Here is a 56,252-nt window from a genome sequence, read left to right as displayed (position 1 = left end):
CACTTCTGCTGGAGGTGGTTCATGCCGGTCAGCCAGCGGTCCGGGTCGGCGGACCTGGCACGGTAGTACTCGGCGACGTCGGGGTGCGGCAGAACCAGGAAACGGTCCTCCTCGATGCCCTTGAAGAGGGCGTCGGCGACGTCCTCCGGCTCGACCGCGGTCGGCGCGAGGACCAGGTCGCCCGCGCTGCCGGCGGCGGTCAGCATGTCGGTGCGCACGCCCTGCGGACAGATGGCGTGGACCTTGATCCCGCGGTGCCGGTAGGTGAGCGACAGCCACTCGGCGAAGGCGTACGCGCCGTGCTTCGTCACGCTGTAGGGGGCGGCGCCGATCATGGTGAGCAGCCCGGCGGCGGAGACGGTGGACACGAAGCGGCCCCGGCCGCGCTCCAGCCAGTCGGGCAGCAGCAGGTGGGCGGCGCGGACGTGGGCCATCACGTTCACGTCCCAGGCCCGCTCCCAGACCTCCTCCGGGGCGGCCTCGGAGCCGCCGGAGCCGACACCGGCGTTGGCGCAGTAGACGTCGACGGTGCCGCCCAGCGCGTCGCGGGCAGCCTCGACGACCGTCGACGCGTCGCCCGGGACTGCGGTGCCGCCGATCGCGTCGGCCACGGCGCGGGCGCGGTCCGCGTCGAGGTCGTTGACGACGACTCTGGCACCCTCGGCGGCGAAGCGGCGGGCCAGCGCGGCCCCGATGCCACCGCCCCCGCCGGTGACGACGACTCCCGCATCCTGCACGGCTCCCACCATCGGTCTCCTTCGACGCGACGCGAATCGGCTCTGCTGCGGCGTCAGACTAACCGGTCGGTATGTTCCGGGGGAAGGGTGGAGGCGGATGCGTGCGGCCGGGGCGCGCGGGTGTGCCGCGGGGCGGGGCGCTGCACGTCGCGGACACCGGTGCGGCGGTCGTTCCGCCCGGCCGACGCGGGCGCTAGCGTGCGTGAGCATGACATTCACTGCGATGACGGAGGCTCCCGCATGACGCCGGACGGACGCAGGTCACTCACCCGGCGCGGCCTGCTCGCCGCCTCGGCCACGGTCGCCGCGACGGCCGTGCCCGCCGCCGCGGCCCCCGCGACGGCGCACCGGACGGGCGGGGTGCGGACGGGGTTCGAGCGACTGGCCGCCGGCGGATACGCGGTCCTCGACGGCGAGCGCGTCGGCGTCGTCACCAACCCGACGGGCGTCACCCGCGACGTGCGGCACATCGTCGACGTCATGCACGCCGACCCGCGGGTGGACCTGACGGCCGTGTTCGGGCCGGAGCACGGTTTCCGGGGCACCGCCCAGGCGGGCGGTTCCGAGGGCCGGCAGGACGACCCCGCCACCGGACTGCCCGTGTACGACACCTACGGCAAGAGCGGCCGGGCCCTGGCCGACGTGTTCACCGCGTCGGACGTGGACACGGTCGTCTTCGACATCCAGGACGTGGGCGCCCGCTTCTACACGTACATCTGGACCCTGTACGACTGCATGGAGGCCGCCGCGCTCGCCGGGCTGCGGTTCGTGGTGCTCGACCGGCCGAACCCGGTGACCGGGCGGTCCGCCGAAGGGCCGGTGATGCACCCGGAGTTCGCGACGTTCGTGGGGCGCCGGGAGATCGCGCAGGCGCACGGCATGACGGTCGCCGAACTGGCCCGGCTGTTCAACGGGGAGTACCTGGCGAAGCCCGTGCGGCTGGACACCGTGCTCATGTCCGGCTGGCGGCGCTCGGACTTCTTCACCGGCCTCGGGCTGCCGTGGGTGCCGCCGAGCCCCAACATGCCCACCCCGGACACCGCGTCGGTGTACTCCGGGACCTGTCTGTTCGAGGGCACCAACCTCTCCGAGGGGCGCGGCACCACCCGCCCCTTCGAACTGCTGGGCGCCGAGGGCCTGGACGGCCGCTGGGCCGCCGCCGCGGAACAACTCGGCCTGCCCGGCGTGCACTTCAGGGAGGCGTACTTCGCGCCGACCTTCTCGAAGTTCGCCGGCACGACGGTCGGCGGGGTGCAGCTCCACGTGCACGATCCGGCGGCGTTCGACCCGGTGCGTACGGGCATCGGCCTGCTGGTGACCGCCAAGAAGGTCTGGAGCGGCTTCACTTGGCGGGCCGACCACTGGATCGACAACCTCACCGGCTCCGACCGTGTCCGCACGATGATCGACGCGGGAGCGGACACGGACGCGGTGGTCGCGGCCTGGCGCACCGAACTCGCCGCGTTCCGGCGGGTGCGCGCGGAGTACCTGCTGTACCGGTAGGCCGGCGGCCCGGTGGGGACGACGGCGGCCGGCGGGACATGTCCCGCCGGCCGCCGCCCTGTTGCGGCTTCTCCCGGTCAGCGGTGCGAGGTGTACTCCACCACCTGCTGGAAGGTGGGCCGGTTCTGCCAGCTGATCGAGCCGTGCTTGATGCCGCCGAGCGGCCGCTGCACGATCGAGTCGGCGCACCACTGGTCGCCCGCCGAGCACAGGTCGTCGCCCGGGTAGACCTGCGCCGCGGTCTTCCCCGCCGCCGTCCTCAGCGTGTCGATCAGCGCGGTGCGGCACGCGGTGAGGTCGCCGCCGCCGCAGTAGGAGCGGGCCAGCGGCCCCTTGACCGTCTCACCGAGCACGGACCGGATGTCCTTGTCGACATAGCTCCACCAGCCGTACTGGAAGGAGCTGCCCGCGTGCGCGCCGGTCGGCCCGTGCGCGGCCGACGGCGACTCGTCGACGGTGAGGTTGGCGGTGAGCGCCGTGTAGAGGCCGCTGCCGAGCCCCGGCTGGAACTCCGCCTGGACCAGCAGCGGCCACCACGCGTCGAGGATGCGCACCGCGTCGGCGTCCGCGTACGTCTTCGAACCGGCGGAGGTCTCGGTGCGCTTGCCGCCGGCCGCCACCCACGCGCTCAGTTTCGTCGCCGCGGCCGCCGCCGTGGTGTCGGTCAGGGGTGCGCTGTTGAGGACCTTCAGCAGGTCGGGGACGACGTCCTCGGCCCGCAGGTCGGTGAGCGACGCGTCCGACATCGCCTTGACCAGCGCGGAGCGGGTGACGTTCTTCGCCGCGACGAGCTTCCTCACCCGGTCGTCGAGCAGGTTGCCCCGGTGCACCGAACCGTCGCCCCAGCTCGCCGTGGTGTAGTCGGCGGCCGGTTTGTTGTTCCAGGAGATGTAGTAGTCCTGGTCGACGGAGTTGGGGTGCGCGGAGGGCGGTGTGTACGCGGCGGTGTTGTCCGCCGGGTTCCAGCTCTTCCAGTCGTACGCGGCCTGCGCCCAGACCGGGAAGTCGGCGTCGACGCCGCTCGCGCGCACCGGGTTGTCGCCGCTGTTGTAGTACGCGGTGTGCTGGGAGTCGGCGTAGAACCAGTTGAAGGTGTAGTTGATGTGCTGGGTGGCGCTCTGGAAGGTCTGCGGACTGTTCACGTAGGACGGGTCGTTGAGCATCTGGAAGCCGATGATCGAGTCGACCTCGTGCAGGTACGAGGAGCGCAGGGTCGTGTAGGCGACCTTCTTCCCGCCGACGGTCGCGCGGTACTCGACCGGTCCGTACGCCGTTCTCCAGACCCGCATCGTGTACGAACCGGCGGCGGTGGAGTCGGCGAGCGTGGGCTTCCACGCGTTGGCCTGGGTGACCTCCTGCATCGCGGTGCAGGTGCCGTGCAGCAGGTAGTGGTGGTCGTCCTGGCACAGCTCGACGGCGTACGTGTCGATGATGTCCTGGCCGGACGTGGTCGCGCTCCACGAGAAGTCCTGGCCGCGGCCGAGCTCGACGTACATGCTCAGCCCCGCGAAGGAGGCGCCGCGGGCGCTGAGTCCGGGGCCCTGGATCTCCTGGAGCATGAGCAGCTGGGGCGCGAAGTATCCGGTCTGCGGCCCGAACACGGCGATCGGATGCCCGCTCGCGGTCGACTTGCCGCTCACCACGAGGGCGTTGGACATGCCGCGCCGCGCGGAGGACAGCGCGGTGTCGGCGGCGGTGGTCGAGGCGGCCGTCGCACTGGTCACCGCCGCGGTGCCCGTGCGGTCGTAGACCAGCGGCTCCTGGGTGACCGACCCGGCGTCGGGCAGCGCCCGGCCGGCGGCGGTCGCGGGCTTGGTGACGTACGGGAAGCTCTGGCCGTCGTGGACGGTGAGCACGGCCTCGGGGTCGTTGCGCTCCCGGAAGGACTCCCAGACCTTGGTGCCCTCGGTCACGCCGTACTGGGACTGGGCGGCCAGCAGGGACAGCGCGTTGTTCACCTCGCCGCCGCCGCCCGACCCGAAGAGGGCGCCGATCACCGAGGCGAGCGCGACGAGGTCGGTGCGCTTGAAGTGGTCGATGGTGCCCGCGTTGGTGATGGGGTCCTTGTGGCCGGTGAGGTCGTACTCGCCGGGGAAGGTGCGGGCGCTGTCCGAGGCGTCGATGTACGCGTTGATGCCCGCGAGGTAGGCGTCCACGTCGTCGAGGGCCTGCTTGCCGCGGTCGCCGTTCTTCGCGACGGCGCTGTCGATCTGCGCCTGGAGGTCGGCCTCGGTGTACGGCGCGTTGCGCCAGAACTCCTGTTCAAGTCCCTGGTTCCCGGCGGCGCCGCCCGCGAAGGAGGTCAACTGGCCGCGCCCGACGTGCCGGAAGACGTCCATCAGCCACAGCCGGTCCTCGGCGGCGGCGTACCCCGCGCCGAACTCGGTCCCGTAGCGCGTGGTGCCGGTGATGTGCGGCACGCCGGTCTTCTTGTCGCGCACGATCGTCACGTCGCCGCGTCCGGCCGGCTTCTCCGAGGAGGCGACCTGGTTCGCGGCCACGCCGAAGGAGGCCTCGTTGAAGAACGTGTTGATCTTGTCGTCCGTGAGTGCGGACGACCCCTTGGCCAGGGCGGAGTAGGGACCGAGCTGGTCCTCCGCGTGGGCGGGCTGGGTGCCGAAGGCCTGGTTGAGCAGGATCTGCGCGAAGGTGGCGTTGCCGTTCTCGCCCGGCGGCAGGATGTCGGAGCACTGGCCGCCGCAGTAGTCGTTGGCGGCGAGAGTGCCGGCGGCCGAACCGGTGTCGGCGGCGGCCGCGGGGGAAAGCGGTGACAGGAGTCCGGCTGTGAGGACGCATAGAGAAGCGGTCTTCAGGAACCCGGAGAGCCTGCGGGGAGTTCTCAGTCTGTCGAGAGCTTTTTTGCGTGGTGTGCGCCGTGGCATGGGACAGCTCCTCCCGACGGGGTGGGCCGATCATTACCGCCGGTATCCCCGACTTCGGAGGTGAACATGCGTCACTTTCCGGCAGTTGCGGAACCGCCACATCGGGCACTGCATGCACAGCGCCCTCCTGGGCCACTCGTGATCTCACGATGGGCTTATGGAGGTCATCGGAAAATGAATGGAGCCGAATCGCGGGTGGACACGTCTATTCGGCGACGTCCGTTGGACGACGCCGAAGTGACCGAAGTACAGCTGCAGGTGTGACGGAGGTGCAGGGCGATGGCCGGTTTTCGGAGTCTGGCGAGACAGGTGCGCGACCCGCGGTGCGATCTGGCACTGCGACGTTATTCGCTGCGCAAGTGCCTTGAGCGGTTCGCCCCTTACGGGCACAGGGCGACCTGGGACCATCTGTGCTCGCGGGCCGGTTTCGGTCCCGAGGACAGGTCCCCCGACCCGGCGCGGCTCGTGGCCGCACTGGAGGAGCTGGAGGCGGCGCGTTCGGTCTGGCTCGCCTACGAGGTCGAGTTCGCCGAGAGGCGCAAGAAGGAGAAGCACGACGGGCTGCGCAGGCCGGGCAGCGTGGACGACTGGCACCGGCTGACCTGGGGCGGCTTCGGTGTCGCCTGGTGCGACGACCCGCAGGTCCATCCGCGCGGCGACCTGGCCGGGGTACTGCGCCGGCTGACCGCGGCGCTGGAGCGCGAGCCGGGGGCGGCGTGCCCGGTGTGCGACGGCACGCGGCTCGTCTGGCGGTACGGCCTCGACCACGAGCCCTCGTCCGGCCCGGTCTGCGCGGACTGCGGAATCCTGGTGCCGCGCCCCGTCCTCACCCCGGAGGCCCTGGCGTTCGCGCAGCACGGACACCGGCGGCCGTTGCTGATGTCGGCCTGACCGGCCGGCCGGACCCCCCGACCGATCCCGATCCCGATCCCGATCCCTCCCACCCGATTTCGACCCGAGCAGTCCCGATCCGAGCAGTCCCGTCCGGGCCCCGTCCGCCGCAGGGCGGCCGAGGGGCATGTGCCGGACCGAATACGTCCGGTCCGGCATCCCGGCATCCCGGCGAACAGCGCCACGCGCACGGCCGGCCGGCCGTGCGCCATGCGTGCGAATAGGCGGAGAAGACAGCGAACGCACAGCCGACTCCGACTCCGACGCCGGCCGGAGAAGGCTGCGAAAGGACCGCCGGGGCGATATCCGCGGGCGCTCGACGGCGGGCGCGGGAATGCCCGACAACGGGCCCGTCGGTTTCGGGGAGATTCCGGGGAGATTCCGAAACGCGCACACGGGTCCGAAAGGCGCGCGGAGTGGCCGGTTGTCATCGGTGCGCGGGACGCGCAGGTGTCGGCGGGGCCTCGCGTGGCACTGTCGGAACATGATGCAGGTGTGTCTCAACGGTGCCCGCGGCGCCGCCGACGGCGTCCGGGTCCCTCTGACGCCGGACACGATGGCGGCCTCCGCGGCCGGGGCCGTCACGGCCGGGGCGACGGACGTCCACGTCCATCCCAGGACCCCGTGCGGCCGGGAGTCACTGTCACCGGGGCCGGTCGCGGCGGCGGTCGGCGCGATCCGCTCCCGGGTCGCCGTACCGGTCGGCGTGACCACCGGCGCCTGGGCGGAACCCGACCCCCGGGCCCGCCTGGAGCTGGTGCGCGGATGGACGGTGCTGCCCGACCACGCCTCGGTCAACTGGCACGAGCCGGGCGCCGAGGAGATCGTCGCCGCCTTGCTGGAGCGCGGTGTGGGCGTGGAGGCGGGCATCTGGTCCGGGACGGACGGGGCGGCCCGGTTCGCGGCGTCACCGCTCGGCCCGAAGGTGCTGCGCGTACTCGCCGAGGTGACGGACACGCGTCCCGGCGGCGCCGAGCAGACCGCGCGCACCCTGCTCGCCGCGCTGGGCGACGCACACGGACGGCCCGTCCTGCTGCACGGCGAGGACGGCGGCGCCTGGCCGGTGCTGCGTCTCGCCGGGCGGCTGGGCCTGGCCACCCGCGTCGGCCTGGAGGACACCACGCGGTTGCCCGACGGCCGGCCGGCGGCGTCCAACGCGGAGCTGGTGGCGCGGGCGTTGGACGAGTACGGGCGCGGGGCGGGGCGCGCGTAGGCACCGGGGGCCCCTGGCGCCGCGGGGGCTCGTCAGGGGTGGCGGGGGTCCACCGGAGTCCGCGGGAGCGGTGGGACGGGGCCGGGCGGGGGCACGTCGGGCGGTGCCTTCGCGAGCAGGTCCCGCATGCGCAGCAGCCCGCCCCGGGCACGGCTGCTCGCGACGGCGAACACTCCGAGACACGCGCCCGCGAACAGCGCGTACCCGAGCGCCCACCACGGTCCTGCCACCAGGGCGGCCGGCACCGTCGCGCCGGCGGTGCAGAGGACCAACACGACCAGAGCGGGTTTCCAGTGCGCGGTCCGCGTCAGCCGCCCGTCGACCAACTCCCGCATCGCCCTGCGGTGTTGCGGGTCGGTCGGTGCCTCCCCGGTGCGCAACCGGCGCTCCAGCGCGGCCAGTTCCCCGGCAGTCACTCCGAGCGCCCGCCTCTCCTGACGGTGCGCCAACAGCACGGCCACGAGCATGCCGACAACCGGACCGACCCCGCTCACCCCCGACTCCCCCGGGAGGACCGTCGTCAGTGCGCCGACGGTCGCGGCCCACCACAGGACGCCCAGCACCCGCCGGTACCGCGTCAAGGCGTCCCGCATTCTCTCCATGCCGCCCCCTCCCCTTCCCCGGTGCCCCGGGCGGGTCGCCGCACGCGGGCCGGCTCCCCCTCCGCGGAGCCCCGTGGGCGACGGTCACCCGGCCGCGTCGGTCGGCCCCGCCCCCCGCGGCGCGTCCGGCAACAGGCGGGAACCGGTGAGGCGTTCACCGAAGACGTCGTCCGGGTTGGACAGCACGCAGGTGTCCAGGGACAGGCAGCCGCAGCCGATGCAGTCCGTCAGGTGGTCCCGCAGCCGGTTCAACTGGCTGATGCGTTCCTCCAGTTCGGACCGCCAGGACGCGGAGAGCCGGGTCCAGTCCTCCCGCGTCGGGGTGCGCTCCTCGGGCAGTTCGGCGAGCGCCTCGCGAACCGTGGCCAGCGGGATGCCGACCCGCTGGGCCGCGCGCACGAAGGCCACCCGGCGGAGCGTGTCACGGCTGTAGCGGCGCTGGTTTCCCGAGGTGCGCCTGCTGCTGATCAGGCCCTTGGACTCGTAGAAGTGCAGGGCGGAAACGGCGGCGCCGCTACGGGCGGATAGCTGTCCGACGGTCAGCTCGTGGACCTTCTCGGGGATCTGGGGCACCTGCGGAGCCTACCGACGGATGTGGCGCCGGTCTCCGTTGACATCGGCCCCTCGCGCCACCATGCTAAGCAGTTGCTTAGACATGATGCGCCAGTCACGCGGGAGGCCGGGAAAGATGGCAGAGCCGAGGATCTTCACGTCCGTCGACGAACTGCGGGCGGCGGTGGGCGAGCAGTTGGGGTACACCGACTGGCTGGAGGTCGACCAGAAGCGGATCGACCTGTTCGCGGACGCCACCGGCGACCACCAGTGGATCCACGTGGACCCGGAGAGGGCCGCGGCCGGACCGTTCGGCACGACCATCGCGCACGGCTATCTGACCCTGTCGCTGCTGCCGCTGTTCGGGCCCCAGCTCCTCGGCGTCGAGGGCGTGAAGATGGGCGTCAACTACGGGACGAACAAGGTGCGTTTCCCCTCCCCCGTGCCCGTCGGCTCGCGCCTGCGGGCCACCGCGCGCGTCAGCGGGGTCGACGACGTGGCGGGCGGCGTGCAGGTGACCGTCGCGTTCACCGTGGAGCGCGAGGGCGGCGAGAAGCCGGTGTGCGTCGCGGAGTCGGTGTCGCGCTACTACCTCTGAGCCCCGCGGCGCGCGCGGGGCGGCCCGCCTCCGCCGCGCGCCGGGGACCGCGCCGGACAGGCCCTAGGGGGCCTTCGCCCCGACCATCCGCAGGACCAGACCGGCGTAGAGGGTGCCGACCTCGTCCGGGGTCCGGGTGCCGCGCGCGTTGAACCAGCGGGCGACGTCGATGCACAGGGAGAGCACGGCGAGCGTGGTCCCGGGCACGTCCGGCACGTCGAACTCCCCGGCGGCGACGCCGTCCTCGATGATGCCGCGCATCTCCGCGTCCACCCGGCGGCGCAGCTCGACGATCTCGGCCCGCGTGCCGGGGCCGAGGGCGTCGAGTTCGTACTGCACGACGCGGGCGGTGGTGTGCTGCTGGGCGTGCCAGCGGACGAAGGAGCTGACGGCCTCCGCGAGCCGTTCGGCGGCGGTGCCCTCGCGCTGCGCCGCCGTGCGCAGGATCGTGAGCGCCTTGTCGTGGCCGATCCGGCTGATGCGGTGGAGCAGCTCCTCCTTGGTCTTGTAGTGGATGTAGAGCGCCGCCGGGCTCATGCCGGCCCGGCCCGCGATGTCCCGGGTCGTGGTGGCGTGGTAGCCGCGTTCGGCGAAGGCGTCCACCGCCGCAACGAGCAGCCGACGGGCCGCGTCAGGGGTGACCTCGGCCCACGGCTGGACCTCGCCGCCCGCCGTTTCCCTCGCCGTACTCATCGCCCGATCGCCCCTCTCGCCGCCAGGAGCTACACCATACAGCCGAAGGTGAGCAACCGCTTAGCGAGCGCGGGTCCGCAGCGCGGGCCGCGGACCCCGGCCGGTCAGAGCTTCTCGAAGGGGTCGTGCTCGGCGAGCAGCTTCTCCAGGCGGGCCTGGTCGACGCGGCTGACGATCTGCCCGGCCTCCTGGCGGTCCCGGATGACCTTCGCCAGCGTGAAGGCGGAGGTGACGAGGTAGAGGACGGCGATGCCGAGGAAGCCGCGGACCCAGGCATCGGTGTGGAGGTTGAAGATGCCGAGGGCGGTGGCCGCGAGGGCGATGCCGAAGGACGCGACGGCCTGACCGTAGAAGGCGGCCGTGTTCTGGGACTTGACCGGTGTCTCACTCATGCGGACAGGATCCGCCCGCCGGCCCGGCCCCGGCATCCGCCGCCGTACTCAGACGGGGCACCGCGCGTACTCAGCCCGTACCCGGGCCGCGCAAGGGCCGGGTACGGGCCGGGTACGGGCCGGGTACGGGCCGGGTAACGCCCTCGGAAGGCTCAGAAGGCGGAGACCCCGGTGAGCGCCCGCCCGATGACCAGCTTCTGGATCTGGCTGGTGCCCTCGTAGAGGGTCATCACACGGGCGTCGCGCAGCAGTTTGCCCGCCGGGTACTCGTCGATGTAGCCGTAACCGCCGAACACTTGGAGGGCGTTGTTCGCGGCCCGCACGGCGGCCTCGGACGCGAACAGCTTGGCCTTGGACGACTCGACGGTGAACGGCTGCCCGCGGTCGATCAGGTCGGCGACCCGCCAGGTCAGCAGCCGGGCGGCGTCCACGTCCACCGCGATGTCGGTGATCAGCTCCTGGACGAGCTGGTGGTGGGCGATGGTCCGGCCGAACTGCTCGCGCTCCCCGGCGTACCGCACGGCGGCGTCCAGCGCGGCCTGGGCGATGCCGACGCAGCCGGCCGCCACCGACATGCGGCCCTTGGCCAGCGCGGACATGGCGACCGAGAAGCCCTTGCCCTCGGGGGCGAGCATCGCGGAGGACGGCACCCGCACGCCGTCGAGGACGAGTTCGGCGGTGGCCTGGCCGCGCAGCCCGAGCTTGCCGTGGATGGTGCGCCGGGTGAGCCCGGGGCTGTCCGCCGGCACCAGGAACGCGGAGACGCCCTTGTGGCCGGGGGCGTCGGTGGAGCGCGCGAAGAGCAGCACGACGTCGGCCCAGGTGCCGTTCGTGATGAACGTCTTCGTACCGCTGATCACGTAGTCGTCACCGTCCCGGACGGCCCGGGTGGTGAGATTGCCCGCGTCGGAGCCGGTGCCCGGCTCGGTCAGGCCGAAGCAGCCGACGTACTCGCCGGAGGTCAGGCCGGGCAGCCAGCGCCGCTTCTGCTCCTCGGTCCCCCACGCGCCGATCGTCTTGGCGACCAGACCGAGGGAGACGGACACGATGCCGCGCACCGAGGAGTCCCCGCGGCCCAGTTCCTCGGTGACCAGGCAGTACGCGAGGTGGTCGCCGCCGGAGCCGCCGTACTCCTCGTCGACGGTCAGGCCGAGGAAGCCGACCTCGCCGAGCTTCTTCACGACGGACCGGTCGACCTCCTCGGCCCGGTCCCAGGCGACGACGTGCGGGGCGATCTCGCGGTCCACGAAGTCCTTGGCGAGCTGCCGCACGGCAGTCTGCTCGGCACTGAGTTCCAGGTTCACGACGAGCCACCCCACAACGAGAACGGACGGACGGAGCACGGGCGCGGGACGGACCGCGGGGCGGAGCGAGGCGCCCGGCACACGGCAGACCTGCGGAGGGATTAAATTAGCACTGCTAGTTTCCCAGTGCAGCCCTACTATGTGCGCCATGGCCCGACCACGCAAGCCCCTCCTCAGCACCGACCGCATCGTCGACACCGCGCGGGGGCTCGTGGACGCGGAGGGTCTGGCGGCGGTCTCCACCCGGCGGCTGGCCGCCGAACTCGGGGTGAGCGGGCCCTCTCTCTACAACCACTTCCGCACCAAGGACGAGATCCTGGAGGCGGTCGCGGACTCGGTGAGCGCGCAGGTCGACCTCACGATGTTCACCGACGGCCGGGACTGGCGGACCGCCCTGCACGACTGGGCGGTCTCCTACCGGGGCGCGCTGCGGGACCACCCCAACATCGTCCCGGTGCTGGCCCGCGGCCCCGGCCGCCGCCCCGCCGCGCTGCACCTCGCGGACGCCGTGTACGGCGCGATGGTCGAGGCGGGCTGGCCCCCGGCGCAGGCGACCTCGATCGGCGCGCTGATGCGGTACTTCATCATGGGCTCCGCGCTCGGCTCCTTCGCGGGCGGGTTCGTCGACGACGAGAGCGCGTACGACCCCGCCGACTACCCGCACCTCGGCCAGGCGCACCTCCTCGCCGAGCGCCAGGACAAGATCGACGAACGGGCCTTCGAGACCGGCCTGGCCGCCCTGCTGGACGGGCTGGCGCACCAGTACGCCGAGGTCACGCGCGCGGAGCGCTGAGGTCGCCCCGATATTTCGGTGGGCACCGAAGCGTCCGTGTTCCAAGCTGGACACCCGGGGTCGCGGGCGCGGTCCGGTCACCGGGAGCGGCGGCCGCGCACCGGCACGGCCTGCTCGGCACCGGGGCGAAGATGCCCCGCTGAACGCGCCTCCGCACGACCCGCGGTCCCCCGCCCGCCCGTGGCACACTTACCCGTCCCTCTCACCTGGAGTGTCATGCCCCCGTCGTCTCCCGCCTCCCCCGCCGACAGCACCGGCGGCGCCCGCCGTGCCGGTCTCCTGGCGGCCGGGGCCGCCTCGGTCACGGTGGTGCTGTGGGCGTCCGCCTTCGTGTCGATCCGCAGCGCCGGGGAGTCCTACGGGCCCGGCGCGCTGGCGCTCGGCCGGCTGCTGGCCGGGGCCGTGGTGCTGGGCGTGATCGGTCTGGTCCGGCGCGTGGGGTGGCCGCCGCGCGCCGCCTGGCGGGGCATCGCGCTCTCCGGGGTGCTGTGGTTCGGCCTGTACATGGTCGTCCTCAACTGGGGCGAGCAGCAGGTGGACGCCGGTACCGCGGCGCTCGTCGTGAACGTCGGCCCGCTGCTCATCGCGCTGCTGGGGTCGAAGGTGCTGGGCGACCCCGTGCCGCCGCGGCTGGTGGCCGGGATGGTGGTGTCGTTCGCGGGCGCGGTGACGGTCGGACTCTCGATGTCGGGCCACGGCGGCTCCTCCGTCCTCGGGGTGGCGCTCTGCCTGCTCGCCGCGATCGCGTACGCCGCCGGTGTCGTCGCCCAGAAGCCGGCCCTCGGCCACGCGGGCGCGTTGCAGGTGACGACGTTCGGGTGCCTGATCGGCGCGGTCGTCTGCCTGCCGTTCGCGGGCCAGCTGGTGCGCCAGGCCGCCGACGCCCCGCTGTCCGCGACCCTCAACATGGTCTGCCTGGGCGTCTTCCCGACCGCGCTGGCCTTCACGACCTGGGCGTACGCGCTGGCCCGCACGACCGCGGGGCGGATGGGCGCGACGACGTACGCGGTGCCGGCCCTGGTGGTGCTGATGTCGTGGGCGGCCCTGGGCGAGGTCCCCGGGCTCGCGACGCTGGCGGGCGGTGTCCTGTGCCTGGCGGGCGTGGCGGTGTCACGGTCGCGGCGGCGGGCAGGGGCGGGGCCGGTGGCCGGCCCGGACGCCGGGGCGGACGGCGCCGCCGCTGCGCACGTGCGCCGCGCCCCGGTCGCGGGGGCGGTGCCGTCGCCCCCGGCGGCCGAGGCCCGGGAGACCGGCCCCGGCACGGCCCCCCGCGGACGCGAACACGGCTGACCCGCGGGGGTGTTCCCCCCTGCGGCCCGCCGGGGGGGAACAGCCGCTCAGAACACCACCACCGCCCGGCCGCCCTTGCCCGCCAGCATGTTCTCGAAGGCGGCGGGGATGCCGTCCAGCGCGATCCGTTCCGTGACCAGCATGCCGAGGTCGAGGCGGCCCGCGCGGACGTGGGAGGCCAGTACGGGCAGGTCCGCCGCCGGGTCGCAGTTCCCGTAGACGCAGCCCGACAGGGTGCGGCCCCAGTGGAAGATCTCCAGGGCGTTGAACGTGACCTGCTGGTCCTTGCCGCCGATGCCGACCACCGTGGTGCGCCCGCCGCGCCGGGTCGACTCCCAGGCCGCGCGGATGGTGACCGCACGGCCCACGCACTCCACGGACACGTCGACGCCCTGCTTGCCGGTCAGGGCGCGGATCTCGCGCGGGGTGGTCTCGGAGGCGACCACGTAGTCGGTGGCGCCGGCCGCGCGGGCCAGTTCCTCCTTCGCCGGGGACACGTCGACGGCGACGATCTTCGACGCCCCGGCGATCCGGGCCGCCTGGAGGGCGGCGAGCCCCACCCCGCCGACACCGAACACGGCCACGGTCTCCCCGGGCCGGACCCCCGCCGAGTGGTGCACGGCGCCGTAACCGGTGAGGACCGCGCAGCCGAGGAGCGCGGCGTCGGCGAGCGGGACGCCCTCGGGGGCGGGCAGCAGGCAGTTCTCGGGGACCACCGTCTCCTCGGCGAACGCGGCGACGTTGAGCCCCGGGTGGAGTTCGGTGCCGTCGTCGGCGCGGCGCGCGTGCACGGCGGCGGCACCGTTGAGGGCGTTGACGCACAGCCACACCTCGCCCAGCGAGCAGGGGTGGCAGTCTCCGCACGCGGGGGCCCAGTTGAGGACGACCTCGGCGCCCGGCGCGACCGAGGCGACGCCCTCGCCCACGGCGACGACGGTGCCCGCGCCCTCGTGGCCCAGGACGGCCGGGACGGGCAGGCGCATGGTGCCGTTGGTCAGCGACAGGTCGGAGTGGCAGACCCCGGCGGCGGCCAGGCGGACCCGCACCTGCCCGGGGCCGGGCTCCGGCAGGTCGATGCCGGTGATCTCCAACGGGGCCCCGACGGCGGGGAGTACGGCGGCTCGGACGGACATGGAAACGGCACCTCGCCTAGAACTGGAGGGACTTGGTCTGGAGGTACTCGGCCAGGCCGTGCGTGCCGAGTTCCCTGCCGACCCCGGACTGCTTGTAACCGCCGAACGGGGCAAGGGGGTTGAAGCGGCCGCCGTTGATGTCGACCTGCCCGGTGTCCAGGCGGCGGGCGAACGCGGCGGCCTCCTCCGCGTCGCCGGCCCACACGGCGCCCGCGAGGCCGTAGACCGTGCCGTTGGCGATGCGCACGGCGTCGTCCTCGTCCTCGTAGCGGAGGATCGTCAGCACCGGGCCGAAGATCTCCTCCTGGGCGACGGCCATGTCCGGCGTCACGTCGGCGAAGACGGTGGGGCTGACGAAGTAGCCACGGTCGCGCGGGACTTCGGAGCCGCCCGCGACGATCCTGGCGCCCTCGGCGACGCCCTTGTCGATGTAGCCGCGCACCCGCTCCCGCTGCGCGGCGTTCACCACCGGCCCGATGCGGTCGCCGTACTTGGCGGCAGCGGCGGCGGCCAGTTCCACGGCCTCGTCGTACTGGTCGGTGTGCACGAGCATGCGGGTCCACGCGCTGCACGTCTGGCCGGAGTTGCCCATCACGTTGGCCACGCCCACGTTGACGGCGCGGGCCAGATCGGCGCTGGGCAGGATCACGTTGGCGGACTTGCCGCCGAGCTCCAGGGCGACCCTCTTGACGGCCGCGCCGGCCGCCGCGCCGATCCGGCGGCCCACGGCCGTGGAACCGGTGAAGGAGACCAGGTCGACGCCGGAGTGCTCGGCGAGCGCCTGTCCGGCGACCGGGCCGCGGCCGGTGACGAGGTTGAACACACCCGCGGGAACGCCCGCCTCGTGCACCGCCTCGGCGAAGAGCTGGGCGGTCAGCGGAGTGTCCTCGGCGGGCTTGAGGACCACCGTGCAGCCGGCGGCGAGCGCCGGGGCGACCTTGGCGACGATCTGGTGCAGGGGGTAGTTCCAGGGGGTGATCGCCCCGACCACGCCCACCGGCTCCTGGTAGACCGTGGAGTTGCCGACCTTCTCCTCGAAGGCGTGGCTCGCGGCCAGTTCCGCGTAGGAGCCCGCGACCGCGATCGGCACGGACGCGTGGACCGCCTGCGAGAACGGCAGCGGGGAGCCCAGCTCCGCCGTGACGGTCTCCGCGATCTCGTCCTTGCGCGCGGCCAGGACGTCCCGGAGCGCGGCGAGGCGCGCGGACCGCTCGGCGGGCGGGGTCGCGGCCCAGCCCGCCAGGGCCGCGCGGGCGGCCGTCACGGCGGCGTCCACGTCGGCCGCGGTGCCCGCGGGGACCTCGGCGATCACCTGCTCGTCGGCCGGGTTGACGACCTCGATGACGTCCGGGCCGGAGGCCGGACGCCAGGCGCCGTCGATGTACATGCCGTCGTGTGCCTTCATGTGCTTCCTCCCGAACGGGATGCGTCGTCCGGGACACAAACTAGCGGTGTTAGTTTTCGGGCGCCAGACATGCCCCGGCGCGGCGGCGGGTCCGGCCCGCGCACCCCGGGCCCGGCCCGACCGGACCTGCCCGGAGATCCGCCCCGGGGCCGCGGCACGTGACCGGTCTCACTCCTCCAGGTCGGGCAGCCGGGCCGGTGCCGGGCAGATCCGCTCGCCGTGCTGGTCGAAGACGAACAGGTGGGCCAGGTCGACGAGCAGGGGCACCTGCATGCCGTGGCGCAGCCGGATGTCGGGGGTGGCGCGGACGACCAGGTCGCCGGGCAGCCGCCCCTCCACCGACGCCACGGCCTCGGCGGGCGGCTCGGGGCGCTCCTCCACGAGCACGGAGGGTCCCGGCAGCAGGGTGTTGGCGCGCTCGCGGATGCGGCCCATGACCGAGTTCCCCTCGCGGCGGCGGCGCCGGGCGGGACGCGCGGTGCGCGGCGCCTCCAGGTCGGGCACGACGGCGGGCCGCGAGCCGGTGTTGAAGTGGACCAGCACCTCGTGGCCCTGGAACTCCAGGTGCTCCACCAGGCCGGTCAGCGCCACCTCGCCGCGGCGCGCGGAGGAACGCTCCGCGATGCGCACGGCCTCCGCCCGCAGCCCCACGATGACCTCGCGGCCCTGCTGCACCCGCAGCAACTGGTGGTCCAGGGTGAGCGGTTCGGGCAGCCGCAGGGACTGCCGGCCCAGGCCGATGGACATGGCGCCGTCCAGCGGGGCGCGGACGATGCCGCGCAGCAGGTTGATGCGCGGGGTGCCGATGAACGCGGCCGTGAAGACGTTGCGCGGCAGCGCGTACACGGACCGCGGGGTGCCCACCTGCTGGAGGACGCCGCCGCGCAGGACGGCGACCCGGTCGCCCAGGGACATCGCCTCGGCCTGGTCGTGCGTGACGTACACCGTGGTGACGCCCAAGTCCCGTGTCAGCTTGGAGATTTCGGCGCGCAGGTGGTTGCGGAGCTTGGCGTCGAGGTTGGAGAGCGGCTCGTCCATCAGGAACGCGGTGGGATGGCGGGCGATCGCCCGGCCCATGGCCACGCGCTGGCGTTCGCCGCCGGAGAGCTGGGCCGGGAAGCGGTCGAGCAGGTCCTCGATGCCGAGCATGCGGGCGGTGGCGTCGATCCGGGGGCGGTGGTCACCGCCGGGGGCCTCGATGCGCAGCGGGAAGCCGATGTTGTCGCGGCTCGTCATGCTGGGGTAGAGCGCGAAGTTCTGGAACACCATCGCCATGTCCCGCCCCGAGGGCGGCAGTTCGTTGGCCGGCTCGCCGTCGAGCCGCAGCTCCCCCGAGGTGATCTCCTCCAGCCCCGCGATCATCCGGAGCACGGTGGACTTGCCGCAGCCCGAGGGGCCGAGCAGGACGAGGAACTCGCCGGGTTCGATCTCCAGCGACAGCCTGTCCACCACACGGGTGCCTCTGCTGTAGGCCTTGCTGACTTCGTGCAGGGAGATGGCGCGTGTCATGAGAGATCCCCGGGCTCACTGGGCGCTGGTGCTCCGCTTACGGAAGTCCCGCGCGGTTCGCACGGGACGTGTGTGGGTCACGGAAGCTAACGGACAGTGCACGGCGCGGGGAAGACGCCGGACAGGATCAGGCGCTTTGTTCCGGTGTGTGAGACGGCGCCGGGGGGCGGCGCGGGAGCGGGCGGGACGCCTCGGCCGGGGCACCGGCGTGGCTGCGGCTTCCCCGGGCGGGACGCCTCACCGGGGGCGGCGCGGGAGTGGTCCGGCTCACGTCGCGCGGGGCCGCGGGCAGGAACAACCGGGGCACCCCGGCCGTTGTAGAGGACGTGGCTGCGGAGGGGACAGTGTCCCCGGGCCTCACCTCCAGCCCATGGGGAAGATCGTTCGGCTGAAGCCCCATGGAGCCTTTCGCCGCGAGGCGACCGCCCTCCGCACGCCGCCTCAGCGGCCCCGGCTGGTCTCCCCCCGTCCAGCCGGGGCTCTTCACGTCCCGGCACCTCCCGGGCCCCGCTCCCCGCCGGTGTCCCGGCCTCAGTCCAGTACGCGGCCGAGATACGCGCGCAGCAGTTGCCGCGTCTCCTCGATGATCTTGGGATCGCCCTCGGGCGCCACCCGGAACGCCAGGTGGACCAGCGTGTCGGAGGCCTCGACCGCGACCAGGAAGGTGCGGCGCAGGTCCTCGTCCGGTTCCAGGCCCAGGTGGCCCGCGAGCAGGTCGGTGAAGCGGTCCGCGACGCGGGTGTTGGGTTCGGCGTGCCGGTCGCCGATCGGGATCTGGTTGCCGAAGTCCACGAGGGAGAAGCCGGGCGCGGTCCGTTTCATCGCCAGGTACTCGTCGAGCACGGCATCCATCACGGCCCGCCAGTCGGCACCCTCCGTGCCGCGCAGCCGTTCCGAGACGCGCTCGGCGTAGCGCTCCAGGTTGCGGTGGGCGAGCGCGTCCGCCATCGCCCGCTTGTTGCCGAAGAAACGGTAGACGGAACCGATGGGCACGCCGGCGCGCTGGGCCACGGCCCTGGTGCTCAGGCTGTCGTAGCCGACCTCGTCGAGCAGATCGGCGCAGGCGTCGAGGATCCGGGTCAGTCGTTCGGCGCTGCGCCGCTGCACGGGCGCGCGGCGGAGCGATGTCGCTTGGGGCACGGGCCTCATGATGCCTCCCCGCGGCGGTCAGGTGAACCTCACCCCCTGGGTACGGAGTTGGGTGCCCCAGGCACTCATCGCGGCCCGTTCTCCGTCGGTGCGGGCGGTCTGTCCACGGGGGCGGAGCCCGGTCCGGGACGTGGTGTCCGGGACCGTGGCGGCCCGGGACGTGGCCTTCCGGCTCCGCGGAGGTCCAGGACCATGGCGGTCCGGGCCGGGTCCGGCCCGTTCGGGCCCGCCCCCGGTCGCGGCTACGGGGTGGCCGTCGGGGTCGCCTCCGCCTGGGACGCCGTGATGTCGGCCGTGCTCTGCACCGGTTCGCCGCTCACGGCCCACACCGTGCCGTCGTCGGCGTACAGCCGTGCCGTGACGTGGTGCGTGCCGCGCGGGACGAGGCGGGCGGCGAGGTGGTAGTCGGCGGCGCGCAGCCCGGCGACCGCGTGGCCGTCCACCAGGAGGCGGGCCAGCCCCTGTCCCGCCACCGCCCTGGCCGGCGTGCCGGCCGGCGAGAAGCTGAAGTTGCGGAGGGTCAGCCGCAGGTCCCAGCCGTCGTGCGGGTCCGGCTGCACCTCGACGTCGATCTCCGGGGCGTCGCCGGTGTCCGCCACCTCGCGGTAGCGGTGGCCGTCCTCGTCGACGTCGTCGAGGAGCCGGCCCGCGGGCGGGGACGACGCCGTGTCCCGTTGCCCGTGCGAAGCGTCGGAAGCACAGCCCGCGAGTCCCGCCGGCAACAGGGCGCAGACCGCGAACGCAGCGAGAAGTCCGCGCGACCACGACATGTCCGCGAGCGTAGAACACCGGTCCGACGTGCCGGATCCACCTGGAGTCGGGTTCCGGATCGTCCGCACGGCGGAGTCGCGAACACCTGTCCCCGACACCTCTTGCCCGCCGCGGCGCGGAATCCTACGGTGAGGCACAGGAATCGGATGGCGAAGGGGCTGTCATGAGCGACGACGCGCACGGGCGTGCCGAGGACCCGCGGTACCCCGCCGAGCCGGCACACCCCGCGGAGCCGGCGTGCCCGGCCGAGCCGGCGTACCTGTCGGGCTTCGGCAACGAGCACAGTTCCGAGGCCGTCCCGGGCGCGCTCCCGGTGGGCCGCAACTCGCCGCAGCGCGCGCCGCTCGGCCTGTACGCGGAACAGCTCAGCGGATCGGCGTTCACCGAGCCGCGCGCCCACAACCGCCGCTCGTGGCTCTACCGGATCAGGCCCTCGGCGGCGCACCCCGCGTTCACCCGCACCGACAACGGCGCGCTGCGCTCGGCGCCGTTCACGGAGACGGTGCCCGACCCGAACCGGCTGCGCTGGGACCCGCTGCCCGAGCCGCAGGCGGGCACCGACTTCGTGGCCGGGCTGTGGACGGTCGGCGGCAACGGCGACGCGGCCCGGCGCTCGGGCATGGCGGTGCACCTCTACCACGCCAACTCCCCCATGCGGCGCGTGTTCTCCGACGCGGACGGGGAGCTGCTGATCGTCCCGGAGCACGGAGTCCTGCTGCTGCGCACGGAGTTCGGGGTGCTGCGCGTGCCGCCGGGCCACGTGGCGCTGGTGCCGCGCGGCGTCCGGTTCCGGGTGGAGCTGCCCGACGGCACCGCCCGCGGGTACGTGTGCGAGAACCACGGCGCCCCGTTCCGGCTGCCCGACCTGGGCCCGATCGGCGCCAACGGCCTCGCCCACCCACGGGACTTCCTCGCGCCGACGGCGGCGTACGAGGATGTGGAGGAGCCGGTCGAGGTGGTGCAGAAGTACTGCGGCAACCTCTGGGCGGCGACCTTCGACCATTCGCCGCTGGACGTCGTCGCCTGGCACGGCAACCACGTCCCGTACGTGTACGACCTGCGCCGCTTCAACGTGCTCGGCACGATCAGCCACGACCATCCGGATCCGTCGATCTTCACCGTGCTCACGTCGCCGTCCGACACCCCGGGTCTCGCGTCCGTGGACTTCGTCGTGTTCGCCCCGCGCTGGCTGGTGGGCGAGGACACCTTCCGGCCGCCGTACTTCCACCGGAACGTGATGAGCGAGTACATGGGCCTGGTCGAGGGCGCCTACGACGCGAAGACGGGCGGGAAGGGCGGCTTCGTGCCCGGCGGCGGCTCGCTGCACAGCATGATGTCGGCGCACGGCCCGGACCGCGAGACGTTCGACCGGGCCAGCGCGGCGGAGCTGGTGCCGCAGAAGGTGGACGACGGGCTGGCGTTCATGTTCGAGACGCGGTGGCCCGTCACGCTCACCGCGCACGCGGCGCGGGCGGACACCCTCCAGCACGGCTACGACGACGTGTGGCAGGGCCTGGAGCGGCACTTCACGCCCCCGCGGGGTCCGGACGCGACGTGACCGGGGCGACCGCTCCCGCGCCCGGCGCGGACGACCAGAGCGCCCCGCGCCCCACGACGGGCCGGTTCGCGCCGGACCCCGTGGTCCTCAACCGGCGGCTGCCGCTCTGGTACCAGGTGTCGCAGTCGCTGCGTGCCTCGATACTCGGCCGGCCGCGCGGCGCCTCGCTGCGGCTGCCCACCGAGGAACAGCTCGCCGGGCACTACGGGGTCGGCGTGCTGACCATGCGGCAGGCGCTGAAGGAGCTGGAGGAGGAGGGGCTGATCTCGCGGCACCGGCGGCGCGGCACCTTCATCGAGCCGGGGGCCGGCGGGGACGTCCCGGTGCGGCTGCTGGGGTCGGTGGACACCGTCGTCGCGCAGCAGTCCGGCATGACGAGCGAGCTGCTGGCGCACGGACCGGTGCCGGTCCCGCAGGAACTCGCCCCGCTCTTCCCGGACTTGGCGGACGTCACCGGCTACCACCGGCTGCGCCGCGACGAAGGCACCGGCGAGCCCACCAACCATGCCCGCAACTACGTCCGCCCCGAACTCGCCGCGTACATAGACCCGTTGGATCTGCTGCGGCGGCCGATGACGAAGCTGCTGCGGGACGCGGCCGGCGCGGACATCGGGCGGATCACCGACACCGTGCAGGCCCGGCTCGCCGATCCGGAAACGGCCCGGCTGCTGCGGGTCCCGCTGCTGAGCCCGGTGCTGCGCGTCACCGGCGTCGTACGGGACCGCGCGGGCCGCCCGCTGGACGTGGCCGTCATCGACTACCGGGGGGACCGGTTCTCGTTCACGGTGACCCTGGACGCGCTGGACGCCCCCTGAGGTTCGAGGAGCGCGTCGTACGATGCCGGGCGTGACGCACGACGACGCTCCGCCGCTGGCGGACCTCATGCCGTGGTCCGTCGCACCGCCCCGGCTCGGCCGGGGATGGCCGGCGGCACCCGACGCGGCCTGCCTGCGCGCCCGTTGGGACGCCCTGGTGGCGGCGCGGGGCGAGGACCGGGCGGCCCTGTTCGAGCCGAGCCGGTCGCGCACGCTGCGGTCGGCGGTGGGACGGCTGCCGGGGAGCTCCGCCGGGACGACGGCCCTGGAGCACGCGGACGGCCCCTGTCCACCGCCGGTGCGGGTGCTGTACGCCCCGTTCGACGAGCGGTGGCTGATCCCCGACCAGCGGCTGATCGACGCCGCCCGGCCGGAGTTGTGGCGGACCGCGGACGCACGTCAGGTCTTCGCCGTCGAGACGCCCGCGGTGGCCGGCTCCGGGGGCCCGCTGCTGCTGGCGTCCCCGGTGCTGCCGCTGGTGCGGCCGGGCCGGGTGCGGCCGCTGTACCGCCGCCCCGGCGGCCTGGAGCCGAACCTCGCCCCCGGGCTGCCCGAGCACCTCGCGGCCCGGCTGGGGCGGCCGGTCGGGCCGGAGGACGTCCTCGCGTGGTCGCTGGCCGCTGTGCGGCCCGGTCCCGGCGGACACGTCGTGCCGCTGACCGGGGACGCCGCGGAGTGGGAGCACGGCGTCGGTGTCGGACGGCGGATGCTGGACCTGACGCGCCGCGACGGCGAGCGGCCCAAGCTGCCCGGCGGCCGACGGCCCTACGTCCGGGCACCGCTGCCGTCGCGCCCGCAGGTGCTGCGCTACGACCGCGCCGAGGAGACCCTGTACGTCGACGAGGGCCGCGTCTCCCCCGTGCCGCCCGCCGCGTGGGACTTCGAGGTCGGCCAGGTGCCGGTGCTGGAGCAGTGGTTCGCGGCGCGCACGGGGCCGGCCGAGGCGGGCACGCTGGCGGCGATCCGTCCGGCGGTGTGGCCGCAGGCATGGACGTCCGAGCTGCTCGAACTGATCACGGTCCTCACCCTGTTCACGGAACTCCGGGAGCGGCAGCAGGAGTTGGAGTTCGCCTCGCAGGTCACCGCTACGGAACTGCGTTCGGCGGGCGTGCTGCCCGTCGCCGGGTGGACACGGCGCCCCGCCTCCGTGCTCGATCACCACGAGGAGGGGCCGGGCGGACAGTTCGCCCTGATCTGAGGGGAGTTCGCGGCGGCGCCCGCACCATGCGCGTCATCGGCCGTCGCGGGGGCGGAAGTTGAGGGGTTGCCGTCGTCGGCGCGCGACTCCGTGCGACGGGTGGGGTCCACGGAGGGGTTCACGGGGGAGCCGGTACCGCCGCCGACGGCAGGGCGGGCCCGTCCGCCCCTGCCCGCCGGGTGGGTCGGGCGGCGGGTCGGGGGCGTCGGCGGTCTGCGGTTCCGCACCCGGACGGGGTCACCGGGTGCGGTCGCGCGGCGGGTGGGGCGGTGGGCGGGTTCGCCAGGCTCGCCGGGAGGGCATGACTGTGCGGGCGCGGGCCCCTCGCGGGACCGGCGTTCACGCTGCCGGTGGGACGCCGACGACCGCTCAGCGGCCGCCGAAGAGCGTGCGGCTGAGGCGGCGCAGCGGTGCGAAGAGAGAGAGTCCGCGGACCCGCTCGCGTCGGCCGCCGGGCTTGCGCGGGGTGTCCCGTGCCGTCAGTTCGCGCATCAGCGACGTGGCTTCGACCGTCTCCCGCTGCGGTATGGCGGGACCCGCCAGTACCGAGAGATGGCGGTCGAGACGCGAACTCGTCGCGCCACTGCCGCAGGTGATCGCAGGGACCCTCGCCCTGCTGCGCATCGTTATCTGCTCCATGTCACTCCCCACCCGTACGACTCCACCCGGCCCACGGGCAGGTTAACCCTATCGCTCTCATGGAGCACTCGTGTATCGCGGTCGCAGGATTCACCTTCCCCGCAAGGAGGTTGACGATTACTCTCCGAATTCAGGCGATTCCAGGGCGAGTTGCGCAACCCGCGGAGTTACGGGCCGCGGCCCTCCGACGGCCCGGGATCCGGTGACGGTGCGTAACATCCCGGACCCGGGAGGATGAAGCACTCCGGGGCGTGTCGGCGCGGGGCCCGTCGTACGGTGGCGCACACGCGCTCTGCCCGCACGCCGGAGCCGCCCGGGGCGGTTGACGTCCGTCGCACCGGGTACCGGGACGTGCCGCGGGGTACGAGCACCCGGCGCGTGTGCCGGCCGGCGGCATACCGGTTCAACCGCGTCGCCACTGCGCAGGTATGGCAGAGGTCACGTGATTCACGCGGGGTGACGCGGGTCGCCCGGAGGCGAAGGGGGCTGCGGTGTCCGAGGGTTCCGGCGAAGGACGGCTGATCGCGGACCGGTACCGGCTGCTGTCGCCGATCGGGCGGGGCGGCATGGGGACGGTCTGGCGCGCCATGGACGAACTGCTGCGCCGCGAGGTCGCCGTGAAGGAGGTGCACGCGCCCGCCGGGCTGTCCTCCGACGACGTGGAGCGGACGTACGCGCGGCTCGAACGCGAGGCGTGGGCCGCCGCCCGGGTCGCGAACCGCAACGTGGTCACGGTGTACGACGTGGCCACCGACGACGGCCGGCCCTGGATCGTGATGGAACTGGTGCGCGGGATCTCCCTCGCCGACCTGCTCGACGCCGAGGGGCCGCTGCCGCCGCGCCGGGCGGCGCACATCGGCGCGGAGGTGCTCTCGGCGCTGCGCGCCGCGTACGCCGTCGGGGTGCTGCACCGCGACGTGAAACCCGCCAACGTCCTGCTGTCGAACGACGACCGGGTGGTGCTCACCGACTTCGGGATCGCGACGGTCGAGGGCAGTTCCGCGCTGACACTGACGGGCGAGGTGATCGGTTCGCCGGAGTTCCTCGCGCCGGAGCGCGCGCTGGGGCGGACTCCGGGCCTCGCTTCGGACCTCTGGTCGCTCGGCGTCCTGCTGTACGCGGAGGTCGAGGGCCACTCCCCCTTCCGGCACGACACCCCGCTCAGCACGCTGCGGGCGATCGTCGACGAGGAACTGCCGCCGCCGCTGCACGCCGGGCCGCTCGCCCCCGTCATCGAGGGGCTGCTGCGCAAGGACCCCGCCGAGCGCACCGACCCGGAGCAGGCGGAGCGGGACCTGCGCGCGGTGGCCGCGGGCGCCGAGCCGAGCGCGTACGCCGCGCCGACGGTGCCGTACGCGGCGGCCGGTCCCCGTACGGGGGCGACGCGGCGTCAGGAGTCGGCCGCGGGCTTCGGCCCGCCTCCCGGCACCGGTGCCGCGGACACGCCGTCGTCGACGGCGCGGGACGGCGGCGGGCGCCGCACGACGATCGCGCTGGTCGCCGGGTTCGCCGCCCTGGCGCTGGTGGTCGCCGGGCTCACGTACGCCCTGCTCCAGCACGACGGCGACGACGGAGAGGCGTCGGGCGGCGCGACCACGGCGTCGGACACCGGGGGCCCGACCGCCTCCGTGACGGCGAGCGAGTCCGCGGACGGCCCGTCCGCGTCGGCCTCCTCCGAGCCCGAGAAGAGTCCGTCGAGCAGCGCGCCGGAGCAGTCGGTGAAGGTGTCGCTCTCGGGGTCGCACACCGAGTACTCCGGCACGTGTCCGCCGCCCGGCGGGCAGGCGCCCACGTTCACGGCGACGTTCACGGTGGGGCGCCTGCCGGCGCAGGTGTCGTACCGGTGGGTGACGCGGGACGGTTCGGTGTCCGACGCGGGCTGGAAGACGCTGTCCTTCGCGGCGGGCGGTTCCGACACCAAGCGGGACCAGGTGACCGTGACGACCGGGGCGGACGGCGGAAAGGTCGAGGACGAGATCAGCGTCGAGGTCCGCGAGCCCGTGCGGACGACGTCGGACGCGCAGAAGTTCGAGGTGGACTGCGAGACGGAGACCCCGTCGGACGGGACCTCCGCCTCCGCGACCGCCAGTCCCTGACGGGTCAGGCCGCGTTGGTGAACACAGGCAGGTAACCGCCCGACTGGCCGTCGGCCGTCGGGTGGTACGACTCGCCGATGTCGAGCCAGTTGACGCTGTGCAGCCACGAACTGCCGGAACAGATCTCGTGGCCGGTGAACGTGGTGCGCACGTCACCGAAGGTGAAGCCGTGGGCCGCGGCGCGGGTGGCCAGGAGGCTGTCCAACTGGTCGGCGGCGGCGTTGATCGCGGAGCGCTTGGTGTCCGAGAGGCCGATGCAGGTCGAGCCGAGCTTGTAGAAGCGCGGGTAGCCGAGGACGACGACGTGGGCGGACGGCGCCTTCGCGCTGATCGCCGTGTAGAGGCTGTCGAGCCGGGCCGGCAGCGTCGAGGTGATGTACGACCTCGCGGTGGCGATCCGGGAGAGGCAGGTGCTGTCGGAGCCGAGCACGCACGTCGTCATGACGTCCGAGAAGCCGGCGTCGTTGCCGCCCGCGCTGACCGAGACCAGGCCGGTGGCGGAGCCGAGGGAGCCGAGCTGGCCGGACAAAACGTCCGAGGTGGTCGCGCCGGAACAGGCCGCGAAGGTGAAGGCGTTCGAGGGGTGGGCCGTGTGCCAGAGGTAGGGGTACGCCTTGGTGCTCTGGTCGCAGTCGCCGCTCGAACTGATGTAACTGTCGGCGCCGACTCCCGAGGAGTAGGAGTCGCCGAGGGCGGTGTAGCCGGTGGGGGTGGCTTCCTGGGCTGCCTGGGCGGTCGCGGTGCCCGCGAGGGCGAGACCGCCGGCGAGAAGGAGTGAACCGATGCATGCCGTGATGCGGGAACGTCTCATGGAACCTCCCTTTAGCAGGATCTCTGCGACAACTGTGGTACCAGCTACGCGCGTTGCGTGGAAGTGCGCATGCCAACCCTGTTGCGGCGCGCGCCCCCCGGAATGCCTCTCCCCCGGGCCGGGACTCCTTGACGGCCGCACCGGCCCTGCGCCACATTGAAGCCCGGCATCCGACGCTTCGGGGGGCAAAGTCGGCCATGCAGACGATACGTGCCAAGACCGCCGTGACGAACGGTTCCGAGCGCGCCGGGCCGGAACCGTCCCGCGACCTCTCCGCCCTGCTCACCGGGGGTGCGACCGCCGTCGCGGCGACCGGCGCGGTGCTCGCCGCGACCGGCACCGGCTCACCGCTGCGGGCGTCGTGCGCGCTGTTCTTCCTGCTCGCCGCACCGGCGGCGGGCATCGCGGCGGCGCTGCGGGGGCTGGATCCGTTCGCCCGGGTGATCGTCGCGCTCGCGAGCGCCGTCGTCGTCGACATGCTGGTGGCGCAGAGCATGCTGGCGCTGCACCACTGGTCCCTGCGCGGCGGGGTGCTGGCGGTGGCCCTGCTCGGCGCGCTGCTGCTCCTGCTGCCGGTCCTCGCACGCCGCGGGCGCGGCCGCACGGCGAGAAGAACTCGGAGCTCCTGACGTGGACATCAGCGTGTACCGCCCGGGTGAACTGAGCGGGGCGGACCGGGCCGCGTGGACGGCGATGCAGTCGAAGGCGCACCTGCACGGATCACCCGAACTGGCGAACCCGTTCCTGTCCCCCGAGTTCACGCTGGCCACCGACCGGGTCAGACGCGGTGTGCGCGTCGCGGTGGTGCGCGAGGGCGGGGAGGCGGCGGGGTTCTTCCCGTTCCAGAGATCGGCGACCGGCGTCGGACGAGCCGTCGGCCTCGGCGTCTCGGACTGCCAGGGACTCGTACACCGTCCCGGATTCGCATGGGACGCACGGGAGTTGATGCGGGCCTGTGGTCTTGCGGTGTGGGAGTTCGACCATCTGGCGGGCGGCCAGGAGCCGTTCGGGGAGGGCGCCTCGGGCGTCTTCCCGTCGCCGGTGATGGACGTCGACCAGGGCTACGAGAGCTATCTGAAGGAACTGCGCGTCCGGTCACCGAAGTTCACCCGGACGACGCTGGCCAAGGAGCGCAGGCTCGGCCGCGACGCCGGTCCGGTGCGCTACGTCCACGACGAGCGGGACCCCGCGGCGCTGCGCGTCCTGATGGGCTGGAAGTCCGCGCAGTACCGCAGGACCGGGCGCAGCGACCGCTTCGCGCACGAGTGGATCACCCGGCTGGTGACCCGGCTCTTCCACAGCCGTTCGGAGTCGTTCGCCGGCGTGCTGTCGGTGCTGTACGCGGACGGCCGGCCGGTGGCCGCGCACTTCGGGCTGCGCAGCGAGCGGATCCTGGCGTGCTGGTTCCCCGCGTACGACCCGGCGTTCGCCAAGTACTCGCCCGGCCTCGTGCTGCATCTGCGGATGGCCGAGGGGGCCGCCGCCGACGGCATCGCGTACCTGGACCTCGGGCGCGGCCAGAAGGACTACAAGGACTCCCTGAAGACACGCGAGATCCCGGTGTCCGAGGGGTGGGTGACGCGCCGTCACCCGGTGGCGGTCGGGCACAGGGCGCGCCGCGCCCCGGTCCGGGCGCTGCGCAACACGGTGCAGTCGCGGCCGGAGCTGTTCGAGCCGGCCGACCGTCTCCTCAAGCGGATGGGACGAATCCGTACGGAGCGCAGGTGAACTGCCCACAAAGTCGCGCAACGGTCAAACCAACAAAAACGTGAGGCCTCGTTCCAGGTCTTGCCATACGGGTTCAATCATCAATACCGTCGTACATCTCACTCGCCACGGTGTGTCACCGAGCGGCTCCAGGGGAGGGCTCAGGACCGCGGACAGACCGGGGCGGGGCGCGGTAGGGGGGTGCTGTACTCGGTGACGGAACACGTTGTCGAGTCATGCCGCGCGGTCGGCCGCCGTTCCTCGGCGGACGGCCAGTTCTGCCAGCTCATCCAGTGTGCCCGGAGACCGATACCGGCGCGCCCCGGGTGAGAACCCCCCTCTTCGAACCGGACTAAAAGCCGGGCCGCCCTGGGGAGGGCGACCCACCGGACGAGAGGGAAACCGGACTCATGACCTCTGTTCTGCGCCCGCCGACCACGGGCACCGCACCGTCCGCACCGTCCACCGCCGGTGTCTACCGGCCCATCTCCTCTCACCTGGCGATCACACCGCCGGTGAGTGTCGTCATTCCCGCCATGAACGAGGCGGAGAACCTGCCGTACGTCTTCAAGAGCCTGCCCGACTGGATCCACGAGGTCGTTCTCGTGGACGGCAACTCCAGCGACGACACCGTCGAGGTGGCGCGCGCGCTGTGGCCCGGAGTGAAGATCGTCGGGCAGCGGGGCCGGGGCAAGGGCGACGCCCTGATCACCGGCTTCGACGCCTGCTCCGGAGACATCGTCGTCATGGTCGACGCGGACGGCTCCGCGGACGGCCAGGAGATCGTCAGCTACGTCTCCGCCCTCGTCTCGGGAGCGGACTTCGCCAAGGGGTCGCGGTTCGCCAACGGCGGCGGCACCGACGACATGACCTTCGTCCGCAAGCTGGGCAACCGGCTGCTGTGCGCCGTCGTCAACCGGAAGTTCGGCGCCCGGTACACGGACCTCTGCTACGGCTACAACGCGTTCTGGCGCAAGTGCCTGGACGAGATCGACCTCGACTGCACCGGGTTCGAGGTGGAGACCCTGATGAACATCCGGGTCGTCAAGGCCGGCCTCAAGGTGCAGGAGATCCCGAGCCACGAGTACCTGCGCATCCACGGCACGAGCAACCTGCGCGCCGTGCGCGACGGCCTGCGCGTGCTCCGGGTCATCCTCGGGGAGCGCTCCAACCGCCGCGCCCTGCGCAGCCGTACGCAGGCGTCGGTGATCGGCACGGTCCGGGGAGAGGTGTCTTGAGCGGACCCGGCATCTCGGTCGTGGTCTGCGCCTACACCGAGGACCGCTGGGAGGACATCCTCTCGGCGGTCTCCTCGGTGCGGGAGCAGACCCGGCCGGCCCTGGAGACACTGCTGGTCGTCGACCACAACGAGGCGCTGCTGACGCGCCTCTCGGAGCGGTACCGGGACACGCCGGGGGTGCGGGTGCTCGCCAACGCGGGCCCCCGCGGGCTGTCCGCGGGCCGCAACACGGGCATCGCGGCGAGCCGCGGCGAGGTGGTCGCCTTCCTCGACGACGACGCCGTGGCCGAGCCGGAGTGGCTCCGGCACTTCGCCGCGGGGTACGCCGATCCGAACGTGATGGCGGTCGGCGGCCGGACGCTCCCCCTGTGGGCGTCGGGCCGCCGGCCGGCCTGGTTCCCGGAGGAGTTCGACTGGGTGGTCGGCTGCACCTACCGCGGTCTGCCGCCCGGCCGGGTCGCCGTGCGCAACGTCCTGGGCGGCAACGCCTCGTTCCGGCGCACGGCGTTCGACGCGGCCGGCGGCTTCGCGACCGGCATCGGCCGCGACGGCGACCGGCGGCCGCTCGGCTGCGAGGAGACGGAGCTGTGCATCCGGCTGTCGCGGGCGAGACCCGACGCCGTCCTGCTGATCGACGACCGGGCGGTGATCCACCACCGGGTGCCCCGGGCGCGCGAGCGGTTCGCGTACTTCCGCACGCGCGCCTACGCCGAGGGTCTCTCGAAGGCGCTGGTGACCCGAAGTGTCGGCTCCCGCAAGGGACTTGAGTCCGAGCGCCGCTACGCGACCCGGGTGCTGCCGGCCGGCGTGGCGCGCGGTGTGCGCGACGCCCTGCTCGCCCGCAGGGGCGGCGCCGGGCGGGCTGCGGCGATCGTCGCGGGGGTGCTGACCACGGCGGGCGGGTACGCGGCCGGCCGGCTGCGCTCCCGAGGGGGCGACGTCACGTTCGTCGTGGCGCCGGTCCCGGCCCCGGAGGGAGAGGAGGCCGCATGACCACGCCCGTTCCGTCGCTCATGTACCACTCGGTCGCCCAGGACCCCGGCCCCCGCACCCGCGGGCTGTCGGTGGCGCCCTCGGCGTTCGCCGACCAGATGGCCCTGCTCGCGGAGCGGGGCTTCACCCCGGTCACCACCGCCGACCTGGCCGGTCACTGGCGGGCGCCCGCGGGCCGCGCGCCGCTGCCCGCCCGGCCGGTGCTGATCACCTTCGACGACGGCTACGAGGGCGTGCACCGGCACGCGCTGCCGGTGCTCGCCGAACTCGGCTTCACGGCCACGCTGTTCGTGACCACGGGCTGGATCAGGGGCGCGTACGACACCGGCGGCGCCCTCGACACGATGCTGGACTGGGGGCAGGTGCGCGACCTGGCCGGGTGGGGCGTCGAGATCGGCGGCCACAGCCACACCCATCCGCAGCTCGACCAGCTCGACGACACCGCGCTGTGGGCCGAACTCACCCGCAGCACGGACATCGTGGCGGGCGAACTGGGCGGCCCGCCCGTCTCGTTCGCCTACCCGTACGGCTACTCCAGCCGCCGGGTGCGGCGCGCCGTGCGGCGCGCCGGGTACCGGCAGGCGGTGGCGGTGGGCAACGCGCTGTCCCGCCGCGCCCAGGGTCCTTACGCGCTGCGGCGGTTGACCGTGCGGCGCAGTACGGGCATGGCGGAGTTCGAGCGGCTCGTCGAGGGCCGCGCGATCGCCCGGAACTTCGCCGCCGACCGGGTCCTGACCAAGGGGTACGCCGTGGTCCGCGGGGCCCGGCGGCTGCGCCGGAAGGCCGTCGACTCCCGTGACTGACACGACCACCAGCACCGGGGCGGCGCCGGCCGGGAAGGCGCCGGAGCCGCGCGGACGCCGGCTCCGGCTGCCCGGCCGGGGCCGCGCGCCCGGCGGCGACCAGCTCTTCCGCAACGCCTACGCGCTGATGCTCAACACCGGGATCTCCGCGGTCCTCGGGCTGGGCTTCTGGCTGGCCGCCGCCCGCTACTACTCGGAGTCGGCGGTCGGCCAGGGGTCCGCCGCGATCGCCGCGATGAAACTCCTCGCGGGTCTGACCGCGGTGACCCTGACCGGCGCCCTGGCCCGCTTCATCCCGGTCGCCGGACGTCATACGGGACGGCTCATCTTCCGTACGTACGCGGGCAGTTCGGTGGTCGTGGCACTGGCCGCGGGCGTCTTCCTGCTGACGCTCGGGATGTGGGGTCCGTCGTACCGCTTCCTGCACGGGCCGGCCACCGCGGTGGGCTTCGTCGTGGCCGTCGTCGCCTGGAACCTGCTCACGCTCCAGGACGGCGTGCTGACCGGGCTGCGCAGCGCGCCGTGGGTGCCGGTGGGCAACACCGTGTTCTCCGCGGTGAAGTTCGCCCTGCTGGTGGCGTTCGCGGCGGCGATCCCGGTGACCGGCGTCTTCGTGTCGTGGGTCGCCGCGATCGCCACGTCGGTGGTGCCGCTGGGCTGGCTGGTGTTCCGGCGGCTGGTGCCCCGGCACGTGCGGGCGACGGCGGAGCACGCGAGGCCGCCGACGTTCCGGGAGATCGGCCGGTTCCTCGCGGGCGACTACACCGGCTCGCTGTTCTCGCTGGCCGTGGTCTACCTGGTGCCGGTGATCGTCGCCTCGCAGGTCAGCTCCGAGGACAACGCCTACTTCTACATCACGACGACGATAGGCGGCACGGTCAACCTCCTCGCCATCAACATGGGCGCCTCGCTCACCGTGGAGGGCTCGCACGACCCGGCGCGGATCGCGGCCAACACCCGTGCGGCGCTGCGGCGGATGGCCCGGCTGATGCTGCCGGTGTGCGGAGTGCTGTTCTTCGGGGCGCCGTACATCCTCGGTGTCTTCGGCTCCGGCTACGCGGACGCGGCGACGCCGCTGCTGCGCTGGTTCGCGGTGGGCGCGCTGCTGCGGGTGCTGATGGAGACCTACTTCGCGGTCCTGCGCGCGCAGAGCCGGACCGCCGGACTGGCCTGGCTCCAGGGCCTGTTGTGCGTGCTCGTGCTCGGCCTGACGCTGCTGCTGCTGCCGCGCATGGGGCTCACGGGCGCGGGGGTCGCCGAGATCTCCAGCCTCGCGGTGATCGTGGCGATCGCCTCGCCCCGGCTGTTCCGCACCATGCGGGCGGCACCGGCGGACGCGCCGCCGGCGCCGTCCGCGGGCGGGGCGCCGGACCGGGAACCCGCCGACGAGGACGCGGCCGGAGCCGCCGCCGGGCCCGCGGCGGTGACGGCCGTCCCGCCGGCCGTCCCCCGGCGGCGCGGGCCCACCTGGGCCCTGGAGGCGGACACCCTCGCGCTCGGCATCCACACCGACTTCGACCACCAGGAGCGGCGGCCGGACGTGCGCCCGGGGCCGGGGACGCCGCCCGCCGGGACACCGGTGGTGACGGCGGCCGGGGCGAAGACCCCGGTCGGGCTGCCCGTGGAGGAGCTGCGGCCGGACGCCGGGAGCGGTCCGGGGTCCGCCCCCGCCGCCGGGCCGGGGACGGCGCCGGGCGACGTGCCGCCCGAGCCGCCGCGGCCCGCCCGCGCCGCGGGCGCGTTCCCGCCGCCGACCCGCTCCGGTGTCGTCCTCGGCTGCCTGCTCGTCGCCGCGCTGCTGCTCTACTGGGTGCCCGCGCTGCGGCTCGGCGAGGCCGACCTCGACGGGATGGGCGGTCTCGGGCTCGTCTCCGTCCTGCCGGTGCCCACCCTCGTGGGCGCGGCGCTGCTCGTCGTGGTGTTCGCCGCCGCGCTGTGGCCGCGCCGCGAGCACCGGGCGCTCCTGCTGCTCACGCTGGTGGCGACCGTCGTCTCCCTGCACGCGCTGCCCGCCGTGATCGAGGCCCAGCCGCGCTTCCCGACCGCGTGGCAGCACCTCGGGTTCCTCGACTACATCGACCGCACCGGCTCGGCCGTGCCCGACCTGGACGCGCGGTGGAGCTGGCCGGGCTTCTTCGCGGTGGCCGCGTTCGTCGGCCGGGCCTGCGGGGTCAGCGACTTCACCGAGGTCATCCGGTGGTGGCCGCTGGGCCTCCAACTCCTCTGTCTGCCACCGATGTTCCTGCTGGCCCGTGCGATGCGGGCGACCTGGCGGGCGCGCTGGACGGGCGTCTGGATCTTCGTCCTGAGCGGCTGGGTCGGCCAGGACTACTTCTCGCCGCAGGGCTTCACGTATCTGCTCTACCTGGTGTTCGTCGCCGTGCTGCTGGTCTGGTTCCGGGCGCCGCGGGTGATCTGGACGCGGCTGCGGCCGGGCGAGGCCGAGGTGGAACCCGCGGGGCGGCGGCAGCGGGCGGTGCTGCTCGCCGTGGTGTTCGGCCTGTTCACCGCGAGCGTCCCGGCCCACCAGCTCACCCCGTTCGTGATGCTGGGCGTGCTGGCCGTGCTGGTGCTGACCGGGCGGTCCGAACTGCGGGGCCTGCCCGTGCTGTTCGCGGTGATGGTCGCCGCGTGGATCGGCTTCATGGCCGAGCCGTACTGGTCCGGTCACTTCGACGAGCTGTTCGGCGGGGTCGGCGGCGTCGGCGGCAACGTGTCGACGTCGGTCTCCGGCCGTATCGAGGGCGGCAGTTCGACGCACAAGCTGGTGCTCTACGCGCGGGTGCTGCTGGCCGGCGGGGTGCTGGCGTTCGCGTGCCTGGGCTGGCTGCGGCGGCGGATCGCGGGCTACCGCGAACTGTCCCTGCCGGTCCTGGCGTTCGTACCGTTCCTCGGCTTCGGCATGCAGTCGTACGGCGGCGAGATGGCGCTGCGCGTCTTCATGTTCGCGCTGCCCGGCGCCTGCCTGCTGGCGGCACTCGCCCTGTTCCCGCGCAGCGGGGCGACCGCGGAGGAACGGGCCCTGGACCGCCGCCCGTTGGCTCCGCTCGCCGCATTGCTGGCCGGGCTGCTGCTCATGGGCGGCTTCCTGGTGGCCCGTTGGGGCAACGAGCCGTTCGAGAGGGTGCGCACCGGCGAGGTCGCGGCCATGGACTACGTGTACGCGCACGACGATCCGTCGGTACGGCTGCTGTGGCTGAGCAACGACACCGTGAACGACGTGACGCCGTCGCTGCCCTGGGGCGCGAAGGACATGGAGAAGGTGACCTACGAGCCGGTGCTCGCCCCGGCGGACCCGGTGCTGGTGTCGGGCCTGGTCAAGTCGCTCAAGGACGCGGGCCCCCGGTCGTACCTCGTCGTCAACCGCGGGCAGACCACCTATCTGCACCTGGACTCCGGCTACCCGGCGGACTGGGGACCGCGGCTGCTGCGGAACCTGGACGGCCGGCCGGACCTGAAGAGGGTGTACGCGAACGCCGACGCGTCCGTGTACGCGCTGCGGCAGGCCCCGCCCGGTCCGGTGGCGCTGCCGGACCCCGGTCCGATCGGTCCGCAGGTGACGTGGACGCCGTGGTCCGTGGTGGGCGCGCTGGCCGCGCTGGCGCTGATCGTGCTGCTGGGGGCGCGGGAGGCCGTACGGGTCGCGGTGCGGCCCGGTCCGCGCAGGACCCGGTGGCTCCAAGGCGGCTTCTGGTTCTCGGTGCCGCTGCTCGCGGTGCTGCTGGCCTCGCTGGTGCTGCGGTTCCTCACCGTGAAGTAGCCGGTCACCCGGGTGAAGTGGCTTACTTCTTCAGCCACTTCACCTGGTAGGCCGTCAACGCGACCCGTCTGCCGTCGATCTCCGCGACGACGGGTGCGTCACGGGTGTTGACGACGAGCACCGCGTCGGCGCCAGCCAGTGCCACGACGTCCCGGCTCCCTTCCGGGCCGACGCGCACCATGCCCGGCGCGGTGCCCGGCGCGAACTCCTCGCCGAACCTCGACACCAGGCTGTACAGCGGCAGTTCGCGTCCTCCGTCGCCGTCCGCGGTGGGCGTCCACAGGCAGCCGGGGCAGTCGGTGCCGTGCTCCTCCTCGGGGTTCCAGTAGAAGCCGGAGGTGGCGCCGCCGCGGACCATGGCGATCATCCCGGCCGCCTGCACGGCGACGCGGTGGTCCTCGGTCCAGCCCTTGCGGTCGTCGTTGCCGTCGGCGGGTTCGACGTAGTACTCGGCCCACCACAGCGGCAGCCCGCCGGTCCGCCCGCGCACCCAGTCGCCCACCGCGGTGAACTTGGCGGTGGCGGCGAACTCGTCGGGCAGCAGGTCGTCGTCCTTGGTGTAGCTGGAACCGTCGACGACCACGAAGTCGGCGCCCGCCCTGTGCTCGTTCCAGTAGTCGAAGGCGTCGAGCACCCGCTGGTCCAGGGCGCCCCACGCGCCGCGCACGGCGGTGGAGGCGTTCTCCTTCTGCCGCGGGTCGACGCTGTCCATCACCAGGTAGGGGCCGCCGACCATGATGTCGGGGTTCACTGCCTTGAGCGCCTTGTAGACGAGGTTGTAGAGCTTCGTGTAGCCCTCGTAGTCCCAGCGGCCCTCGGCACTGTTCCAGAAGCCCTTGAACTCGTTCCAGACGATGAAGTGCCGTACGTCCGGGTAGCGTCGGGCGACGGTCGCGGCGAGGGCGGCGAAGTCCGCGTAGTGGTCCGGGGTCGGGGCCGTCTCCAGGGACGCCTGGCTCCAGTCGGTGCCGCCCGCCCTGCCGCCCTTCATCCAGTCCGGCGAGCAGCACAGGGTGATGACGGGTGTGCCGCCCGACGCGCGGACCAGGTCGACCCGGCTGTCCAGCGCGTCGAAGTCGTAACGCCCCTTCGACGGCTCGGGGTTGTCGGCACCCCAGCCCATGATGTGCTGGTTCTGCGGGAGTCCGGGGTCCTGCGACAGCAGCTCGCGCACGCGTGCGTCGGCGCTGCCGCTGCCCTCGTCGGCGCTGTACTGGGTGTGGGTGAACCCCCAGCCGACGGACGGCCGCGACGGCGCGGCCGGGGTGGCCGGGGTCCCGTGCACCTTGTCGCCGTCGCGGGTGGTGCCCGCGACGTCGGCTCCGCTGCCGGGGAAGGTGAACACCGAGACGGCCAGGGCGAGTACGACCGCGCCGACGCCCAGCAGGGCGGCGAGCCGCCACCGCCGAGCCCCCGAATTCCACCCATGACGTCCCATCGGGGGCAACAGTAGCCGCGCCGGACGTCCCGGGGCAGAGGGCCTGCGCACGCCTCGCGCGGGAACCGCGCGGCGCGCCGCGCAACCGGGAAACCGCGTGCGCCGGGGCGGCCCGTGCCGGATCATGGCGGTATGTCTGCGAACCCTTACGACGCTCTGCCGATCCGGCTCACCGTCGACGACAGCGACAGCCTGTCCGACGTCGTCGACGCGCTGTTCCTCGGCCGCTTCGCGACGGGCGAGCAGCCGTACGCGCACGCCTCCAACATCGACCGGGTGCGCTCCGGCGCGACGCTGCTGCCGCCCGGGGCACGGGTGTTGCGGGTCGCCCGCGACGACGACCGCAGCGCGACCCTCGCGGAGGGCGACGGCTGGACCCTGCTGGTGTCCCGCTGGAACCGGGGCGCGGACGTCACGGTCACGGCGACCACCGCCGACCTGGCGAAGAAGGTGCTCGGCCAGGCGACGGACGGCGCGGCCGACGAGCCCGAACCGCAGCCGGAGAACGTGACGATGGGCTTCTGGTACGTGTCGCCGCGGCGCGGCCCGCACCGCACGACCCGGCAGATCTCGGCGGGCACCTGGGAGGAGGTCCGGCCCAACTACACGGCGCCGGTGGCCGAGGCGATGGACCGGCTGATGAAGACGACCCCGGAGGACATCGCGGGCCGGCTGCTCCTGCTGCACGGCCCGCCCGGCACCGGGAAGACGTCCGCGCTGCGGACGCTGGCGCGGTCCTGGCGCGACTGGTGCCAGGTGGACTGCGTCCTCGACCCGGAGCGGCTGTTCTCCGACGTCGGCTATCTGATGGACATCGCGATCGGCGAGGAGGACGCGGGCGGCAAGGGCCGCTGGCGGCTGCTGCTCCTGGAGGACTGCGACGAGCTGATCCGCGGCGAGGCCAAGCACACGGCGGGGCAGGCCCTCTCCCGGCTGCTGAACCTGACCGACGGACTGCTCGGCCAGGGCCGCAACGTCCTGGTCGGCGTCACCACCAACGAGGACCTGGAGCGCCTGCACCCCGCGGTGGTGCGCCCCGGCCGCTGCCTGGCCCGTATCGAGGTGGGCGGGCTGACCCGCGCCGAGGCGGTCGACTGGCTCGGCACCGAGGAGGGCGTGGGCCGCGACGGCGCCAGCCTCGCGGAGCTGTACGCGCTGCGCCGGGGCACGTCCCCGACCCAGGTGCCCGAGCCGCGCGGCGGCACGGACGCCGGGCTGTACCTGTAGGGCGGCGGGCCCGCCGGGCCGTGCCTACGCGTGGTACGCCGCGCGCAGGGCGTCCCGTACGGCGGCGAGGGCCGCGTCCTCGGACAGGCCGAGCCGGTGGGCGCGGTCCGCGTAGGTCTGCGCCGCCGAGGCCGCCTCGCGGTCGGCGGCGTTGCCGGCGGCCGCGATGTACGTCCCGTTGCGGCCCCGGGTCTCGATCACGCCGTCGGCCTCCAGCGCCCGGTAGGCCTTGGCGACCGTGTTCGGGGCGAGGCCGAGCGACTCGGCGAGCCCGCGCACGGTGGGCAGCCGGTGGCCGACCGGGAGCGCCCCGGAGCGGGCCTGCTCGGAGATCTGCGCGCGGACCTGTTCGTAGGGTGCGGCGCCGTCGTCGACGCGGATCTTCAGGGTCACCGGCCGATTGTCCCCCACGGGCGCCGCGCGGACCGTGCACGGGAGCGCCCGCGCCGAAAACCGGAGGCGGATCGCGGCCGGCTTGCCTAGCGTGCCGTCCATGACCGTCATCGTGCGCGACCTGCGCCCCGGCGACCGGGCGGACGCGGAGGGCTTCGCCCACGTCCGCCGGCTCGCCGTCCCGTATCTGCTGATGACCCCCGAGTCGGTCCTGTACGACGTCGAGCACGTCCCCGGCGAGACCTTCCTGCGGCTGCCGGTGGCCGAGGAGGACGGCGAGATCGTCGGCACCGCGCAGGTCGGCATGGAGTTCGAGAGCACCGAGCCGGGCCAGGCGTTCCTCAACGTGTACGTGCACCCGGGGCGCACCCGGCGCGGCGCGGGTTCGCTGCTGGTGGCCGCCGCGGAGGCGCACCTCGCGGCGTGCGGCGCGCGGCGGCTGCTGAGCTGGGTGCTGGACGCGCCGGACAACCGCGCGTTCGCCGAGCGGCACGGGTACCGGCCCAGCCGGTCGGCGCACCTGCTGCGCCTGGACCTCGCGAAGGCGGACCTCCCGCCGCTCCGGGAGCCGCCGCCCGGCCTCGCCCTGTGCCGCGGTTCGGACTTCGCCGACGACCCGCGGCCGGTGTTCGCCCTCGACGCGGAGGCCATGGCGGACGAACCGAGCGACGTCGGCTACGCGTTCGACGACTACGAGGCGTGGCTCGCGGAGACCTGGCACCACCCGCTGTTCAGCCACGAGTTGACCACCCTGGTGGTGGCCGACGGCCGGCCGGTCGCCTTCAGCGCGGCCCGCACGGACGGCGGCACCCGCTACGGCACGGTGATGACCGGGACCGCCCGCGCCTTCCGCGGGCGGGGCCTGGCCGGTCTGGCGAAGAACGACTCGCTGCACCGGGCACGGGCGGCCGGCTGCACGGAGGCGTTCACCGGCAACGACACCGCCAACGGCCCGATGCTGGCGATCAACACGAGGTTCGGTTACGACGTGTGTGCGACGGAGGTACGGCATGTCCGTGAACTCGGCTGAGCAGGCGCCCCTGCTGGAGGTCGTCCTGACCAAGAGGGGCCGTACGAGGATCAGTTACGCGGCGGAGCTGCTCAGCGACGACGGCACCCGGATCGTGGTGCGCGCGCCGTTCGCGGGCGAGGCGGTGCGCGACTTCGGGTTCGTGCGGTTCGAACCGGGCGACGTCTTCACGGAGTTCTACTGGCGGGACCGCTGGTACGCCGTGATGGAGGTCCGGGACCCGGCCGGCACGCTCAAGGGCTGGTACTGCGACATCGCGCGCCCGGCCACCCTCACGGACGGCCGGCTCGTCGTCGAGGACCTCGACCTGGACCTGTGGCGCTCGGCGGACGGCACCGACGTACGGCGCCTGGACGAGGACGAGTTCGCGGAGAGCGGCATCACGCGCAGCGACCCGGAGGCGGCGGCCTCGGCGGTCGCCGCGCTGGAGGAACTGGAGGACCTGGTGCGCGGGGGCGGCTTCGACGACCTGCTCCGCTGAGGGGCGAGGCTCCCGGGGACTCACAGCGTGGCGATCACCGCGTACCGCTCGTCGGTGACCGTCTTTCCCCACAACTCCCGCTCCGCCGACAGCCGTTCGACCCGGGTTCCGGTGACGAGCGGCGCCAGCAGCGTCGTGAGCCGCCCGGCCGGTATGCCGACCGGGGCGAGGGTGCCCCACACGCCCTCGACCAGGACGAGCCTGCTCCCGCCCGGCCCGCCGCCGGGCCGCAGCAGGTCGCGCCAGGTGCGCAGCACCCGTTCCGGGCGGGGCAGCGCCCACAGGACGTGCCGCACGAGCACCACGTCGAAGCGGCGCTCCCCGACGGGCGGCGCCGCCGCGTCCCCGACGAGGAACTCCGCGTCCGTACCCGCGCACTTGGCGCGGGCGCGGTCGGTCATCGCGGCGGACCGGTCGACGCCCGTGACGCGGTGCCCCTGTTCGGCGGCGAGCAGCGAGAGGCTGCCGGTGCCGCAGCCGAGGTCGAGGACGTCGCAGGGCCGCTCGGGCAGCCAGGTGCGCAGCCGGGCGGCCCAGGCCCCGCGGGTCAGGGGGTCGCGCAGTCCGTGGTCGGGTTCGTCGTCGAAGGACGCCGCCGCCGCGTCCCAGTCGACCGCTCCCCCGTCGTCCCTCTCGTTCACCATGCGCCCAAGGGTGACACCGGCCACTGACAATCGAATCGTGACCATTGCCACTGACACATTGCCCGCGAATGGGGAAAGCTCCGGTCAGGACCCGTCCCCGCGAGCACGTGGATCTCCGGCGGGCACCGGAGGAGGCAGCCATGCGCCGTACGACCGTGCAGAAGCCTTTGAAGAGGACGGACACCCGCCGCGTCCGCGAGGAGACCGACGAGCGCCCCGGCGCGCGTCCGGAGATCCGCAAGGACATCGCCCGCACGTGGTGGCCCGAGGGGTGAGCGGGCCGAGCACGGTGAGCGGCGCGGGCCCGGCACGAACCGCGGCAGCACGCTTCCCACCGTGCACGGCGGTCGTGAACTCCCGTTGTCTGAGCGCAGCCTGAGCACTCCCTTAAGCGCACCGTAAGGATCTCCCGTCGGCGCCTTCGGCAGCCGGTTCCGGGGTTTTCGCGGGCTAGTTTTCTGCTCGCCCCCTGTTCCGCCCGTCCCGAGGCCCGCTCCGAGGAGTCCCCATGCCCGCACGCCGTTCGGTGGCCGCGTTCGTCGCCGTCTGCCTCGCACCGCTCGCCGCAACGGCGTTGACCGCCTCGCCCGCGTCCGCGCACGGCACGATGGGCGACCCGGTCAGCAGGGTCTTCCAGTGCTACGCGGAGAACCCGGAGAGCCCGGCCTCGGCCGCGTGCAGGGCGGCGGTCGCGGCCGGCGGGACGCAGGCGCTGTACGACTGGAACGGCATCCGGATCGGGGACGCGGCCGGGCAGCACCGGACGCTGATCCCGGACGGGAAGCTGTGCAGCGCGAACAGCGAGGAGTTCAAGGGCCTCGACCTGGCGCGCGCCGACTGGCCCGCGACGAGCGTGAGCAGCGGCGCGCACACCTTCAAGTACCGGGTGACCGCCCAGCACAAGGGCACCTTCAACGTGTACATCACCAAGGCGGGTTACGACCCGACGCAGCCGCTGGCCTGGGCCGACCTGGACATGGACCACCCGGTGGCCACGGTCACCGACCCGGTCGCGGCGGACGGCTTCTACACGTTCTCCGGCACGCTCCCGGCGCGCTCGGGGCGGCAGTTGCTGTACGCGATCTGGCAGCGCTCGGACAGCCCGGAGGCGTTCTACTCGTGCTCGGACGTCACGTTCGGCGGCGCCGACGGCGCGGCGGGCGGCGGGAGTTCCGCCACCGCGTCCGCGTCCGCCCCGTCCGCCGCCCCCTCGGCGTCGGCCCCGTCCGAGGAGCAGATCGCGGCGGGGGCCGACAGGTCGACCGTCGAGCACCACGGCCACGGTGACGCCGACGCCCGTACGTCGGCCGACCCCTCGGCGGCGGGCGCGGTCGCGGAGTCGGCGGGGCCGGCCGCCCCGTCGACGGTGGCGGACGCGGCGGACGCCGCCGGGGCCGACGAGCCCGCGGCGGACGGATCCGCGGAGAACCTGGCCGAGACGGGGAGCGACGCGAACACGCCGTACCTCGCCGTCGGGGGCGCCGCCGCGCTGGCACTCGGCGCGGCGGTGCTGTTCACGTCGGTACGGCGACGTGCGGTGAGCGGTGGGAGGCACAGCCGCTGACGTCCGTACCGGACGAGGACGGGGTCCGTCCGGCGCGCGCCACGCGCCGGACGGACCCCGTTCGTGTGCCGGGCGCCGGTCAGCCGACGACCGAGGCGCAGGTGGTCGGGGTGGCGTGGGCGGGGTCGAGGGCGTTGGCGACCTCGTGGTAGACGATGCGGTCGGTCAGGCCGATCGTCACGTGCTCGGACAGGTCGAGCGGGCACAGGTCCTGGAGCAGCACGTTGTGCACGTCGGAGCCGGTCAGGAACTGGCTGCGGTAGGGGGTGACCACTTCGTCGTACTTGGTGGCGATGACGGTGTAGTGCACGCCGGGCACGGTGTCGCCGCCCGCGTTGAGCTTGGTGAGGAAGGCGGAGCCGGCCACCTGGTCGGCGAGGCCGGGCGTGGCGGCGTTGAGCAGGCCGGCGGCGGCGGGGAAGTAGGGCAGCAGGTTGGCGAGGCCGTCGAGGGTGGTGCCGTGGTTGTCGGGGGCGATCCCGACGAGGCTGTTCACCTTGGCGGCACCGCCGAGGAACTTCAGGTAGTAGCGGGGCATCATGCCGCCCTGCGAGTGGCCGACGAGGTCGGCCCTGGTGGTGCCGGTGGCGGCGAGCACCTTGTCGACGAAGGCGGCCAGCTGGGCGGCGGAGGCGTCGATGGGACCGAGGCCGTACACGGCGGGCACGCCCGGGAGCCGGCCGTAGTCGAAGGAGTAGACGCAGTAGCCGCGCGCCACCAGGTAGGGGGCGAGGGCGAGCCAGTTGTCGACGGAGTTGGCGAAGGTCCCGTGGACCAGGACGACGGGGCGGGGGTGGGCGGCGGACGGCTTGCAGGAGTAGTCGTTCCAGCCGCTGCTCGTCGCGGCGGCCGTGGTGGCGGCGGGAGCCGCGGCACGTGCCGAGACGGCGGGGACGGTGACCGCGGCGGCGGCCAGCAGCAGGGCGGTGACGGGTCTGAGCGCTCGTTTCCAGGGCAGCATCGGGTGATCTCCTTGCGGCTCAAGGGAGTTGCGACGGCTCGACGCCCCTGTGATCCGGATCACGAGGATGCTGTTCACTCGTCAAGTTACGAGCGAGTAGCCTGCGTGGGAAGTTACGTGTCAGTAAAGAAAATCCCGTGGTGTCCGGCGGCGGGCCGGAACCACTGATGAACCGTCACCAGGTGGGCCTGATGGGACCATAGGGGGCGATGCGCAACAGAAGCTCGCGCAACGCCCGCACGTCACCCTCGCCCAGGACGTCGCCCCACTGCCGCACCGCGTCGGCCGCCGCCTCCTCCGCGGCCCGGGTGGACGCGCGACCCAGGTCCGTGAGGACCACGAGGCGGGCACGGGCGTCATCGGGGTGCGGGCGCCGCTCCACGTAGCCCTTGCTCACGAGTTCGTCGACGAGCTGCCCGGCCGCCTGTTTCGTCACCCCGAGGTGGGCGGCGAGTTCGGTGGCGGTGGCACCGCCGGAGGACAGCCTGGCGAACGCGAACCCGTACGCGGGACGGTCCGCGAATCCCCGGGCGGCGACCCCCTCGTTGACGCGCCGGACGAGTTCGCCGGCGGCGGCCAGCAGGGCGACGGTCAGCGACATGGCCTCGGAGTTCTCCACGGAGGCATTGAAGCACCCTTGACGGATCGGTCAAGCTGCTTGACCATGTGGGCAGATGGTCAAGCTGCTTGACCATCCGTTCCCACCACACGTCCCGGCCGCGCAGTTGTGCCGGTCCACCGCCCCTGGAGGCAGCCGTGCCCGTCGTCCGCCCGTCCGAAGCAGTCGTGCACGAGATGCACGGCGTCCGGTTCGTCTCGTACGCCCACCCCCGTTCCGGCAGCCGGGAACTGTGCGCCTGGCGGGGCGAGATCCCCGCGGGGACCACGGGCCCCGTCCACACCGTCGGCCGGGAGGAGATCCTGCACGTGCTCGACGGGGAGCTGGCCGTCACCCTCGACGGACGCCCCGAGCACGTCGCCGCGGGCGACACCCTGATCGTCAACGCGGGTACGGCGTTCGGCATCGGCAACCCGGGCACCGCGCCCGCGGCGTTCTGGGTCACCACGCCCGTCGGCCTGACGGCGGAGCTGGCCGACGGCACCGTCCTCAGCCCGCCCTGGGCCAACTGACCTTGCGGGCACCGCTGTTGGCGGAGTCCGGTGGCCACTGCCCGGCCAGTGCCGCCGGGCGTACCGCCGTCGGGCCGAAGCGGCGGCGGGCGCGGTCGGCGGCCGCCTCGGTGGCGTGGGCGCGGTCGTCGCCCGGGTCCAGGGAGAGCTGGCGGTGGGCGGCGCCGGACGGGAGCAGGCCGTCGGCGCGGACGGCGAGGGCCCGCACCCGGGCCCGTTGCAGGCCGAGGGAGTCGAGCAGGGCCAGGGAGGCCGCCGCGAGGCCGGGCGTGTGGGCGGTGGCCTCGGGCAGGGCGCGGGTGCGGGTGGTGGAGCTGCGGTCGGCGTACCGGACGGTGAGGGTGAGCCGGCCGGCCACCTGCCCCTCGGCGCGCAGGAGTTGGCCGATGCGGTCGGTGAGACCGAGCACGGCCCGGTGGTGCTGCGCCGGGTCGAGGCAGTCCCGGTCCAGGACGACGTCGGCGGCCAGGTGCGCGGCCGGCTCCCTCGGGACGACCGGGCGCGGGTCGTTGCCCCGGGCGCGCTCGGCGAGCAGCCGGGCCGGGCCCGCGCCGAGGATGCGCTGGAGGGTGGCCGGGGGCACGTCGGCGACCTGGCCGACGGTGTGCAGGCCGTACCGGCCCAGCAGGGCGGCCGTCGCGCGGCCGGTGCCGGGCAGCGCGGTGACCGGGCGGGGGCGCAGCCAGGCGGCGGCCCGGTCGGCGGGGACCCAGGTGGCGCTGCCGGGCGGGGCGGTGTCGGCGGCCATGGTGGCCAGCATCCGGTTGCCCGCGAGCCCCGCGCTGCTGTCGACACCGCGGTGGGCCTTCAGCCGGAGCATCACCATGTGGACCAGGTCGTACGGGGCGAGGTCGAAGTAGCGCAGCGCCGAGGTCAGGTCGAGCTGGACGGCGTCGGGCGGGACCGGGTGCACATGGGGCGTGATACCAGACATCAGTTCGATTACGGAGCCGTACTCGGTCTCGTCGAGCGCCGCGTGCAGATGGATGTGGGCGATGTGCCGGGCACCGCCGGACGTCCCGGCGGCCCCGGTCATCCCGCGCTCCCGGGGCTGGTGTGGCCGAACTTGCGCAGGTCGGCCGTCCGGCTGCCGGCCGGCTGGAGATCCGCGTACGGGTGCAGCCGGGCGCCCGTGGTGCCGTTGGCCAGCGTCCGCCGGGGCTGGGCGGGGGTCGGGTGCGGGCGGTCGGCGCCCAGCAGGGCGAGCGCGGCCTGGGGGCCGTCGTCGCGGCGGGCCGCGGCGATCCGCTCCAGGTCCCAGGCCATGCCGCCGACGACCGTACGGCGGGTGCCGCGCACCTGCACCGTGCCGCGCACCAGCAGCAGCCCGCTGTGGAAGACGGTGTACGCGCACGCCGGGTGGGAGTCCTCGAAGAACGCGAGGTCGACCAGGCCCGAACCGTCCTCCAGCGTGACGAAGATGACCCGCTTGCCGCTGGCGATCGGCGGGGTCTGGGTGGAGGACCGAATGCCCGCGACGAGGACCTGCGCCCCCGCGCGCGCGTTCGCCAGATGCGCCGCGTCGGTCGCGCCGATCTCGCGCAGCAGCCGGTGGTGGTGCTCCATCAGCGGCTTGGAGACGTCGATGCCGAGCGTCTCCAGCTCCGCGTTCAGCGCCTCGCGGCCGGTCATCTCCGGCAGCCCGCTCGGCTCCGCGCCGCCCACCGCGCCCGCCTCGAACGGGAGTTGGCCGTCGCCGGCCCGCCGGGTGCGGGAGGCCCGGTGCAGTTCGGCGATCTGCAGCAGCAGGTCGCGCCGGGTGAGCCGGCCGTCGTGCAGGGCGCCCAGGGCGCCGACCTCCGCGAGCCGTTCGGCCACCGGGCGGCTGGGCCGGGCCCGCTGCCAGAAGTCGGAGAGCGACGCGTACGGGCGGCCCGCCTCGATCCGGGCGCACTCCTCCTCCCCGATGCCGTGCACCCCGGACAGCGCCAGCCGCACGCCCCACCGCTCCCCCTCGGTCCGCTCCACGGTGTGCCGCACGCCGGAGCGGTTGACGTCGACGGGCAGCACGGGGACACCGCGCCGGCGCGCGTCGGAGACGAGGACCCGCTTGGGCCACATGCCGGGGTCGTGTTCGAGCAGCCCGGCCAGCAGGAACGCCGGGTGGTGCGCCTTGAGCCAGGCGCTCTGCAGCGCGGGCACGGCGAAGGCGACCGCGTGGGCGCGGCAGAAGCCGTAGGCGCCGAACGCCTCGACGGTGCGCCACACCTCCTCGCGGACGGCCGCGTCGTACCCGCGCGCCCGTGCCCGCCCGTGGAACCAGTCCCTGACGCGCGGCAGCCGCTCCTTGTCGCCGAGCGCCCGCCGGGCCAGCTCCCCCATGGCGAGGTCGCAGCCGGTCAGTACGGACAGCGTCTCGATGATCTGCTCGTGCCAGATGGTCACGCCGTAGGTGTCGGCGAGCACCGGTTCGAGGTCGGGGTGCGCGTACACCGGGTCGCCGCCGTGCCGGGCCGCGATGTACCGCTCGGGCATGCCGCCCTTGACCGGGCCGGGGCGGAAGAGGCTGATGTCGGCGATGACGTCCTGCGGGTCGCGGGGCTGGAGCCGGGACAACAGGTCCTGCTGGCCCGGCGATTCGAGCTGGAACAGGCCGAGCGTCTGGCTCTCCTGGATGAGCTTGAACGCGAACACGTCGTCGAGCGGCACCTGCGCCGGGTCGTCCAGGTCGACACGGTCGCCGGTGACCCGTTCGAGTTCGGTGACGGCGTGCGCCATCGCGGACTGCATCCGGACGCCCAGCACGTCGAGCTTGATGTTGCCCAGCGCCTCGATCTCCTCCTTCGCGGCCATGGCCATCGGGTAGTCGCCCTGCGGGGTCGGCTGCACCGGCAGCCGGTCCAGCAGGGTGGCGTCGCTGACGACCACGCCGCAGGGGTGCATGGCCATGCCGTGCACCAACTGGTCGAGCCCTTCGGCGAGTTCCCACAGCGGCCCGAACCGGGGTGCCTCGGCTGCCAGTTGGCGCAGTTCGGGCAGCTCGGCGAGGGCGCCGGTGATGTCGGCGGCCCGCAGGTGCGGAAAGCTCTTGGCGATCCGGTCGACCTCCGCGGGCTCGATGCCGAGCGCCAGACCGGTGTCGCGCAGCGCGCGCCGGGCCCGGTAGGTCTCCGGCATCGCGGTGACCGCCACCCGCTCCTTGCCGAACCGCGCGAAGATCGCGTCGTAGCACTCCAGCCGCCGGGCGGACTCCACGTCGATGTCGATGTCGGGCAGCGACCGGCGCCGCTCGCTCAGGAACCGTTCGAACAGCAGCCGGTGCTCCAGCGGGTTGGCGGTGGCGATGCCCAGCGTGTGGCAGACCAGCGAACCGGCGCCGGAGCCGCGCGCCGCGACCCGGATGCCCAGCTCCCGGATGTCGGCGACGACCTGGGCGACGGCGAGGAAGTACGCGTCGTGGCCGAGCCGCGCGATCACCCGGAGCTCCTCGTCCAGCCGCTCGCGCGCCACCGCGTCGCGGTCCAGGCCCCGCGCGGCCAGACCGGCCTCGCTGCGCCGACGCAGCAGCCGGGCCGCGCCGTCCGCCCCGGGTCCGGCGCCGAGCAGTGCCGGTTCCGGGAGGTGCGGGGTGCCCAGGCCGAGGTCGGCGGCCGGGTCCACGGCGCAGCCGGCGGCCGTGGCGGCCGTGTCCGCCAGCAGCCGGTCCGCCCGGCGGGCGTCCGCGCCCGCGCACTCGGCGACCATCCGGGCCACCTGGGCCATCGACTGCCCGTCCTTGAGCCAGCGCCGTCCGCTGTCCAGGCGGCGCCGGTCGATCGGCCGCAGCAGCCGCGCGGCGTCCAGGACGTCGGCCAGCCGGTGCTGGCCGGCGTCGGCGTAGCGGACCGCGTTGGTGAGGACGGCGGGGGTGCCGGTGCGGTCGGCGAGCGTCAGGGTGCGTGCGGCGAGCCGCAGCGAGCCGGGCCCGGTGCCGCCGCGCCGGTGCACGACGGTCTCCAGACGGACGCCGTCCCCGAAGATCTCCCGCCACGGCGCGAGCAGCTTCACGGCGACGTCCTCGCGGCCCGCCGACAGCGCCCGTACCGGCTCGGACCGGGGGCCGAGCAGCACGGTCAGACCGGGGCCGCCGTGCGCGCGCAGCGCCTCCCACGGCACGACCGGCGGGGTGCCCGACAGGGCGCCCGCGTGCGCGGCCGAGGTGATGCGGCACAGCCGCGCCCACCCGGCCCGGTCCTCGGCGAGCAGTACGAACCGCAGCGGCGGCTCGCTCACGTGGGCACCGCCGCGGGCCGGGGCGGGACGGCGGCGGGACGGGCCGGGCGGCGGGGGCGCGAGGGCCGCCACCGCGAGGTCGACACCGAACACGGGGTGCACGCCCTCGGCGGCACACGCCCGCGCGAACCGGACGAGTCCGGTGACGGTGTCACGGTCGGTGAGCGCGAGCGACGTCACGCCGCGCTCGGCGGCCCGGCGCACCAGCTGCTCGGGATGCGCGGCGCCGTAGCGCACGGAGTAGCCGGACGCGACGTGCAGATGCGCGAAGCCCGCCATGCCGCACCTCCGTCGCTCCGCCCCTTTTTCCGCCATTCACCCGATCCGTCGCCATCTCATCGATCGCACGCTCGTTCGATTACTCTAACCTCATCGTCGCTTGTCAGCGAGCTGATTCGTACGCGTGATCGATAACGAGGGACGGAACCGACCGGCCGAAAAGTGTGCCCCGGCGTCAGTTCCGTTTCCGCGCGCGGGAGTTGGGCCGACGGCACGGACGGGGGCCGTCCGGACACCGGCCCGCGATGAGGTTCGCCACTCCGCAGGGGGCGGCTCGAACGCTCCCCCGGACGGAGAAGCGGGACGGACGGTCACCGAGGGTGATGTTCGAACGCCCGGCCGGTCACCGGGCCGGGCCGGGCGCCATCCGTTCGGACGCTCTCCGACTGCGCGGGCGCCCGTCTCCCCGGAGCGTGGGGGCATGTCCCAGATCGCCGGCGCCGACCGCACCCACAAGTCCTTCCTCGGCGAGGTGAAGGACGCCGTCACCCCGCGGGCCACCCTCCTCGTCATCGGAGTGATCGCCCTCCAGCTCCTCTTCATCGCCTCCTACGTGGGGGCGCTGCACAACCCGAGACCGACCGACGTCCCGTTCGGGGTCGTCGCCCCCGGGAGCGCGGCGGAGCAGACCGCCACCCGTCGGCTGGACAGGCTGCCCGGCTCCCCGCTGGACCCCCGCGCGGTGGCCGACGCGGCGACGGCACGGCAGCAGATCCTGAACCGGGACATCGACGGCGCGCTGATCCTGAACCCGGACGGCACCCCCGACGTCCTGCTGGTCGCGACCGGTGGCGGCAGCGCGCTCGCCAACACCCTGGACACGCTCGTCAGCACCCTGGAACGGACCGAGGGACGCACCGTGCGGACCGTCGACGTGGCCCGCGCCTCGTCCCAGGACTTCGACGGGCTCTCGTCGTTCTACCTGGTCGTGGGCTGGTGCGTGGGCGGCTACCTGTGCGCGTCCATCCTCGCCATCAGCACCGGCGCACGGCCCGCGAACCCGCGTCGCGCGGTGATCCGGCTGATCGTGATGGCACTGGTCGCGATCGTCGGCGGCCTCGGCGGGGCGGTGATCGTCGGGCCGATCCTGGGCGCGCTGCCGGGGAGCGTGGTGGCCCTGTGGGGGCTCGGTGCCCTGGTCACGTTCGCCGTGGGCGCCGCCACGCTCGCGCTCCAGGGCCTGTTCGGCATCGTCGGCATCGGCCTGGCGATCCTGCTGGTCGTGATCGCGGGCAACCCGAGCGCCGGCGGCGCCTTCCCGCTGCCGATGCTGCCGCCCTTCTGGAAGGCCATCGGCCCGGCGCTGCCGCCGGGCGCGGGCACCTGGACGGCACGCTCGATCGCCTACTTCAAGGGCAACGCCGTGACCGCCCCGCTGCTGGTCCTGTCTGCCTGGGCGGTCGCCGGCACGGTGATCACGCTGCTGGCGGCGGTACTGCGCGGGCGGCGCCGGACGGGCGCGCCCGCCACGACCGCGACCGGCCGCGCGGCCGACGCGGGCACCGGCACGGACACCGGCATCGGCACCTGACCCCGCCCGTGCGCGGCGGTGCCGGTACGTTCCCGGTCGCGGGGCACGCCGCTCCTCCCGCCGGGCACGCGCCCCGCGACCGGAGGCGCTACGGAACCGGTTTCGCGGCGGGGGCGGGGCCCGGTGCCGGGGCGGGCTCCGGCGTCGTCACCTCGCGACCGGGGGCCGGGGCCCCCGGTTCCCGGTCCCGCTCCCCCTCCCGGTGTGCCCCGTCGTCACTCGTCGGCGACGGCTGCGGCTGCGGTGTTTCCACGTACCGGACCTCCGGCTGCGGCGGGGGCGCGGCCCGTTCCAGGAACCGGAGCAGTTCCACCGGGAAGGGCAGGACGAGCGTGGAGTTCTTCTCGGCCGCGACGGCCACCACCGTCTGGAGCAGGCGCAGTTGGAGTGCGGACGGGGTGTCCTCCATCTGCTGCGCCGCCTCGGCGAGCTTGCGGGACGCCTGGAGTTCCGCGTCCGCGTTGATGACCCGGGCCCGCCGCTCCCGGTCGGCCTCCGCCTGCCGGGCCATGGACCGTTTCATCGTCTCGGGCAGCGACACGTCCTTGATCTCGACGCGGTCGATCTGCACGCCCCAGCCGATGGCCGGGCTGTCGATCATCAACTCCAGCCCCTGGTTGAGGGATTCGCGGTTGGACAGCAGATCGTCCAGGTCGCTCTTGCCGATGATCGAGCGCAGCGAGGTCTGCGCCATCTGGGAGACGGCGAACCGGTAGTCCTCGACCTGGATCACCGCCTCGGCGGCGTCGACGACCTTGAAGTAGACGACCGCGTCGACGCGCACCGTGACGTTGTCCCGGGTGATGCCCTCCTGCGCGGGCACCGGCATCGTGACGATCTGCATGTTGACCTTGCTGAGCCGGTCGACGAACGGCACGACCAGCGTGAACCCGGGGCCGCGCACCTCGGGGCGAAGTCTGCCGAGCCGCAGGACCACACCGCGCTCGTACTGCTTGACCACCCGTGCCGCCGCTGCCGCGTACACCACCGCGGCCGCCCCGACGGCCGCCGCGGCCGTCACCAGCTCCTCGACCATTGCCGGCCCCCAGGGTCCGATGTGGGCGGGCGGCAGGCATCCGTCCGCACTTCGACGGTAACCCCGCGGATGCACAACGGGGAGCCCCCGCACGGCAGTTGCCGCACGGGGGCCCTCGTTCGCAGCTGACGGGCAATCAACTGAGCTGCCCGGCAAGCCGGTTGCTACGGCAGCGTCACGCCGTAGTAGCTCAGCGCCTCGGTGACCGGCTGGAAGAAGGTCGTGCCGCCGGAGGTGCAGTTGCCGCTGCCGCCGGAGGTCAGACCGTAGGCCACGGAGCCCCCGTACAGGGGACCGCCGCTGTCGCCGCCCTCGGCGCACACCGTGGTCTGGATGAGGCCGCTGACGATGTCACCACTGCCGTAGTTGACGGTGGTGTTCAGTGCGGTGACCCTGCCGCTGTGGGTGCCGGTCGTCGAGCCGCGCCGGTACACGGTCGTCCCGACGCTCGGGGTGGCCGCGCTGGAGATGGTCTGGCTGCCGACCGCGCTCGGGTGGGCGATCGACGAGTTGGTGTACCTCACCAGCGCGAAGTCGTTGCCCGGGAAGCTGTAGCCCACGTTGGTGCCCAGCACCGTGGTCTTCGCGGAGTTGGAGTACCAGGTGGAGGCGACCTCACCGCAGTGGCCGGCGGTCAGGAAGTAGTAGGTGCTCCCGCTGTGCACGTTGAAGCCGAGCGAACAGCGGTACGCGCCGCCGTAGATGGCGTCGCCGCCGGTGATCAGCTTCTTGAACTGGCCGGAGGTGTGCTTGATCGTCAGGGCGCCGGCCGAACTGCCGGCCTCCGCCTTGATCTTCGCGATCTCGGCCGCGGAGACCGTGCTGTCGACGGTGACGACGACGCGGTTGGTCGCCTTGTCGACGGCCCAGGCGGTGCCCGCGACGTTCGCCTCGTGGACGGATCCACTGACGGTGCTGAGCTGGTTCGCGCTGAAGGTCTGCGCGTCGCTCGCGCTCGCGGTGGGGACGGCGAACGCTGCCGCGGCAAGGAATCCGGAAGCCACGGCGATCAGCCGGGTCCGTCTTGCGATGCCGCTGCGGGGGGTGGTGCGCTTGATCCTCACTTTTCGTTCCTCCACAGGGGAAGTCGGGGGCCCGCGTGGGGTCGGGGCCCGTGAGGCGCAGCCAGCGGCCCGTACGTCCGGGTTCCGGACACTGTGTGCCCCTGACAAGCGCTGTGGGGGGAGTATTCGGCCGTTCGGTCAACGGGCGCAAGGGCGCCTTTCGGCCGTCAACCTTTGAACAGCCTTTGAGAACTGGGCAGTTGGCCGACGCGGCGGATTCGGATACGGACAAGGGCCGCCCGGCGGGCGGCCCTTGTCCCCTCGGACGTGACCAACGGCCTTTCCCGTGAACGAAGTTCAGCGCAGGTTGCGCTCCCCCGCCGCGACCGCGACGGGAAGCGTGTTGCCGGGCGGCGGGAAGGGGCAGATGAAGTGATCGGCGAAGGCGCAGGGCGGCAGCACGGTCCGGTTCAGGTCGACCGTCGTGCGCCCCTCGGCGTCGGGCGCGGCCGGGTACAGGAAGCGGAACCGGAAGCTGCTGTCACCGCTGGTCGCGTCCGCGAACACCGCCCAGAGCGAACCGTCGCCCAGCACACTCACCTGAAGGGTCCGCTCCGCCCCGTCGAGGGTGAACGCCACCTCGCCGCCGAGACCCAGCCCGCGCTCGCGCCCGTCCGCGTTCTCCACCCGGACGGTCCGGTCGGCGGGGTACGGGCGGAACCGCGCCGGCAGCGACCAGCGCGCGTCGTACGGGGTGGCCTCGATGCCGCGGAAGGCCCTGCGGGGCGCGGCGCCGGGGTCGAAGTCGCGCACTCCCCAACTGCCTTCGCGCACCAGGACGATCAGCCGGCGCCCACCGGCCGCGACCCGCGCCGCGTCCACCGCGCCCTCGTCGGCGCCGAGCCGGATCTCCCCGGTGAACGGGGCTCCGTCCAAGGTCAGTCCGTCCCCGGCGGTGGCCGTGAGCACCACGCCGTCCCCGTCGGTCACCCAGGTACCGGGGGTGTCCGGAAGTCGCCCGTCCGGATAGTCCTCCAGCCAGTGCGTGCCGGTGAGGGCGAGCGGCCCGTACGGTGCGGCGACGCCCTCGTTGCGGGCCTCGTGCCACTGCTTCCAGGCATCCGCCGCGTCTGCCGCGCCGTTCGCACCGGTCTCGTCGTTCGTCATGTGCGCAAACCTTCCCCAACTGGTCGAAAACCCATGGTCCGTCGTCGTCCCGCCCTCACGGCCCCTGCCGGGCCGCGGATCGCCGCGGCGCCGGGCGGGCGAGGCCCAGGTGCTCGCGGAGGGTGCTGCCCGGGTAGAACGTGCGGAACAGACCGCGGTGCTGGAGCAGCGCGACGGTGCCGTTGACGAGCCGCTCCAGGTCCCGGCGGGGTGCGACGGGGGTCAGGTGGAAGCCGTCGACGGCACCGGCGCCGTGCCAGGCGGTCACCAGGTCGGCGAGGCCGACGGGCCCGCCCCGGTACAGCGGCCCGCGCGCGCTCGGCCGGGGTCCCCCGCCGCCGTGCGCGGGCTCCGCCGCGGACTCCCCGCCGCCCAGGTCGACCCGGAGGGCGGCCAGGACGCGCAGCGAGCGGGGGTCGCGCCCCGACTCGGCCGCCAGGGAACGGAGTTCGTCGCCCTCCCGCTCCGCCTGCGCCGGACTCACGGCCCGTACGAGCGCGACGTCCGCGCGGCGCGCGGCGATCCGCCGGGCCCCGGGGCCGGTGATGTCGACGAGCCGGACGAGGGGCGCGTCCGCGACCGGGTCCCCGTGCACCGCGTCGCCGTCCGGCCCGGCGAGGGCCGACTCCGCTTCTTCCAGGACCTGTTCGAGCGTCGCGGCGTCCGGGCCCCGGCCGCCCGCCGGTGCCCCGCCCCGCCAGCCGGCCCGGTCGTGGCAGGCGCGGCCGAGGGCCGCGAGAGCGGTGGCGACCAGCCGGGGGTCGGCGGGATCGTCCGCGATCGCGGCCACCAGGCCGACACGACCGGTGGCCGACGCGACCCGGGACAGCAGCGCCGGGACGTCGGGGCCGGACCGGGCGGCGAGTCCGTCGAACGTGACGAAGTCGAGGCCACCGCTCTCGGCGAGCCGCGCCAGCTCCACGTACGTGTCCGCCTCCGCGTCCCGCGCGTCGTCCGGGTCCCGGTGCGCGGGCGGTCCCCCGTCCCGCCGGCCCTCCCCACGGGTCTGCGCCGGAACACGCGGCCCGTCCCACGGCCGGCCGACCGCGGCGGCCAGGTGCAGCAGCCTGCCGCCCGGGGAGTTCACGCGGCGACCCCTTCCCCGCGCAGCGCGGGCCCTCGCACCCGACCTGCGTACGGACACCCCGCCGCGCGGCGGCCGGGCCCGACGGCGCCCCCCTCACCGGACGCGCCCGCGCGCCGCCGCGTCCCGGGCAGCCGGCCGCACCGGGACCGCACCCCGCCGCCACCTCCGGCAACCGGCCAGCCCCCCACGACGTCCACAACCTCCGGCACACCCGCGACACCCACGCACGGACCGACCGCGAGCACCCGGCCGCCTCCGCAAGCGCACCCCGCACGGAACTCCCCCGCACCAACCGCGCCCGGCACGCCCGCACGCCATCGCGTCACGCACACCCGGCCGCACCGGGACCGCACCCCACGGGACACCGGCACACCCCTGCCACCCCCGGCAACCGACCAGCCCCCCACGACATCCGCAACCTCCGGCACACCCGCGACACCCGCGCACGGACCGACCGCGAGCGCCCAGCCGTCTCCGCAAGCGCACCCCGCGCGGAACTCCCCCGCACCAACCGCGCCCGGCACGCCCGCACGCCATCGCGTCACGCACACCCGGCCGCACCGGGACCGCACCCCGCCGCCACCCCCGGCAACCGGCCAGCCCCCCACGACGTCCACAACCTCCGGCCCACCCACGCACGGACCGACCGCGAGCGCCCGGCCGTCTCCGCGAGCACACCCCGCGCGGGACTCCCCCGCACCACCCGCACCCGGCACGCCCGCACGCCACGCCACATGCCCGCCCCCGGGTACGCACACGGCGCCCGCGACACCCGCGCACGGACCGACCGCGAGCAGCCCCTCTCCGCAAGCGCACCCCGCCCGGCACTCCCCCGCACCACCCGCGCCCCGAGCCGTGCGGGGAGGCACGGCCCCGGTCGTTCCGCCGCACCGGTGACCCGAGGCCCCCGCCGCGCTCATCGTCGTCGCCCCGTCGTGGCGTGCCGTCGGCCGGTCCGTTCGTTTCACGCGGCGGCCTGCCCGGCGAGTGCGCGCAGGAACGTGAGCGCGGCCCTCGCGGTCGCGTCGTTCTGCCGGAACGCCGGGCCGCCGGTGCGGGGCCGGGTGAACGCCCCGGCGCCCCGGGCGTCGGTGTGCGGGCCGAGCGCGAACCGGCGGGGCTGCGGTACACCCGCCGGGCCGATGATCCGTCCGTCGGCGGGGTCGACGCGCAGCAGCCCGTCCGGGGTGGCGGCGGCGCCCTCCTCGTGGAGGCGGCGCAGCAGCGGGTCGAGGGCGCGTTCGACCGTGGGCTGCGGCAGCCGTGCCTCGACGAGCGCGCGGGCCTCGACGACGGCGCCGGGCACGGTCGGGCTCGACGCCCGGAACACCCCGTCGGCCGCCTCGACCACCGTGTCCGCGCCGAGGAAGCGCAGCACCCCGGCGTGCGACAGGGCGAGCATCTGGCGCAGCCGGGGGCCGGGCGGGCCGGACGCGAGGAAGCTGAAGAAGCCGTGCCACCAGGTGCCGATGTCGCCGAGCCGCATGAGCTGCCCGTACACCGAGAGCAGGGCGAGGAAGACCGCCAGGTCCGGGCTGCGGGTGTCGTCGTGACGGCGCGTCAGGTCGTCCTCGACGTGGCGGCGCAGGGCTTCCTGGAACTCCTCGGGCGAGTTGTGGCGTACGCCGTCGAGGGGCCGGTCGAGGGCGGCGAGGTCGAGCCGGTCGGCGGGGTCGGGCACGGCGGCGGTGACCAGGGCGTGCACGTCGGCGCTGTCCCCCGCCGCGTACTTCTCCTCGAAGTCGGCCCAGGCCATGGCGGTGCGCTCGGGGTGGGCGGTGAACAGCCGGTGGTAGTGGGCGAACCCGAGTTCCTTCTCGATCAGCGGCCACACGTCCCGGCGGAAGTCGAACCCGCCCGGCCGGGCGAGGAGTTCGTCGGTCTCGGGCCGGCCGAGGAAACGCGGCAGCGGCGGGCGGGCGCCGGTCCAGTCGTAGCCGATCTTCGAGTGGTAGGGCACTCCGCGCCGCGAGCCGACGTGCAGCACGGGCTCGCGCCCCGAGGGGTGGTAGACGAGGCCGCCGTCGCCG

General features: G+C 74.0%; 49 protein-coding genes (2 of these 49 cut by a window edge). 23 read left to right on the top strand and 26 right to left on the bottom strand.

Features of this window, described 5'->3' with window-relative positions:
* A protein-coding gene (locus tag ACFZA0_RS18950) for an SDR family NAD(P)-dependent oxidoreductase (RefSeq protein WP_391017897.1) crosses the window boundary here: on the bottom strand, positions 1-749 show its 5' portion. 16 nt of this gene lie to the left of the window's left edge; 749 of the gene's 765 nt are visible here — the first part of the coding sequence; it begins with the start codon at positions 747-749; its stop codon lies beyond the left edge, outside the window.
* A 228-nt stretch (positions 750-977) separates the two neighbouring features.
* Here ACFZA0_RS18950 and ACFZA0_RS18945 point away from each other — a divergent pair, with 228 nt between their 5' ends.
* Positions 978-2,240: an exo-beta-N-acetylmuramidase NamZ domain-containing protein gene (locus ACFZA0_RS18945; protein ID WP_391017894.1), complete on the top strand. Its 1,263-nt coding sequence runs from the start codon at positions 978-980 to the stop codon at positions 2,238-2,240.
* A 77-nt stretch (positions 2,241-2,317) separates the two neighbouring features.
* On the opposite strand, the gene ACFZA0_RS18940 is transcribed toward ACFZA0_RS18945, so the two are convergent.
* Positions 2,318-5,122 carry a penicillin acylase family protein gene (locus tag ACFZA0_RS18940; RefSeq protein WP_391017891.1) on the bottom strand — a complete coding sequence of 935 codons (2,805 nt, stop codon included), beginning with the start codon at positions 5,120-5,122 and terminating at the stop codon, positions 2,318-2,320.
* Positions 5,123-5,401: 279 nt separating this feature from the next.
* On the opposite strand from ACFZA0_RS18940, the gene ACFZA0_RS18935 reads away from it, so the two are divergent.
* Both ACFZA0_RS18935 and ACFZA0_RS18930 read left to right on the top strand, forming a co-directional pair.
* Entirely contained in the window at positions 5,402-6,013 is a 612-nt protein-coding gene (locus tag ACFZA0_RS18935; protein WP_391017889.1) for a hypothetical protein, read from the top strand.
* A gap of 484 nt (positions 6,014-6,497) precedes the next feature.
* Positions 6,498-7,226: a 3-keto-5-aminohexanoate cleavage protein gene (locus ACFZA0_RS18930; protein WP_391017887.1), complete on the top strand. Its 729-nt coding sequence runs from the start codon at positions 6,498-6,500 to the stop codon at positions 7,224-7,226.
* 32 nt (positions 7,227-7,258) lie between these two features.
* On the opposite strand, the gene ACFZA0_RS18925 is transcribed toward ACFZA0_RS18930, so the two are convergent.
* Positions 7,259-7,828 (bottom strand): hypothetical protein, encoded by a 570-nt coding sequence (locus ACFZA0_RS18925; RefSeq protein WP_391017885.1) that lies wholly within the window; start codon positions 7,826-7,828, stop codon positions 7,259-7,261.
* Positions 7,829-7,912: 84 nt separating this feature from the next.
* Positions 7,913-8,401 (bottom strand): redox-sensitive transcriptional activator SoxR, encoded by a 489-nt coding sequence (gene soxR, locus ACFZA0_RS18920; RefSeq protein ID WP_391017882.1) that lies wholly within the window; start codon positions 8,399-8,401, stop codon positions 7,913-7,915.
* Positions 8,402-8,516: 115 nt separating this feature from the next.
* Here soxR and ACFZA0_RS18915 point away from each other — a divergent pair, with 115 nt between their 5' ends.
* A complete protein-coding gene (locus tag ACFZA0_RS18915) occupies positions 8,517-8,978 on the top strand; it encodes a MaoC/PaaZ C-terminal domain-containing protein (RefSeq protein ID WP_391017879.1) in 462 nt (153 codons plus the stop codon).
* A 63-nt stretch (positions 8,979-9,041) separates the two neighbouring features.
* On the opposite strand, the gene ACFZA0_RS18910 is transcribed toward ACFZA0_RS18915, so the two are convergent.
* From ACFZA0_RS18910 to ACFZA0_RS18900, 3 genes are all read right to left on the bottom strand, one after another.
* Positions 9,042-9,671, bottom strand: a complete 630-nt coding sequence (locus ACFZA0_RS18910; protein ID WP_391017876.1) for a TetR family transcriptional regulator — start codon at positions 9,669-9,671, stop codon at positions 9,042-9,044.
* A 104-nt stretch (positions 9,672-9,775) separates the two neighbouring features.
* The gene (locus ACFZA0_RS18905; protein WP_391017873.1) at positions 9,776-10,063 is read right to left on the bottom strand and encodes a YiaA/YiaB family inner membrane protein; all 288 of its coding nucleotides are present in this window, start codon (positions 10,061-10,063) and stop codon (positions 9,776-9,778) included.
* 152 nt (positions 10,064-10,215) lie between these two features.
* On the bottom strand, positions 10,216-11,367 hold the full coding sequence (locus ACFZA0_RS18900) for an acyl-CoA dehydrogenase family protein (RefSeq protein WP_391017871.1): 1,152 nt from the start codon (positions 11,365-11,367) through the stop codon (positions 10,216-10,218).
* 148 nt (positions 11,368-11,515) lie between these two features.
* On the opposite strand from ACFZA0_RS18900, the gene ACFZA0_RS18895 reads away from it, so the two are divergent.
* On the top strand, positions 11,516-12,160 hold the full coding sequence (locus ACFZA0_RS18895) for a TetR/AcrR family transcriptional regulator C-terminal domain-containing protein (protein WP_391017868.1): 645 nt from the start codon (positions 11,516-11,518) through the stop codon (positions 12,158-12,160).
* Between the two features lie 216 nt (positions 12,161-12,376).
* Complete coding sequence (locus ACFZA0_RS18890; protein ID WP_391017865.1) at positions 12,377-13,450, top strand: EamA family transporter; 1,074 nt, start codon at positions 12,377-12,379, stop codon at positions 13,448-13,450.
* Positions 13,451-13,497: 47 nt separating this feature from the next.
* Here ACFZA0_RS18890 and ACFZA0_RS18885 read toward each other — a convergent pair whose 3' ends face one another.
* The 5 genes from ACFZA0_RS18885 to ACFZA0_RS18865 all read right to left on the bottom strand — a co-directional run bounded on the left by ACFZA0_RS18885 (position 13,498) and on the right by ACFZA0_RS18865 (position 19,416).
* Positions 13,498-14,583: a zinc-binding dehydrogenase gene (locus ACFZA0_RS18885; protein WP_391017863.1), complete on the bottom strand. Its 1,086-nt coding sequence runs from the start codon at positions 14,581-14,583 to the stop codon at positions 13,498-13,500.
* A gap of 16 nt (positions 14,584-14,599) precedes the next feature.
* Positions 14,600-15,988: an aldehyde dehydrogenase family protein gene (locus tag ACFZA0_RS18880; protein WP_391017860.1), complete on the bottom strand. Its 1,389-nt coding sequence runs from the start codon at positions 15,986-15,988 to the stop codon at positions 14,600-14,602.
* A gap of 168 nt (positions 15,989-16,156) precedes the next feature.
* A complete protein-coding gene (locus ACFZA0_RS18875) occupies positions 16,157-17,497 on the bottom strand; it encodes an ATP-binding cassette domain-containing protein (protein WP_391017858.1) in 1,341 nt (446 codons plus the stop codon).
* A gap of 531 nt (positions 17,498-18,028) precedes the next feature.
* The gene (locus ACFZA0_RS18870; protein ID WP_391017855.1) at positions 18,029-18,646 is read right to left on the bottom strand and encodes a TetR family transcriptional regulator; all 618 of its coding nucleotides are present in this window, start codon (positions 18,644-18,646) and stop codon (positions 18,029-18,031) included.
* 242 nt (positions 18,647-18,888) lie between these two features.
* On the bottom strand, positions 18,889-19,416 hold the full coding sequence (locus ACFZA0_RS18865; protein WP_391017852.1) for a hypothetical protein: 528 nt from the start codon (positions 19,414-19,416) through the stop codon (positions 18,889-18,891).
* Between the two features lie 164 nt (positions 19,417-19,580).
* Between ACFZA0_RS18865 and hmgA the strand changes: the two genes are divergently transcribed.
* The 3 genes from hmgA (at position 19,581) to ACFZA0_RS18850 (ending at position 22,988) form a co-directional block, all read left to right on the top strand.
* Positions 19,581-20,975: a homogentisate 1,2-dioxygenase gene (gene hmgA, locus ACFZA0_RS18860; protein ID WP_391017850.1), complete on the top strand. Its 1,395-nt coding sequence runs from the start codon at positions 19,581-19,583 to the stop codon at positions 20,973-20,975.
* Between the two features lie 80 nt (positions 20,976-21,055).
* Positions 21,056-21,790, top strand: a complete 735-nt coding sequence (locus ACFZA0_RS18855; protein WP_391018672.1) for a UTRA domain-containing protein — start codon at positions 21,056-21,058, stop codon at positions 21,788-21,790.
* 22 nt (positions 21,791-21,812) lie between these two features.
* The gene (locus ACFZA0_RS18850) at positions 21,813-22,988 is read left to right on the top strand and encodes a type ISP restriction/modification enzyme (RefSeq protein ID WP_391017847.1); all 1,176 of its coding nucleotides are present in this window, start codon (positions 21,813-21,815) and stop codon (positions 22,986-22,988) included.
* A gap of 369 nt (positions 22,989-23,357) precedes the next feature.
* On the opposite strand, the gene ACFZA0_RS18845 is transcribed toward ACFZA0_RS18850, so the two are convergent.
* The gene (locus tag ACFZA0_RS18845) at positions 23,358-23,627 is read right to left on the bottom strand and encodes a hypothetical protein (protein ID WP_391017845.1); all 270 of its coding nucleotides are present in this window, start codon (positions 23,625-23,627) and stop codon (positions 23,358-23,360) included.
* A 491-nt stretch (positions 23,628-24,118) separates the two neighbouring features.
* On the opposite strand from ACFZA0_RS18845, the gene ACFZA0_RS18840 reads away from it, so the two are divergent.
* Complete coding sequence (locus ACFZA0_RS18840) at positions 24,119-25,723, top strand: protein kinase (protein WP_391017842.1); 1,605 nt, start codon at positions 24,119-24,121, stop codon at positions 25,721-25,723.
* Between the two features lie 4 nt (positions 25,724-25,727).
* On the opposite strand, the gene ACFZA0_RS18835 is transcribed toward ACFZA0_RS18840, so the two are convergent.
* Positions 25,728-26,534 carry a GDSL-type esterase/lipase family protein gene (locus ACFZA0_RS18835; RefSeq protein WP_391017839.1) on the bottom strand — a complete coding sequence of 269 codons (807 nt, stop codon included), beginning with the start codon at positions 26,532-26,534 and terminating at the stop codon, positions 25,728-25,730.
* A 197-nt stretch (positions 26,535-26,731) separates the two neighbouring features.
* Here ACFZA0_RS18835 and ACFZA0_RS18830 point away from each other — a divergent pair, with 197 nt between their 5' ends.
* From ACFZA0_RS18830 to ACFZA0_RS18805, 6 genes are all read left to right on the top strand, one after another.
* Positions 26,732-27,163 carry a hypothetical protein gene (locus ACFZA0_RS18830; RefSeq protein WP_391017836.1) on the top strand — a complete coding sequence of 144 codons (432 nt, stop codon included), beginning with the start codon at positions 26,732-26,734 and terminating at the stop codon, positions 27,161-27,163.
* 1 nt (position 27,164) lies between these two features.
* Positions 27,165-28,262: a GNAT family N-acetyltransferase gene (locus ACFZA0_RS18825; RefSeq protein WP_391017833.1), complete on the top strand. Its 1,098-nt coding sequence runs from the start codon at positions 27,165-27,167 to the stop codon at positions 28,260-28,262.
* A 389-nt stretch (positions 28,263-28,651) separates the two neighbouring features.
* The gene (locus ACFZA0_RS18820; RefSeq protein ID WP_391017830.1) at positions 28,652-29,479 is read left to right on the top strand and encodes a glycosyltransferase; all 828 of its coding nucleotides are present in this window, start codon (positions 28,652-28,654) and stop codon (positions 29,477-29,479) included.
* A complete protein-coding gene (locus ACFZA0_RS18815) occupies positions 29,476-30,474 on the top strand; it encodes a glycosyltransferase (protein ID WP_391017827.1) in 999 nt (332 codons plus the stop codon). Before ACFZA0_RS18820 ends, ACFZA0_RS18815 begins: the two co-directional genes overlap by 4 nt.
* Positions 30,471-31,277 (top strand): polysaccharide deacetylase family protein, encoded by an 807-nt coding sequence (locus tag ACFZA0_RS18810; protein ID WP_391017824.1) that lies wholly within the window; start codon positions 30,471-30,473, stop codon positions 31,275-31,277. Before ACFZA0_RS18815 ends, ACFZA0_RS18810 begins: the two co-directional genes overlap by 4 nt.
* On the top strand, positions 31,270-35,037 hold the full coding sequence (locus ACFZA0_RS18805; protein WP_391017821.1) for a lipopolysaccharide biosynthesis protein: 3,768 nt from the start codon (positions 31,270-31,272) through the stop codon (positions 35,035-35,037). Before ACFZA0_RS18810 ends, ACFZA0_RS18805 begins: the two co-directional genes overlap by 8 nt.
* A gap of 22 nt (positions 35,038-35,059) precedes the next feature.
* On the opposite strand, the gene ACFZA0_RS18800 is transcribed toward ACFZA0_RS18805, so the two are convergent.
* Positions 35,060-36,475: a xylan 1,4-beta-xylosidase gene (locus tag ACFZA0_RS18800; RefSeq protein ID WP_391017819.1), complete on the bottom strand. Its 1,416-nt coding sequence runs from the start codon at positions 36,473-36,475 to the stop codon at positions 35,060-35,062.
* Between the two features lie 132 nt (positions 36,476-36,607).
* Between ACFZA0_RS18800 and ACFZA0_RS18795 the strand changes: the two genes are divergently transcribed.
* On the top strand, positions 36,608-37,702 hold the full coding sequence (locus ACFZA0_RS18795; protein WP_391017816.1) for a DUF5925 domain-containing protein: 1,095 nt from the start codon (positions 36,608-36,610) through the stop codon (positions 37,700-37,702).
* A 24-nt stretch (positions 37,703-37,726) separates the two neighbouring features.
* Here ACFZA0_RS18795 and ACFZA0_RS18790 read toward each other — a convergent pair whose 3' ends face one another.
* Positions 37,727-38,095, bottom strand: a complete 369-nt coding sequence (locus ACFZA0_RS18790) for a GntR family transcriptional regulator (protein WP_391017813.1) — start codon at positions 38,093-38,095, stop codon at positions 37,727-37,729.
* A 100-nt stretch (positions 38,096-38,195) separates the two neighbouring features.
* Between ACFZA0_RS18790 and ACFZA0_RS18785 the strand changes: the two genes are divergently transcribed.
* Together ACFZA0_RS18785 and ACFZA0_RS18780 are read left to right on the top strand one after the other, a co-directional pair.
* Entirely contained in the window at positions 38,196-39,125 is a 930-nt protein-coding gene (locus tag ACFZA0_RS18785) for a GNAT family N-acetyltransferase (RefSeq protein WP_391017810.1), read from the top strand.
* Complete coding sequence (locus ACFZA0_RS18780) at positions 39,106-39,606, top strand: DUF402 domain-containing protein (RefSeq protein WP_391017807.1); 501 nt, start codon at positions 39,106-39,108, stop codon at positions 39,604-39,606. The genes ACFZA0_RS18785 and ACFZA0_RS18780 overlap by 20 nt, the downstream gene beginning before the upstream one ends.
* A gap of 20 nt (positions 39,607-39,626) precedes the next feature.
* Here the strand turns inward: ACFZA0_RS18780 and ACFZA0_RS18775 are convergent, their stop codons facing one another.
* Complete coding sequence (locus tag ACFZA0_RS18775; protein ID WP_391017804.1) at positions 39,627-40,250, bottom strand: methyltransferase domain-containing protein; 624 nt, start codon at positions 40,248-40,250, stop codon at positions 39,627-39,629.
* Between the two features lie 140 nt (positions 40,251-40,390).
* Here ACFZA0_RS18775 and ACFZA0_RS18770 point away from each other — a divergent pair, with 140 nt between their 5' ends.
* Both ACFZA0_RS18770 and ACFZA0_RS18765 read left to right on the top strand, forming a co-directional pair.
* A complete protein-coding gene (locus tag ACFZA0_RS18770; protein ID WP_391017801.1) occupies positions 40,391-40,525 on the top strand; it encodes a hypothetical protein in 135 nt (44 codons plus the stop codon).
* Between the two features lie 233 nt (positions 40,526-40,758).
* Positions 40,759-41,814: a lytic polysaccharide monooxygenase gene (locus ACFZA0_RS18765; protein WP_391017798.1), complete on the top strand. Its 1,056-nt coding sequence runs from the start codon at positions 40,759-40,761 to the stop codon at positions 41,812-41,814.
* Between the two features lie 79 nt (positions 41,815-41,893).
* On the opposite strand, the gene ACFZA0_RS18760 is transcribed toward ACFZA0_RS18765, so the two are convergent.
* Together ACFZA0_RS18760 and ACFZA0_RS18755 are read right to left on the bottom strand one after the other, a co-directional pair.
* Positions 41,894-42,775 (bottom strand): alpha/beta fold hydrolase, encoded by an 882-nt coding sequence (locus ACFZA0_RS18760; RefSeq protein WP_391017796.1) that lies wholly within the window; start codon positions 42,773-42,775, stop codon positions 41,894-41,896.
* 175 nt (positions 42,776-42,950) lie between these two features.
* Positions 42,951-43,394, bottom strand: coding sequence for a MarR family transcriptional regulator (locus ACFZA0_RS18755; RefSeq protein ID WP_391017793.1), 444 nt, complete (start codon positions 43,392-43,394; stop codon positions 42,951-42,953).
* A gap of 137 nt (positions 43,395-43,531) precedes the next feature.
* On the opposite strand from ACFZA0_RS18755, the gene ACFZA0_RS18750 reads away from it, so the two are divergent.
* Entirely contained in the window at positions 43,532-43,906 is a 375-nt protein-coding gene (locus ACFZA0_RS18750; RefSeq protein ID WP_391017790.1) for a cupin domain-containing protein, read from the top strand.
* On the opposite strand, the gene ACFZA0_RS18745 is transcribed toward ACFZA0_RS18750, so the two are convergent.
* Together ACFZA0_RS18745 and ACFZA0_RS18740 are read right to left on the bottom strand one after the other, a co-directional pair.
* Positions 43,884-44,942 carry an ImpB/MucB/SamB family protein gene (locus ACFZA0_RS18745; protein WP_391017788.1) on the bottom strand — a complete coding sequence of 353 codons (1,059 nt, stop codon included), beginning with the start codon at positions 44,940-44,942 and terminating at the stop codon, positions 43,884-43,886. The two genes, ACFZA0_RS18750 and ACFZA0_RS18745, sit on opposite strands and share 23 nt — an antisense overlap.
* On the bottom strand, positions 44,939-48,397 hold the full coding sequence (locus ACFZA0_RS18740) for a DNA polymerase III subunit alpha (protein ID WP_391017785.1): 3,459 nt from the start codon (positions 48,395-48,397) through the stop codon (positions 44,939-44,941). The genes ACFZA0_RS18745 and ACFZA0_RS18740 overlap by 4 nt, the downstream gene beginning before the upstream one ends.
* A 421-nt stretch (positions 48,398-48,818) precedes the next feature.
* On the opposite strand from ACFZA0_RS18740, the gene ACFZA0_RS18735 reads away from it, so the two are divergent.
* Positions 48,819-49,928 (top strand): DUF3533 domain-containing protein, encoded by a 1,110-nt coding sequence (locus ACFZA0_RS18735; protein ID WP_391017782.1) that lies wholly within the window; start codon positions 48,819-48,821, stop codon positions 49,926-49,928.
* Positions 49,929-50,016: 88 nt separating this feature from the next.
* Here ACFZA0_RS18735 and ACFZA0_RS18730 read toward each other — a convergent pair whose 3' ends face one another.
* The 5 genes from ACFZA0_RS18730 to ACFZA0_RS18710 all read right to left on the bottom strand — a co-directional run.
* On the bottom strand, positions 50,017-50,964 hold the full coding sequence (locus ACFZA0_RS18730) for an SPFH domain-containing protein (protein WP_391017780.1): 948 nt from the start codon (positions 50,962-50,964) through the stop codon (positions 50,017-50,019).
* A 164-nt stretch (positions 50,965-51,128) separates the two neighbouring features.
* Complete coding sequence (locus ACFZA0_RS18725; RefSeq protein ID WP_391017777.1) at positions 51,129-52,028, bottom strand: trypsin-like serine protease; 900 nt, start codon at positions 52,026-52,028, stop codon at positions 51,129-51,131.
* A 297-nt stretch (positions 52,029-52,325) separates the two neighbouring features.
* The gene (locus tag ACFZA0_RS18720) at positions 52,326-53,135 is read right to left on the bottom strand and encodes a DUF1684 domain-containing protein (RefSeq protein WP_391017774.1); all 810 of its coding nucleotides are present in this window, start codon (positions 53,133-53,135) and stop codon (positions 52,326-52,328) included.
* A gap of 55 nt (positions 53,136-53,190) precedes the next feature.
* Positions 53,191-54,222 (bottom strand): LLM class flavin-dependent oxidoreductase, encoded by a 1,032-nt coding sequence (locus ACFZA0_RS18715; protein WP_391017772.1) that lies wholly within the window; start codon positions 54,220-54,222, stop codon positions 53,191-53,193.
* Positions 54,223-55,186: 964 nt separating this feature from the next.
* Positions 55,187-56,252: the 3' portion of an FAD/NAD(P)-binding protein gene (locus tag ACFZA0_RS18710; protein WP_391017769.1), read on the bottom strand. It continues 773 nt past the right edge of the window; only the last 1,066 of its 1,839 coding nucleotides appear in the window; its start codon lies off the right edge, out of view; the stop codon is at positions 55,187-55,189.

Origin of the sequence: Streptomyces sp. NPDC008150 (assembly GCF_042956945.1) — a bacterium.
Taxonomy (GTDB): Bacteria; Actinomycetota; Actinomycetes; order Streptomycetales; family Streptomycetaceae; genus Streptomyces.
The sequence above is the reverse complement of the archived record's forward strand: the minus strand, read 5'-3'. Positions and strand labels throughout refer to the sequence as shown.

Coding starts and splice junctions, on each gene's coding strand:
- ACFZA0_RS18945 (WP_391017894.1), top strand. CDS start 978: ATGACGCCGGACGGACGCAGGTCACTCACCCGGCGCGGCCTGCTCGCC.
- ACFZA0_RS18940 (WP_391017891.1), bottom strand. CDS start 5,122: ATGCCACGGCGCACACCACGCAAAAAAGCTCTCGACAGACTGAGAACT.
- ACFZA0_RS18935 (WP_391017889.1), top strand. CDS start 5,402: ATGGCCGGTTTTCGGAGTCTGGCGAGACAGGTGCGCGACCCGCGGTGC.
- ACFZA0_RS18930 (WP_391017887.1), top strand. CDS start 6,498: ATGATGCAGGTGTGTCTCAACGGTGCCCGCGGCGCCGCCGACGGCGTC.
- ACFZA0_RS18925 (WP_391017885.1), bottom strand. CDS start 7,828: ATGGAGAGAATGCGGGACGCCTTGACGCGGTACCGGCGGGTGCTGGGC.
- ACFZA0_RS18915 (WP_391017879.1), top strand. CDS start 8,517: ATGGCAGAGCCGAGGATCTTCACGTCCGTCGACGAACTGCGGGCGGCG.
- ACFZA0_RS18910 (WP_391017876.1), bottom strand. CDS start 9,671: ATGAGTACGGCGAGGGAAACGGCGGGCGGCGAGGTCCAGCCGTGGGCC.
- ACFZA0_RS18905 (WP_391017873.1), bottom strand. CDS start 10,063: ATGAGTGAGACACCGGTCAAGTCCCAGAACACGGCCGCCTTCTACGGT.
- ACFZA0_RS18895 (WP_391017868.1), top strand. CDS start 11,516: ATGGCCCGACCACGCAAGCCCCTCCTCAGCACCGACCGCATCGTCGAC.
- ACFZA0_RS18890 (WP_391017865.1), top strand. CDS start 12,377: ATGCCCCCGTCGTCTCCCGCCTCCCCCGCCGACAGCACCGGCGGCGCC.
- ACFZA0_RS18885 (WP_391017863.1), bottom strand. CDS start 14,583: ATGTCCGTCCGAGCCGCCGTACTCCCCGCCGTCGGGGCCCCGTTGGAG.
- ACFZA0_RS18880 (WP_391017860.1), bottom strand. CDS start 15,988: ATGAAGGCACACGACGGCATGTACATCGACGGCGCCTGGCGTCCGGCC.
- ACFZA0_RS18875 (WP_391017858.1), bottom strand. CDS start 17,497: ATGACACGCGCCATCTCCCTGCACGAAGTCAGCAAGGCCTACAGCAGA.
- ACFZA0_RS18870 (WP_391017855.1), bottom strand. CDS start 18,646: ATGAGGCCCGTGCCCCAAGCGACATCGCTCCGCCGCGCGCCCGTGCAG.
- ACFZA0_RS18865 (WP_391017852.1), bottom strand. CDS start 19,416: ATGTCGTGGTCGCGCGGACTTCTCGCTGCGTTCGCGGTCTGCGCCCTG.
- hmgA (WP_391017850.1), top strand. CDS start 19,581: ATGAGCGACGACGCGCACGGGCGTGCCGAGGACCCGCGGTACCCCGCC.
- ACFZA0_RS18850 (WP_391017847.1), top strand. CDS start 21,813: ATGCCGGGCGTGACGCACGACGACGCTCCGCCGCTGGCGGACCTCATG.
- ACFZA0_RS18845 (WP_391017845.1), bottom strand. CDS start 23,627: ATGGAGCAGATAACGATGCGCAGCAGGGCGAGGGTCCCTGCGATCACC.
- ACFZA0_RS18835 (WP_391017839.1), bottom strand. CDS start 26,534: ATGAGACGTTCCCGCATCACGGCATGCATCGGTTCACTCCTTCTCGCC.
- ACFZA0_RS18830 (WP_391017836.1), top strand. CDS start 26,732: ATGCAGACGATACGTGCCAAGACCGCCGTGACGAACGGTTCCGAGCGC.
- ACFZA0_RS18820 (WP_391017830.1), top strand. CDS start 28,652: ATGACCTCTGTTCTGCGCCCGCCGACCACGGGCACCGCACCGTCCGCA.
- ACFZA0_RS18810 (WP_391017824.1), top strand. CDS start 30,471: ATGACCACGCCCGTTCCGTCGCTCATGTACCACTCGGTCGCCCAGGAC.
- ACFZA0_RS18800 (WP_391017819.1), bottom strand. CDS start 36,475: ATGGGACGTCATGGGTGGAATTCGGGGGCTCGGCGGTGGCGGCTCGCC.
- ACFZA0_RS18795 (WP_391017816.1), top strand. CDS start 36,608: ATGTCTGCGAACCCTTACGACGCTCTGCCGATCCGGCTCACCGTCGAC.
- ACFZA0_RS18785 (WP_391017810.1), top strand. CDS start 38,196: ATGACCGTCATCGTGCGCGACCTGCGCCCCGGCGACCGGGCGGACGCG.
- ACFZA0_RS18780 (WP_391017807.1), top strand. CDS start 39,106: ATGTCCGTGAACTCGGCTGAGCAGGCGCCCCTGCTGGAGGTCGTCCTG.
- ACFZA0_RS18775 (WP_391017804.1), bottom strand. CDS start 40,250: ATGGTGAACGAGAGGGACGACGGGGGAGCGGTCGACTGGGACGCGGCG.
- ACFZA0_RS18770 (WP_391017801.1), top strand. CDS start 40,391: ATGCGCCGTACGACCGTGCAGAAGCCTTTGAAGAGGACGGACACCCGC.
- ACFZA0_RS18765 (WP_391017798.1), top strand. CDS start 40,759: ATGCCCGCACGCCGTTCGGTGGCCGCGTTCGTCGCCGTCTGCCTCGCA.
- ACFZA0_RS18760 (WP_391017796.1), bottom strand. CDS start 42,775: ATGCTGCCCTGGAAACGAGCGCTCAGACCCGTCACCGCCCTGCTGCTG.
- ACFZA0_RS18745 (WP_391017788.1), bottom strand. CDS start 44,942: ATGACCGGGGCCGCCGGGACGTCCGGCGGTGCCCGGCACATCGCCCAC.
- ACFZA0_RS18740 (WP_391017785.1), bottom strand. CDS start 48,397: ATGGCGGGCTTCGCGCATCTGCACGTCGCGTCCGGCTACTCCGTGCGC.
- ACFZA0_RS18735 (WP_391017782.1), top strand. CDS start 48,819: ATGTCCCAGATCGCCGGCGCCGACCGCACCCACAAGTCCTTCCTCGGC.
- ACFZA0_RS18730 (WP_391017780.1), bottom strand. CDS start 50,964: ATGGTCGAGGAGCTGGTGACGGCCGCGGCGGCCGTCGGGGCGGCCGCG.
- ACFZA0_RS18720 (WP_391017774.1), bottom strand. CDS start 53,135: ATGACGAACGACGAGACCGGTGCGAACGGCGCGGCAGACGCGGCGGAT.